This is a genomic window from Streptomyces sp. TSRI0107 (genome assembly GCF_001905845.1).
Taxonomy (GTDB): Bacteria; Actinomycetota; Actinomycetes; order Streptomycetales; family Streptomycetaceae; genus Streptomyces.
Genome location: NZ_LIVZ01000003.1, coordinates 630,296 through 686,691 on the forward strand (window position 1 = coordinate 630,296; position 56,396 = coordinate 686,691).

The 56,396-nt window shown below is 70.7% G+C and carries 56 protein-coding genes and 2 pseudogenes (2 of these 58 running past the window's edge); 31 read left to right on the forward strand and 27 right to left on the reverse strand.

Translation table 11 applies throughout. The features are described 5' to 3' along the window. The 4 genes from AMK31_RS09745 to AMK31_RS09760 form a co-directional block, all read right to left on the reverse strand. A protein-coding gene (locus AMK31_RS09745; RefSeq protein ID WP_073939987.1) for a helix-turn-helix domain-containing protein crosses the window boundary here: on the reverse strand, window positions 1-962 show its 5' end (the start). The gene continues 1,393 nt to the left of window position 1, outside the view; 962 of the gene's 2,355 nt are visible here — the first part of the coding sequence; the start codon lies at window positions 960-962; its stop codon lies beyond the left edge, outside the window. A 71-nt stretch (window positions 963-1,033) separates the two neighbouring features. Beyond that, window positions 1,034-1,609: a Dps family protein gene (locus AMK31_RS09750; protein ID WP_073939988.1), complete on the reverse strand. Its 576-nt coding sequence runs from the start codon at window positions 1,607-1,609 to the stop codon at window positions 1,034-1,036. A gap of 87 nt (window positions 1,610-1,696) precedes the next feature. Then, window positions 1,697-2,416, reverse strand: coding sequence for an alpha/beta fold hydrolase (locus AMK31_RS09755; protein ID WP_073939989.1), 720 nt, complete (start codon window positions 2,414-2,416; stop codon window positions 1,697-1,699). A gap of 20 nt (window positions 2,417-2,436) precedes the next feature. Continuing rightward, a complete protein-coding gene (locus tag AMK31_RS09760; protein WP_073939990.1) occupies window positions 2,437-3,408 on the reverse strand; it encodes an alpha/beta hydrolase in 972 nt (323 codons plus the stop codon). Window positions 3,409-3,739: 331 nt separating this feature from the next. Between AMK31_RS09760 and AMK31_RS09765 the strand changes: the two genes are divergently transcribed. From AMK31_RS09765 to AMK31_RS09780, 4 genes are all read left to right on the forward strand, one after another. Then, window positions 3,740-5,629 carry an amidohydrolase gene (locus AMK31_RS09765; protein ID WP_073939991.1) on the forward strand — a complete coding sequence of 630 codons (1,890 nt, stop codon included), beginning with the start codon at window positions 3,740-3,742 and terminating at the stop codon, window positions 5,627-5,629. 84 nt (window positions 5,630-5,713) lie between these two features. Continuing rightward, a complete protein-coding gene (locus AMK31_RS09770; protein WP_073939992.1) occupies window positions 5,714-6,376 on the forward strand; it encodes a hydrolase in 663 nt (220 codons plus the stop codon). Between the two features lie 46 nt (window positions 6,377-6,422). Continuing rightward, window positions 6,423-6,944 carry a DoxX family protein gene (locus AMK31_RS09775; protein WP_073939993.1) on the forward strand — a complete coding sequence of 174 codons (522 nt, stop codon included), beginning with the start codon at window positions 6,423-6,425 and terminating at the stop codon, window positions 6,942-6,944. Then, on the forward strand, window positions 6,925-7,662 hold the full coding sequence (locus AMK31_RS09780; RefSeq protein ID WP_073940143.1) for a YoaK family protein: 738 nt from the start codon (window positions 6,925-6,927) through the stop codon (window positions 7,660-7,662). The genes AMK31_RS09775 and AMK31_RS09780 overlap by 20 nt, the downstream gene beginning before the upstream one ends. A 13-nt stretch (window positions 7,663-7,675) precedes the next feature. Here AMK31_RS09780 and AMK31_RS09785 read toward each other — a convergent pair whose 3' ends face one another. Beyond that, window positions 7,676-8,083 (reverse strand): MerR family transcriptional regulator, encoded by a 408-nt coding sequence (locus tag AMK31_RS09785; protein WP_073939994.1) that lies wholly within the window; start codon window positions 8,081-8,083, stop codon window positions 7,676-7,678. Window positions 8,084-8,132: 49 nt separating this feature from the next. Here AMK31_RS09785 and AMK31_RS09790 point away from each other — a divergent pair, with 49 nt between their 5' ends. After that, a complete protein-coding gene (locus AMK31_RS09790) occupies window positions 8,133-9,017 on the forward strand; it encodes an NAD(P)-dependent oxidoreductase (protein ID WP_073939995.1) in 885 nt (294 codons plus the stop codon). Window positions 9,018-9,048: 31 nt separating this feature from the next. Here the strand turns inward: AMK31_RS09790 and AMK31_RS09795 are convergent, their stop codons facing one another. From AMK31_RS09795 to AMK31_RS09805, 3 genes are all read right to left on the reverse strand, one after another. Then, entirely contained in the window at window positions 9,049-9,831 is a 783-nt protein-coding gene (locus tag AMK31_RS09795) for a hypothetical protein (RefSeq protein WP_073939996.1), read from the reverse strand. A 98-nt stretch (window positions 9,832-9,929) separates the two neighbouring features. Further along, window positions 9,930-10,784, reverse strand: coding sequence for an alpha/beta fold hydrolase (locus AMK31_RS09800; RefSeq protein ID WP_073939997.1), 855 nt, complete (start codon window positions 10,782-10,784; stop codon window positions 9,930-9,932). Window positions 10,785-10,937: 153 nt separating this feature from the next. Continuing rightward, window positions 10,938-11,672, reverse strand: a complete 735-nt coding sequence (locus tag AMK31_RS09805; protein WP_073939998.1) for a GbsR/MarR family transcriptional regulator — start codon at window positions 11,670-11,672, stop codon at window positions 10,938-10,940. 237 nt (window positions 11,673-11,909) lie between these two features. On the opposite strand from AMK31_RS09805, the gene AMK31_RS09810 reads away from it, so the two are divergent. Beyond that, on the forward strand, window positions 11,910-12,575 hold the full coding sequence (locus AMK31_RS09810) for a DUF4097 family beta strand repeat-containing protein (protein WP_073939999.1): 666 nt from the start codon (window positions 11,910-11,912) through the stop codon (window positions 12,573-12,575). A gap of 46 nt (window positions 12,576-12,621) precedes the next feature. Continuing rightward, window positions 12,622-13,356: an SDR family NAD(P)-dependent oxidoreductase gene (locus tag AMK31_RS09815; protein WP_073940000.1), complete on the forward strand. Its 735-nt coding sequence runs from the start codon at window positions 12,622-12,624 to the stop codon at window positions 13,354-13,356. A 4-nt stretch (window positions 13,357-13,360) separates the two neighbouring features. Here AMK31_RS09815 and AMK31_RS09820 read toward each other — a convergent pair whose 3' ends face one another. Both AMK31_RS09820 and AMK31_RS09825 read right to left on the reverse strand, forming a co-directional pair. Next, window positions 13,361-13,597 (reverse strand): hypothetical protein, encoded by a 237-nt coding sequence (locus tag AMK31_RS09820; RefSeq protein ID WP_158074530.1) that lies wholly within the window; start codon window positions 13,595-13,597, stop codon window positions 13,361-13,363. A gap of 215 nt (window positions 13,598-13,812) precedes the next feature. Beyond that, window positions 13,813-14,454 carry a superoxide dismutase gene (locus AMK31_RS09825; protein WP_073940002.1) on the reverse strand — a complete coding sequence of 214 codons (642 nt, stop codon included), beginning with the start codon at window positions 14,452-14,454 and terminating at the stop codon, window positions 13,813-13,815. A gap of 163 nt (window positions 14,455-14,617) precedes the next feature. Between AMK31_RS09825 and AMK31_RS09830 the strand changes: the two genes are divergently transcribed. Then, complete coding sequence (locus tag AMK31_RS09830; protein ID WP_073940003.1) at window positions 14,618-15,250, forward strand: precorrin-8X methylmutase; 633 nt, start codon at window positions 14,618-14,620, stop codon at window positions 15,248-15,250. Window positions 15,251-15,415: 165 nt separating this feature from the next. Here the strand turns inward: AMK31_RS09830 and AMK31_RS09835 are convergent, their stop codons facing one another. The 4 genes from AMK31_RS09835 to AMK31_RS09850 form a co-directional block, all read right to left on the reverse strand. Then, window positions 15,416-16,186: a cobalt-precorrin-6A reductase gene (locus AMK31_RS09835; RefSeq protein ID WP_073940144.1), complete on the reverse strand. Its 771-nt coding sequence runs from the start codon at window positions 16,184-16,186 to the stop codon at window positions 15,416-15,418. Window positions 16,187-16,301: 115 nt separating this feature from the next. Continuing rightward, window positions 16,302-16,706 carry a hypothetical protein gene (locus AMK31_RS09840; protein ID WP_073940004.1) on the reverse strand — a complete coding sequence of 135 codons (405 nt, stop codon included), beginning with the start codon at window positions 16,704-16,706 and terminating at the stop codon, window positions 16,302-16,304. 21 nt (window positions 16,707-16,727) lie between these two features. Beyond that, a complete protein-coding gene (locus AMK31_RS09845) occupies window positions 16,728-17,630 on the reverse strand; it encodes an RNA polymerase sigma-70 factor (protein WP_073940005.1) in 903 nt (300 codons plus the stop codon). Window positions 17,631-17,660: 30 nt separating this feature from the next. Then, the gene (locus AMK31_RS09850) at window positions 17,661-18,857 is read right to left on the reverse strand and encodes an NAD(P)/FAD-dependent oxidoreductase (RefSeq protein ID WP_073940006.1); all 1,197 of its coding nucleotides are present in this window, start codon (window positions 18,855-18,857) and stop codon (window positions 17,661-17,663) included. A 207-nt stretch (window positions 18,858-19,064) separates the two neighbouring features. Here AMK31_RS09850 and AMK31_RS09855 point away from each other — a divergent pair, with 207 nt between their 5' ends. Next, window positions 19,065-19,784, forward strand: a complete 720-nt coding sequence (locus tag AMK31_RS09855) for a VOC family protein (protein ID WP_073940007.1) — start codon at window positions 19,065-19,067, stop codon at window positions 19,782-19,784. A gap of 51 nt (window positions 19,785-19,835) precedes the next feature. Then, window positions 19,836-20,480, forward strand: a complete 645-nt coding sequence (locus AMK31_RS09860; RefSeq protein WP_073940008.1) for a hypothetical protein — start codon at window positions 19,836-19,838, stop codon at window positions 20,478-20,480. A gap of 45 nt (window positions 20,481-20,525) precedes the next feature. On the opposite strand, the gene AMK31_RS09865 is transcribed toward AMK31_RS09860, so the two are convergent. From AMK31_RS09865 to AMK31_RS09875, 3 genes are read right to left on the reverse strand one after another with little or no spacing between them, the layout of a single operon-like run. After that, complete coding sequence (locus AMK31_RS09865) at window positions 20,526-20,999, reverse strand: MerR family transcriptional regulator (RefSeq protein WP_073940009.1); 474 nt, start codon at window positions 20,997-20,999, stop codon at window positions 20,526-20,528. 18 nt (window positions 21,000-21,017) lie between these two features. Further along, window positions 21,018-21,890, reverse strand: coding sequence for an SDR family NAD(P)-dependent oxidoreductase (locus AMK31_RS09870; protein ID WP_073940010.1), 873 nt, complete (start codon window positions 21,888-21,890; stop codon window positions 21,018-21,020). A gap of 45 nt (window positions 21,891-21,935) precedes the next feature. Continuing rightward, window positions 21,936-22,928 (reverse strand): Lrp/AsnC family transcriptional regulator, encoded by a 993-nt coding sequence (locus AMK31_RS09875; protein WP_073940011.1) that lies wholly within the window; start codon window positions 22,926-22,928, stop codon window positions 21,936-21,938. A gap of 81 nt (window positions 22,929-23,009) precedes the next feature. Here AMK31_RS09875 and AMK31_RS09880 point away from each other — a divergent pair, with 81 nt between their 5' ends. The 3 genes from AMK31_RS09880 to AMK31_RS09890 all read left to right on the forward strand — a co-directional run bounded on the left by AMK31_RS09880 (window position 23,010) and on the right by AMK31_RS09890 (window position 25,420). Further along, window positions 23,010-23,501 carry a DoxX family protein gene (locus tag AMK31_RS09880; protein WP_079186796.1) on the forward strand — a complete coding sequence of 164 codons (492 nt, stop codon included), beginning with the start codon at window positions 23,010-23,012 and terminating at the stop codon, window positions 23,499-23,501. After that, entirely contained in the window at window positions 23,498-24,394 is an 897-nt protein-coding gene (locus AMK31_RS09885; RefSeq protein WP_338013034.1) for a tetratricopeptide repeat protein, read from the forward strand. Before AMK31_RS09880 ends, AMK31_RS09885 begins: the two co-directional genes overlap by 4 nt. A gap of 456 nt (window positions 24,395-24,850) precedes the next feature. After that, window positions 24,851-25,420: a DUF6328 family protein gene (locus AMK31_RS09890; RefSeq protein WP_073940013.1), complete on the forward strand. Its 570-nt coding sequence runs from the start codon at window positions 24,851-24,853 to the stop codon at window positions 25,418-25,420. A gap of 37 nt (window positions 25,421-25,457) precedes the next feature. On the opposite strand, the pseudogene AMK31_RS09895 reads toward AMK31_RS09890, so the two are convergent. The 8 genes and pseudogenes from AMK31_RS09895 to AMK31_RS09925 form a co-directional block, all read right to left on the reverse strand. Continuing rightward, window positions 25,458-25,622: pseudogene (locus tag AMK31_RS09895) on the reverse strand (pirin family protein); the annotation flags it as partial. A gap of 232 nt (window positions 25,623-25,854) precedes the next feature. After that, window positions 25,855-27,006, reverse strand: coding sequence for an ABC transporter substrate-binding protein (locus AMK31_RS09900; RefSeq protein WP_158074531.1), 1,152 nt, complete (start codon window positions 27,004-27,006; stop codon window positions 25,855-25,857). A 239-nt stretch (window positions 27,007-27,245) separates the two neighbouring features. Beyond that, window positions 27,246-27,428 (reverse strand): fibronectin type III-like domain-contianing protein, encoded by a 183-nt coding sequence (locus tag AMK31_RS41430; protein WP_241842611.1) that lies wholly within the window; start codon window positions 27,426-27,428, stop codon window positions 27,246-27,248. A gap of 222 nt (window positions 27,429-27,650) precedes the next feature. Further along, window positions 27,651-29,674, reverse strand: a pseudogene (locus AMK31_RS41440) (glycoside hydrolase family 3 C-terminal domain-containing protein); the annotation flags it as partial. Between the two features lie 517 nt (window positions 29,675-30,191). After that, on the reverse strand, window positions 30,192-32,762 hold the full coding sequence (locus AMK31_RS09910; RefSeq protein ID WP_241842599.1) for an alpha-L-rhamnosidase: 2,571 nt from the start codon (window positions 32,760-32,762) through the stop codon (window positions 30,192-30,194). A gap of 72 nt (window positions 32,763-32,834) precedes the next feature. Then, complete coding sequence (locus AMK31_RS09915) at window positions 32,835-33,638, reverse strand: carbohydrate ABC transporter permease (RefSeq protein ID WP_241842600.1); 804 nt, start codon at window positions 33,636-33,638, stop codon at window positions 32,835-32,837. 110 nt (window positions 33,639-33,748) lie between these two features. After that, window positions 33,749-34,633 carry a carbohydrate ABC transporter permease gene (locus tag AMK31_RS09920; protein WP_073940017.1) on the reverse strand — a complete coding sequence of 295 codons (885 nt, stop codon included), beginning with the start codon at window positions 34,631-34,633 and terminating at the stop codon, window positions 33,749-33,751. A 99-nt stretch (window positions 34,634-34,732) separates the two neighbouring features. Then, a complete protein-coding gene (locus tag AMK31_RS09925) occupies window positions 34,733-35,983 on the reverse strand; it encodes an ABC transporter substrate-binding protein (RefSeq protein ID WP_241842601.1) in 1,251 nt (416 codons plus the stop codon). A 362-nt stretch (window positions 35,984-36,345) separates the two neighbouring features. On the opposite strand from AMK31_RS09925, the gene AMK31_RS09930 reads away from it, so the two are divergent. Then, window positions 36,346-37,359: a LacI family DNA-binding transcriptional regulator gene (locus tag AMK31_RS09930; protein ID WP_073940019.1), complete on the forward strand. Its 1,014-nt coding sequence runs from the start codon at window positions 36,346-36,348 to the stop codon at window positions 37,357-37,359. 42 nt (window positions 37,360-37,401) lie between these two features. Beyond that, window positions 37,402-38,466, forward strand: coding sequence for a LacI family DNA-binding transcriptional regulator (locus AMK31_RS09935; protein ID WP_073940020.1), 1,065 nt, complete (start codon window positions 37,402-37,404; stop codon window positions 38,464-38,466). 10 nt (window positions 38,467-38,476) lie between these two features. On the opposite strand, the gene AMK31_RS09940 is transcribed toward AMK31_RS09935, so the two are convergent. Both AMK31_RS09940 and AMK31_RS09945 read right to left on the reverse strand, forming a co-directional pair. Continuing rightward, on the reverse strand, window positions 38,477-39,730 hold the full coding sequence (locus AMK31_RS09940) for an MFS transporter (RefSeq protein WP_073940021.1): 1,254 nt from the start codon (window positions 39,728-39,730) through the stop codon (window positions 38,477-38,479). A 279-nt stretch (window positions 39,731-40,009) separates the two neighbouring features. Further along, window positions 40,010-40,927: a LysR family transcriptional regulator gene (locus tag AMK31_RS09945; RefSeq protein WP_073940022.1), complete on the reverse strand. Its 918-nt coding sequence runs from the start codon at window positions 40,925-40,927 to the stop codon at window positions 40,010-40,012. 123 nt (window positions 40,928-41,050) lie between these two features. Between AMK31_RS09945 and AMK31_RS09950 the strand changes: the two genes are divergently transcribed. The 16 genes from AMK31_RS09950 to AMK31_RS10025 form a co-directional block, all read left to right on the forward strand. Beyond that, window positions 41,051-42,052: a fumarylacetoacetate hydrolase family protein gene (locus tag AMK31_RS09950; RefSeq protein WP_073940023.1), complete on the forward strand. Its 1,002-nt coding sequence runs from the start codon at window positions 41,051-41,053 to the stop codon at window positions 42,050-42,052. Beyond that, on the forward strand, window positions 42,049-43,005 hold the full coding sequence (locus AMK31_RS09955; protein ID WP_073940024.1) for a cyclase family protein: 957 nt from the start codon (window positions 42,049-42,051) through the stop codon (window positions 43,003-43,005). The genes AMK31_RS09950 and AMK31_RS09955 overlap by 4 nt, the downstream gene beginning before the upstream one ends. A gap of 38 nt (window positions 43,006-43,043) precedes the next feature. After that, complete coding sequence (locus AMK31_RS09960; RefSeq protein ID WP_073940025.1) at window positions 43,044-44,174, forward strand: FAD-dependent oxidoreductase; 1,131 nt, start codon at window positions 43,044-43,046, stop codon at window positions 44,172-44,174. Beyond that, entirely contained in the window at window positions 44,171-45,178 is a 1,008-nt protein-coding gene (locus AMK31_RS09965) for an amidohydrolase family protein (RefSeq protein WP_073940026.1), read from the forward strand. The genes AMK31_RS09960 and AMK31_RS09965 overlap by 4 nt, the downstream gene beginning before the upstream one ends. Window positions 45,179-45,189: 11 nt before the next feature. Continuing rightward, the gene (locus tag AMK31_RS09970) at window positions 45,190-46,128 is read left to right on the forward strand and encodes a VOC family protein (RefSeq protein ID WP_073940027.1); all 939 of its coding nucleotides are present in this window, start codon (window positions 45,190-45,192) and stop codon (window positions 46,126-46,128) included. 152 nt (window positions 46,129-46,280) lie between these two features. Further along, entirely contained in the window at window positions 46,281-47,252 is a 972-nt protein-coding gene (locus AMK31_RS09975; RefSeq protein ID WP_073940028.1) for a fumarylacetoacetate hydrolase family protein, read from the forward strand. Next, window positions 47,249-48,007, forward strand: a complete 759-nt coding sequence (locus AMK31_RS09980) for an SDR family NAD(P)-dependent oxidoreductase (protein WP_073940029.1) — start codon at window positions 47,249-47,251, stop codon at window positions 48,005-48,007. Before AMK31_RS09975 ends, AMK31_RS09980 begins: the two co-directional genes overlap by 4 nt. Beyond that, the gene (locus AMK31_RS09985; RefSeq protein ID WP_073940030.1) at window positions 48,004-48,783 is read left to right on the forward strand and encodes an SDR family NAD(P)-dependent oxidoreductase; all 780 of its coding nucleotides are present in this window, start codon (window positions 48,004-48,006) and stop codon (window positions 48,781-48,783) included. Before AMK31_RS09980 ends, AMK31_RS09985 begins: the two co-directional genes overlap by 4 nt. A gap of 29 nt (window positions 48,784-48,812) precedes the next feature. Beyond that, window positions 48,813-49,568 carry a CoA transferase subunit A gene (locus AMK31_RS09990; protein ID WP_073940031.1) on the forward strand — a complete coding sequence of 252 codons (756 nt, stop codon included), beginning with the start codon at window positions 48,813-48,815 and terminating at the stop codon, window positions 49,566-49,568. Next, entirely contained in the window at window positions 49,565-50,215 is a 651-nt protein-coding gene (locus AMK31_RS09995) for a CoA transferase subunit B (RefSeq protein ID WP_073940032.1), read from the forward strand. Before AMK31_RS09990 ends, AMK31_RS09995 begins: the two co-directional genes overlap by 4 nt. Window positions 50,216-50,397: 182 nt before the next feature. Then, window positions 50,398-51,624: an FAD-dependent monooxygenase gene (locus AMK31_RS10000; protein ID WP_073940033.1), complete on the forward strand. Its 1,227-nt coding sequence runs from the start codon at window positions 50,398-50,400 to the stop codon at window positions 51,622-51,624. 24 nt (window positions 51,625-51,648) lie between these two features. Continuing rightward, entirely contained in the window at window positions 51,649-52,692 is a 1,044-nt protein-coding gene (locus AMK31_RS10005; protein ID WP_073940034.1) for a cupin domain-containing protein, read from the forward strand. Between the two features lie 36 nt (window positions 52,693-52,728). Continuing rightward, complete coding sequence (locus AMK31_RS10010; protein WP_073940035.1) at window positions 52,729-53,595, forward strand: fumarylacetoacetate hydrolase family protein; 867 nt, start codon at window positions 52,729-52,731, stop codon at window positions 53,593-53,595. A gap of 103 nt (window positions 53,596-53,698) precedes the next feature. Then, entirely contained in the window at window positions 53,699-54,148 is a 450-nt protein-coding gene (locus tag AMK31_RS10015; protein ID WP_073940036.1) for a MarR family winged helix-turn-helix transcriptional regulator, read from the forward strand. 120 nt (window positions 54,149-54,268) lie between these two features. Then, a complete protein-coding gene (locus AMK31_RS10020; RefSeq protein WP_073940037.1) occupies window positions 54,269-55,000 on the forward strand; it encodes an IclR family transcriptional regulator in 732 nt (243 codons plus the stop codon). 238 nt (window positions 55,001-55,238) lie between these two features. Next, a protein-coding gene (locus tag AMK31_RS10025) for an MFS transporter (RefSeq protein WP_198948452.1) crosses the window boundary here: on the forward strand, window positions 55,239-56,396 show its 5' portion. Its footprint extends 150 nt past the window's final position; 1,158 of the gene's 1,308 nt are visible here — the first part of the coding sequence; the start codon lies at window positions 55,239-55,241; the stop codon falls past the right edge of the window.

Below are 56,396 nucleotides of genomic sequence, written 5' to 3' on the forward strand. Positions count from 1 at the left end.
GTCGCGGCCCAGTTGGCGGCCACCCGCAACGCGAGCGGCAGATGCCCGCACCGTTCGGTCACGGCGCGCGCGGCGGCCGGTTCCGCGTCCACGCGGCCGGCACCGACGACGGCCCGCAGCAGGGAGGCGGACTCCTGCGGGGTCAGCGCGTCGAGCTCCAGGCGCCGCACGCCCTCCAGTCCGGCGAGGGTCCGACGGCTGGTGAGGAGCATGAGCAGGTGCCCCTCGTGCGGCAGCAGGGGCCTGACCTGGGCCTCGCTGCCGACGTTGTCGAGCACGACGACGGCACGGAGGGTGGCCGTGAGCGCCCGGTACCGGGCGAGGCGCTCCTCGGCGGTCGCCCGGCCCAGTTCGGCGTCGCCCACGCCCCACCCGCTCAGCAGCCGCAGCACGGCCTGCTCCGCCGACAGCGGCTGTTCGTCCAGGCCCCGCATGTCCAGCAGGAACGTTCCGTCCGGGAAGGACGGCGCGGACTCCTCGGCGAGCCGCACCGCCAGGGTGGACTTGCCGCTGCCGGGCGGACCGGACAGCACCGCCGCCGGCACCGGGGAACGCGTGCCCTGCCGGTCCGGCATGGCGTCCTCGGTGGCCTGCTGGACGAGGGCGCGGAGCGTGGCCAGTTCCGCGTGCCGGCCCACGAAGTCCAGGACGCCTCGGGGCAGGGTGTAGGGGGACGCGTACACGGAGGCGGCGGGCTTCGCCGCGGGGCGGCCCGCCCGGACGGCGGCCAGCAGTTCGGCGTGCCCCTCGGCGTCCAGCTGGAGGCCCTGGGCGAGCGCGGTGACCGTGCCCCGGTGCGGACGCAGGCTGCGGCCCCGTTCCATGTCGCCTATCGCGCGCCCCGACACCCCGGACGCCTCGGCGAGCTCCTCGATGGTCCAGCCGCGGCTCTGCCGCAACTCCCGCACCAGGCGACCGAACGGTGTCCGGACACCGCTGTCGCCGTTTTCCCCCTTGGACACGACGCCCAGTCTATGCGTGCCGGAGGGGGCGTCCGTCCGCCGCTGCGCCGGTCAGCGGTGGTTCGCCCGTCTCAGGCCCGCACGAGAGGCGTGTCGACCAGGTGTTCCGCGAGGAACCAGGCCTGGAGTTCGCCGGTCCGGATCACCTGCGAGACCAGCAGGTCGTTGGTGCCGTCGTCGCCCAGCTCGGCGACGCGGGCCGCCGCCTCGTGGGTCTCGGTCAGGATGGTCTCGTGTGCCGCCAGCAGCCGGGACAGCATAGCGGGCACCTCCTCCACGCCGTCCGGCGGGCGCGGGACCGAGGTGATCTCGGCGACGTGCCGTGGGTCCCCCACCGCCACACCGCCCAGCGTCTGGACCCGTTCGGCGAGGGCGTCGACGAGCCCGAGCTGTTCCCCCGCGTGCTTGTCCAGCACCAGGTGCAGCTGGTAAAAGGTCGCCCCGCGCATCAGCCAGTGGTGCTTCTTGTAGAGGCCATAGAGGATCTGGGTGTCCGCCAGCACCTGGTTGAGGCGCTGGCAGGAGTACATCCGGGTCTCGTAGGACAGGCCGAGCGGGAACTGCTTGACGGTCCCGAACTCCTGGATGATCTCGCCCTTCTGACGCAGCCTCGGCTGGCTGCTCAGGTGCGGGGAGCTGATGGTCATGTTCCGTTCTCCTGTCGGTCGTGTGCTCTCACGCGACACGGGGCGCGCGGCCGGAGGCGTCCGCCCGCGCACCCGTGCGGCGCTGCCTCAGGCGGTCGCCCGTACCGCGTCGCGGATCAGCTCGGCGACCTCCTTCGGCCGCGAGACGGCGACCGCGTGCGAGGCGCCCTCGACCTCGACGACCGTCGCCCCGGCGCGCTCGGCTCCGAACCGCTGGACCTCGGGGTCGATGGCCCGGTCCGCCCCGGCCACCAGGGCCCAGGAGGGCTTGGTCCGCCACGCGGCCGCCGTGGCCGTCTCCTCGAACGCGGCGGCGGCCAGCGGCCGCTGGGCCACGGCCAGGACCTCGGTGACGTCGGTGGGCACGTCGTCGGCGAAGATCGACGGGAAGGCGTCGGCGGCGATGGTGACCTCGACCGCGGACCCGCCGCCCGCGACGGGGTACGTCCACTGCTTGAGGTTGCTCACCAGCGGGGAGGCCGGGAAGCGGCCCTGCAGCTCGCCGAGGCTCTCACCCTCCTCCAGGACATAGGCGGCCACGTACACCAGTCCGACGACGTTCTCGGTGGTGCCGGCCACCGTGATGAGCGCCCCGCCGTAGGAGTGCCCGACCAGGATGACGGGGCCGTCGATCTGCGCGGCCACGGAGGCGACGTACGCGGCGTCGGCGGCGAGACCGCGCAGCGGGTTGGGCGGCGCCACCACGGGAACGCCGTGGGCTCGGAGTTCCGCGATGACCCCGGACCAGCTGGTCGCGTCGGCGAACGCGCCGTGGACGAGGAGGACGGTGGGCGTGGAAGTGCTCATGGGGATGTCTCCGGTCGTGGTCAGGCGGTGTGCAGGGCGGACCGCAGGGTGGCGGCGGCCAGGGTGATCGCGGCCTCGGCGGCCGGGGTCCCCCGCAGGGCGTTGAGCATCACGAAGTCGTGGATGACGCCCTGGAAGCGGACCGCGGTGACCGGTACGCCCGCCTCGCGGAGCTTGTTGGCGTACGCCTCGCCCTCGTCGCGCAGCACGTCGGCCTCGGCGGTGACGACCAGCGCCGGGGGCAGGCCGGTGAGCTGCTCGGTGGAGGCGCGCAGCGGCGAGGCGGTGAGCTGCGCGCGCTCGGCCTCCTCGGTCGTGTACTGGTCCCAGAACCACTGCATGCCGTCGCGGCGCAGGAAGTAACCGGTGGCGAACTGGTGGTACGAGCCGGTGTCGAAGTTCGCGTCGGTGACCGGGTAGAACAGCACCTGCTGCACCAACGGGACGTCACCGCGCTGCTTGGCCATCAGGGTCAGGGCGGCGGTCATGTTGCCGCCGACCGAGTCACCGGCGACCGCGATCCGGCCGGCGTCCAGCCCCTTGCCGGCGCCCTCGGCCACGACCCACCGCGCGACGGCGTAGTTCTGCTCGATGGCGACCGGGTAGCGGGCCTCGGGCGACAGGTCGTACTCGGGGAAGACCACGGCGGCACCGGCGCCGACGGCCAGTTCCCGCACCAGGCGGTCGTGGGTGTGGGCGTTGCCGAACACCCAGCCCGCGCCGTGGATGTAGATGATCACAGGGAGGGTGCCCTCGGCACCGGCGGGCCTGACGACACGGGCGCGGACGCTGCCCGTCGGCCCGCCCGAGACGGTGATCCACTCCTCGTCGACGGCGGGCTTGTCGATCTCGCCGGACTGCACGTCGTCGACGGCCTTGCGCCCCTCCGCCGGGGGCAGGTCGAACAGGTAGGGCGGATTGGCGGTCGCCTCGGCGAAGGCGGCGGCCGCCGGCTCCAGTACCGGCCGGACCGGCTCTTGGACATCGGACACGTGAATCTCCTGAACGTTCATGGGACGCCGGCCCCTCCGGCGATGACGGCCGGGATCCCCCGACGGGCTTCCCGGAACCGTTCTTCGTCACGCTAATGGCGCCGGGCGAACGGGAATTGCCCGGCAGCGCACCACTGCTGTCCTCTTCGCGCACGGCGGTTCCCGGACTTCTCCGCGTCTGCTGTTCCGGGCATTTCCGGCCGTGCGCTCTCAGGCAAATTCCGGTGCGCCGACGGGCACGGCAGGCACTTCGCGTCTGCCTATCGTCAGGGAGTGCCGTGGAATTCACCCGGCTCGCGCAACGGCGTCGTTTTCCCGGAGGGTTTCGAAGATGTCAGCAATGCCTGTCGGCGGGCTGGTTCCGCATGCCGCCGACGACGCCGCGGACCTCGTCGTCCGCAACGCGAAGATCCACACCGGGGACCCCGGCCGCCCCCAGGCGCAGGCGGTCGCCGTTCGCGACGGGCGCATCACGGCCGTCGGTGACGACCAGGACATGGCCGCGCACGTCGGCGCCGGCACCAAGGTGGTCGACGCGCTCGGGCGGCGGGTGATCCCCGGTCTCAACGACGCCCATCTGCACGTCATCCGCGGCGGCCTCAACTACGTGCTGGAGTTGCGCTGGGACGGCGTGCGCAGTCTGCGCCAGGGCCTGGCCATGCTGCGCGAGCAGGTCGCCCGCACCCCGAAGGGCCAGTGGGTACGGGTGGTCGGGGGCTGGTCGGCCGAGCAGTTCGCCGAGCGGCGGCTGCCGACCGTGGCGGAACTGAACGCCGCCGCGCCCGACACCCCCGTGTTCGTCCTGCACCTGTACCAGTCGGCGGTCCTGAACCGGGCCGCGCTGAAGGCGGCCGGCTTCACCCGGGACACGCCCGACCCCAGAGGCGGCCAGATCGTACGGGGCCGGGACGGGGAGCCGACCGGCATGCTGCTGGCCGCTCCCAGCGCGCTCGTGCTGTACTCGACCCTCGCCAAGGCTCCGGTGCTGGAGGACGCGGACAGAAAGACCTCGACGCGGCATTTCCTGCGCGAGCTGAACAGATTCGGGCTGACGTCGGCGATCGACGCGGCGGGCGGATTCCAGAATTTCCCCGAGAACTACGCCACCGTCATCGAACTGGCCGAGGCCGGACAGCTGTCCCTGCGTATCGCCTATCACCTCTTCCCGCAGACTCCCGGGCAGGAGCTCGACGACCTCGCCCGCTGGATCGAATCGGCCCGCCCGGGTGATGGGGACGAATGGCTGAGACTGAACGGCGCCGGCGAGAATCTGACGTGGGCGGCCGCCGACTTCGAGAACTTCAGCCAGCCGCGGCCGGAACTCGCCGCCGACTACGAGGCGGAATTCGAGAAGGCGGTGCGCCTGCTCATGGAGAACGGCTGGGGTTTCCGGCTGCACGCCACGTACGACGAGACCATCCGCCGTGATCTCGCGGTGTTCGAGAAGCTCGCCGCGGAGGGTCTGTTCCCGGCCGGGAACCGGTGGCTGTTCGACCACGCGGAGACCGTCACCCCGGACAGTCTCGACCGTGTCGCGGCCCTCGGCGGAGCGATGTCCGTGCAGAACCGCCTGTCCTTCCAGGGCGAGGCGTTCGTACGGCGCTACGGCCCGGGAGCGGCCGCGGACGCCCCGCCCGTCCGGGCCATGCTGGACCGCGGGCTGACGGTGGCCGCCGGTACGGACGCCACCCGCGTCTCGACCTACAACCCCTGGGTCGCCCTGCACTGGCTGGTGAGCGGCCGCACGGTCGGCGACCTGGCCCTGCGGCCGCCGGCCAACCGCGTCGACCGGCGTACGGCGCTGGAGATGTTCACCCGCGCCGGCGCCGCGCTGACCGGCGAGGAGGACGTCAAGGGCGTGCTGCGGCCGGGGTGTTACGCGGACCTGGCGGTCCTCTCCGAGGACTACTTCGCGGTGGCCGAGCCGGACATCGCGCACATCGAGTCGCTGCTGACGGTGACCGGCGGCCGGATCGTCTACGCCGCCGCCGAGTACGAGGGGCTCGACGAGGAGCTGCCGCCCGTCAGCCCCGCCTGGAGTCCGGTGGCGCACTTCGGCGGCTACCAGGCGTCCCGCACGGCCGGGCTGCCCGGCGCCCGCCAGGCGGAGGCGCTCGGCGAGGCCGTCGCCGAGTCGGAGCGGCACCGCCAGTGGCGCGTCGCCCGCGGCCTGGCCCCGGAGAGCACGGCCACGCCCTTCGATCCCTGCTTCTCCCTCTGACCTCCCGGGAGGGGCCCGGCCCCCGAGCCGCCCCTTCCGGGACACCACCACTCATCAATTCCCTTGTTCAGAAAGGCTTGACTCATGGTCGACATCACCGAGGTCACCGCTGCCCCCAGCCCCGACCTGCTCACCCCGGACAACTGCGCGGTGCTGTTCGTGGACCACCAGCCGCAGATGTTCTTCGGCACCGGCAGCGGCGACCGCACCGCAATCATCAACGCGACCGTCGGCCTGGCCAAGGCCGCGAAGGCCTTCGACGTGCCGGTGGTGCTCAGCACGGTGGCCGCCGAGTCGTTCTCGGGGCCGATCATGCCGCAGCTGTCGGACGTCTTCCCCGAGCAGAAGATCGTCGACCGCACCTCGATGAACGCCTGGGAGGACGTGAACTTCGTCGAGGCGGTCAAGGCCACCGGCCGCAAGAAGCTGGTCATCGCGGGCCTGTGGACCGAGGTCTGCGTCGTCCTGCCCACCCTCTCCGCGCTCTCCCAGGGCTACGACGTCTACGTCGTCACCGACGCGTCCGGCGGTGTCAGCCCGCAGGCTCACGAGCACGCGATCCAGCGCATGATCCAGGCCGGGGCCGTCCCCGTCACCTGGGTGCAGGTCCTGCTGGAGCTCCAGCGCGACTGGGCCCGCACCGAGACGTACGCCGCGACGACCGGCGTCGTCAAGGAGCACGGCGGCGCCTACGGCCTCGGCATCGTCTACGCGCAGGCCGTCATCGGCGCCCACGCCGCGGGCTGATCCCCGAGCCGGCCCAAGGAACGTCAGGAACAGGCGGGAACACACGATGGACGCTGGACTGTTGGTCCTCCGGCTGGTGGTGGGGTTGCTCATCGCCGGGCACGGGGTGCAGAAGGTGAGCTTCCGGCTCGGGGGCGACGGATTGGCCGGTGGGACCGAGGAGTTCCGCCGTGACGGGTTCCGCGGCGGCCGGCTGACCGCGCTCGCCGCGGGAGCCGGCCAGATCGGCTCCGGCCTGTTCCTGGCGCTCGGCCTGCTCACCCCGCTGGCGGCGACGGCCGCCATGGGCGTGATGACGGTCGCGGGCACCGTGAAGCGGCCCAAGGGCCTGTGGGTGCAGAACGACGGCTACGAGTATCCGCTCGTCCTGGTCGTCGTTGCCGCCTCGCTGGCCCTCACCGGGGCCGGACGGTGGTCCGCGGACCACGGGCTGGGCATCACCTGGCCGGTGTGGACAGCCGTCGCCGCGATCGTCGTGGGCCCGGCGAGCGGGATCCTCACCCGTGCCGTGCTGCACCGGCCGGCCACGGCCGCCGAGGGGGTGCGCCGTGCGCGGACTGCTGACTGACGCGTTCCGCACCCTCGTGCCGCGCGGCGAGGAACGGCACGGCCCGCTGCCTCCGCTGATGCTGGTCCTGACGCTGGTCACCGGGCTGGTCGACGCCGTGAGCTATCTGGCGCTGGGGCACGTCTTCGTCGCCAACATGACCGGCAACGTCGTCTTCCTCGGGTTCGCCCTGGCGGGCGCCGCGAGCCTGTCCGTGCTCGCGTCCGTCGTCTCGGTGCTCACGTTCCTGCTCGGCGCCCTCGCGGGCGGCAGGCTCGGCGCGCGCTTCGCCGCGCACCGGGGGCATCTGCTGAGGGCGGCTACGGCGGTGCAGACGATGCTGGTGGCGGTCACCGTGGTGGCGGCCGCCGCGACCGACGGCCGGGTCACCACGGAGGTGCGGTACACGCTGATCGTGTTCCTGGGGGTCGCGATGGGCCTGCAGAACGCCGTCGCCCGGCGGCTCGGCGTCCCGGACCTCACCACCACCGTGCTGACCCTGACCCTGACGGGTCTGGCGGCGGACTCGGCGACGGCCGGCGGTGAGGCGCCGCGCCCCGGCCGCCGGGTGCTGTCCGTGCTGGCCATGTTCCTCGGCGCCTTCGCCGGAGCGCAGCTCGTCCTGCACGGCCATCTCGTCCTGACGCTGTGCGCCGCGCTGCTGCTGCTCGCGCTCACCTCGGCGGCCGCCCACCGCTTCTCCGCCGCCGACGCCGCGTGGCACCGGCCGAAGCCCTGAGCGCCCCGGCCGCTCAGGCGGGCACGCACTCCAGGTCGGCGCCGTCGAACGGCGGGTAGCTCTCGCGGCCCGTGCGCTCGGCGGCGTCGATGTAGCCGGTGAGCGCGTCGCGGGACTGCGCGAGTCTGCTCATCTGGTCGTCGATGCGCCGCAGCCGCGACCGCATCGCCGCCAGCAGCTCGGGACACCCGATCAGCTCCGGGGCCTCACCGACCGCGCAGGGCAGCAGGTACGCGATGTCCTCGGAGGACAGACCGGCACCGAGCAGGTGCCGGATCTGCCGCACCCGCAGCACGGCGTCCTCGTCGTACTCGCGGTAGCCGTTCGCGCCGCGCTCCGCCTCCAGCAGGCCCTGGGCCTCGTAGTAGCGCAACTGGTGGGCGTTGACGCCCGTCCGGCGACTCAGTTCCCCGATCCGCACCGTGACCTCACTTGACCTTCAGACCGGTATCAACGTTGACGATGCTGCCATGAACAGCAACCCCGACACACCTGTGACAGTCATCGGACTCGGGCGGATGGGCCAGGCGCTCGCCCGCGCGTTCCTGAAGGCCGGGCATCCCACGACCGTCTGGAACCGTACGGCCTCCAAGGCCGAGCAGTTGGCGGCCGAGGGCGCCCGGCGGGCACCGACGGTCGCCGACGCGCTCAGGGCGAGCCCTCTCACGATCGTCTGCGTCACCGACTACCAGGCCATGCGCGAGCTGCTCGACGCGAGCGATGTGGAACTGGCCGGCACGACGCTGGTCAACCTGATCTCGGGCGAATCCGCCCAGGCCCGGGAAGCCGCCCGATGGGCCGGGGAGCGCGGCGCCCGCTACCTGGACGGCGCCATCATGGCCGTCCCGCCGGCGATCGGCACCGCCGAGGCGGTGATCCTGCTCAGCGGGCCGCGGTCGGACTTCGAGGCGCACAAGCCGGCACTCGACGCGCTCGGCACCGTCACCCACCTCGGCGCCGACCACGGTCTGGCGTCCCTGTACGACGTGGCCGGCCTGGCCATGATGTGGAGCGTCCTGAACGCCTGGCTGCAGGGCACCGCCCTGCTCCGGACGGCGGGTGTCGACGCCGCGACGTACGCGCCGTTCGCCCGCCGGATCGCGGCCGGCGTGGCCGAATGGCTGCCCGGGTACGCCGAGCAGATCGACCGCGGCTCCTTCCCGGCCGAGGTGTCGGACCTGGAGACCGACGCTCGGGCGATGGCCCATCTGATCGAGGAGAGCGAGGCGGTGGGCGTCAACGCCGAACTGCCGCGATTGCTCAAGGCGATGGCCGACCGCTCGATCGCCGCCGGACACGGCGCAGAGCAGTACCCGGTGCTGATCGAGGAGTTCGCCAGACCCGGCGACGCCTGAGCGCTCGGCGTGGCCGCGGCGCCCGCCGTCGTCAGCCCTGGTGGCCCGGGTCCGGGCGCATCAGTTTCAAGTCATCGCCCCAGTCGTCCAGCGTGGACCCGTGGCCGGCCTCTCGCGCCACGGCCTCCACCTGCGCGAAGAGCCGTCTCTGCGCCTCGACGTCACCGGTCGCGGCGATGCGTCCGACCGCGGCCAGCAGCTCCCGCGTGTCCCATCCCGGCAGCGGGAACCGCTCCAGCTCCCACTCCAGGTACTTGTTGTAGGGGCGCGGACGGCGATCCAGGGTGAACAGCAGCTCCAGCAGGAAGCCCACGCTGTCGGCCGCGTCCAGGCGAGCGGCGAGCCGGTGGCCGTCGCGGGCGTTCTTCACCGACCGGTAGAGCGAGTTGGCGTAGGCGTCCAGCCGGCCGGCCGCCGCCCGCAACGCCTCGTCCGCGTCGAGTCGTCCCTTGGCGGCGACGATCCTCGCGAGCTCGCCGTCGAGCCGGTCGAACAGGACGCGGGCCCGGGCGAGTGCGTAGCGCTCCCAGCCTCCGATCCGGCGGAACTCGCTCAACGGGACGACGACGAGGTCGAGTTCGGCGGAGCGATGACCGTCGAGTACCGCGAGGCCGGTGTCCGCGTCGTCGGCGAGGACGACGTAGACGTCGTGGTCGGAGTGCTCGGTGGCCATGCCGTCGTGGGCGTGCGAGCCCTTCAGGACGAGCCCGACGACGTCCGGGTCGGCGGCGAGACGGGCGACACACGTTTCGTAGGTCAGCGGGTGCTGTGGGATCACGTGACGATCTCCGGTCCGTGTGACGGGTGAACACATGCCGAGCCGTCCTCCCGGTCGTGGTCACGGGAGGACGGTCACATCGTCCGCGGCGGCCGCGAGGCCACCGCACCGGAGATCAACGCACGTCCCGGACCCTACCCGACCTGCTGGGCGAGGTCACCCAGGAGACGGGCCGCCGGCGCCGGGTCGAGCAGCCACTTCAGGTGGCTGCCTTCGAGGGTGCGCACGTCGAAGGGGTTGTCCGGCGTCAGCGCGTCGCCCTCGCGGATCAGCCGGTCCTGCAGCGCGAGGGGCAGGCTCGCGTCGTCGGCGAGACGCACGTACGTCTTCGGGATGCGGCCCCAGGTCGCCGCCTGCGCGCGGTCGTCGGAGGTGCCGGCGTCCAGGTTCTCGTCGGGCTGGAGGGTGTTGAGGAAGGTCAGGAACTGCTCGTCGGTGGCGTCGGCGAGGAAGGCCGCCTTGAACGCCGCGAGGGCGTCCGGGTCGGCGGTGCGGAAGTTGACGCGGAGCAGGCCGAGTTCAGCCGGGTTCCCGGCCATCGCGAGGGCCAGCGAGGCGGCGTCGACCGTGGCCATCTCCGGCTCGGCGTAGTAGGCGCTGACGTCCAGATCGACCGGGCACCAGGCCGAGACGTAGACGATGCGGTCGATCAGGTCCGGCCGCGCGTTCGCCGCGGCGGTGGCCGTGATGCCGCCACGGCTGTGCGACACGAGGATGACCGGCCCGTTCTGCTTGGCCCGTTCCAGGACGCCGATCAGGTGCGCGGCGTTGTCGGCGAGCGTGACGCCCTTGATCGAGCCGGGTGTGGTGGCGAGCCCCGCGGGGTCCTGCGGGGCCTGGTACGCCCGCGAGAAGGTCGCCGCGAAACCGTGGCCCGGCAGGTCGACGGCGACCGACCGGTGCCCGAGGAGGCCGAGTTCGGCCTGGAGCGGTGCGAAGGAGAAGGAGTTGGCGAAGGCGCCATGCACCAGTACGAACGTCGGCTGCATCGGTCTGCTCGCTTTCTGATCTTTGCGGTCGACCGCCACGCTACGCAGCGAATGATCAACGGCACTAGCGGTACGAGCGCATCCGCTTGTGCGCGTCGATGTGACGTGGGGTGGCGGCGTGACGTCGGGCGACGGCCGCGATCCGAGCCGGGCTCAGTCGGAACTGTCCGAGGGCGTCCCGGGTTTGGTGTGGAGGACGTCGCGGGCCTGGTCCGCGGCGCGGGCGATGCTCTCCGAGACGAAGTCGACGAAGCGGGAGATGTTCTCCAGGCGCACGGCGGCCGGGGTACCGGGGCCGAGGACGCCGACGCCCTGCCGCGCGGTCTCGGCGAGCTGGGCGGTGCCGCGGGCGCTGGCCATCATCGACTGGTACCAGACGTCGTCGTCGGCGACATAGCGCTCACGACGGCCTTCGTCACGCCGCCGGGCGACGAGGCCCTGACTCTCCAGGAACGCGATCGCCTTGGAGACGGACGCCGGGCTGACCTGGAGGCGCTGGACGAGTTCGGACGCGGTGAGGCTGCCCTCGTCGGTGGTGTAGAGACAGGTCAGCACCCGGGCCATCATCTTGGGCAGACCCTGCGCCATGAGGAGGGTGGTGAACGTCTCCTCGTACTCGCGTACGGCCTCGGCGTCGCGCCCGTGTGCCTGCGCGGGCGCCTCGGCCCCCCGGGGCACGGCCTGCCTGCGCCGGTGGGCGCGGCGTTCGGTGGCACGGTGGGCCAGGTCGGCGCGGTAGGCGGTGGGGCCGCCGTTGCGCATCACCTCGCGCGTGATCGTCGAGGTGGGCCGGTCGAGACGCCTGGCGATCTCCGCGTAGGCGAGCCCGTCGCCGAGTCCCAGCGCGATCTGCTGACGTTCCTGCTGAGTGAGCCTGCCTCCCGGCATCGCGATCTCCCTTCGTGCTTCCCTGACGCGTCCAGCGTAGCGTTCAGTTTCTTTCATTGCAACGGACGGAACAGTTGACGTTGCGTTAGCCATAGAGTCATTGCAACGAATTCTTGCCGTTCACCTGCACTGACACTGAAACTTCGCAACGAGCATGTTGCCCAATCTTTGAACGCAACGTAGCGTTTCCAATGTCAGAAACAACCGCGGAAACGAACGAGCAGTCAGGAGAGCACCATGCAGAAGTTCGACACCCTCGCCCCGATCTCCGCGATCCTCGACATCCCCGCGGGCCGGGTCCGGCTCGTCGCCGCCGACCGGGCCGACACCACCGTCGAGGTCCTGCCCGCGGACACCTCCAAGAGCCGCGACGTGAAGGCGGCGGAGCAGACCACGGTCACCTACGCCGACGGTGTCCTGCGGATAGAGACCCCGGCGAAGAACCAGATCCTCGGCGCTTCCGGAGCCATAGAGGTGACGGTCCAGCTGCCCGCCGGCTCCCGCGTCGAGGCGAAGGCGGCCGGAGCCGAGTTCCGCGGCGTCGGACAGCTCGGCGACGTCACCCTCGAAACCGCGCACGGCACGGTCCGGCTCGACGAGGCCGCCGGCGCCCGCCTCACCACCCTCGACGGTGACATCTCGGTCGGCCGCCTGGGCGGCTCCGCGGAGATCAGCACCCAGCGGGGGGACATCCGGATCGCCGAGGCCGTCCGCGGCACGCTCACCCTGCGCACCCAGCAGGGTGAGATCTCGGTCGGCGCCGCCGCCGGAGTCTCGGCCTCCCTGGACGCCGGCACCGGCTACGGCCGCGTCAGCAACGCCCTGAAGAACACCGACGGCACCGCCGACCTGACCATCCACGCGACCACCGCACACGGCGACATCACCGCCCGCAGCCTGTAGCGCGGGGATACTGCATCGTGCGCCCACGAACGGAAGGAGACTCGCCTTGAGTCGGATCATGGTCACCGGTTCCGCGGACGGCCTCGGACGGGCCGCGGCGGACGCGCTGCTGTCCGCGGGACACGAGGTCGTGGTGCACGCCCGGAGCGAGGAGCGCGCGGCGGGACTGCGCTCGCTGGTCGACCGCGGGGCGGACATCGTCGTGGGCGACTTCACGGACCGTGACGCCGTACGGCGTATCGCGGCGGAGCTGAACGCCGGCGCGCCGCTCGACGCCGTCGTCCACAACGCCGGCGTGTGGAGCGGACCGGCGGTCATGCCGGTCAACGTCATCGCCCCGTACCTGCTCACGGCCCTGGTCCGCGGACCGCGCCGACTGGTGTACCTGAGCAGCGGCTCGCATTTCAGCGGGCGCCCGTCGCTCGCCGGGGTCGACTGGCAGGGTAGGACCGCGGGCTCGTACGCGGACAGCAAGCTGTTCGTCACGACGCTCGCGGCCGCGGTGGCCCGCCTGCGCCCCGGAGTGCTGAGCAATGCCGTGGACCCGGGCTGGGTGCCGACGAAGATGGGCGGACCGAACGCACCGGACGATCTGGAGCTCGGCCATCAGACCCAGGAGTGGCTGGCGTCGAGCGACGAACCCGACGCCCTGACCACCGGCGGATACTGGTACCACCGCGAGCGTTCACAGCCGCACCGCTCCGTCCACGACGAGGAGTTCCAGGACCGCCTCCTGCGGACGCTGGCCGAGGAGACGGGCGTCGCGCTGCCCGCCGGCTGACGCCTCACGTTGGACCATGGATCGGGCCCGCGCCCTTCGGCAGTGGCAGGCCGCTCGCGTGGTGGGAGGACGCGTTGATCTCGGCCGTGATGGAGACGGCCTCGGCGAGCGGGGAATCCGCGGAGAGCGGCAGGATCTCGGGCAGCGCGAAGCCTCCCAGGCCGCCGGCGGTGTGGACGATCCGCAGCTCCTCCGCCTCGGCGTCGACCAGGTACACAGCGGCCAGACCTGCTCCGGCCACGTCCATACCCCCAGCTTTGAACGAGTCCTCCGCCCCCGCATGCGGAGGAGCCGGACGGCCACGCCGTCGGGGCGGGTCGGCCCGTGACGGCGGGGCGGTCCATGACGGCGGAAGGGCTCCCGCCGGCCCGTTCGCCGCGGGAGCCCTTCGCCGTGCCGCCTGCCGTGAAGGGTGAGAAGACGATCACGAGCAGGACGCGGGGAGACCCTGCCGGGTCACGGGGCGAGCAACAGGCTGTCGCCTCGCTCCTTGGCGGCGGCGTAGCGCCTGGCCACGTCCTGCCAGTTGACGACCCGCCACATGGCCTCGATGAAGTCCACCTTCTGGTTCTTGTACTGCAGGTAGAAGGCGTGCTCCCAGGCGTCGAAGACCAGGATCGGCGTGGAGCCCTGGCCGACGTTGCCCTGGTGGTCGTAGACCTGCTCGACGATCAGCCGGCCGCTGAGCGGCTCGTAGGCGAGGACGCCCCAGCCGGAACCCTGGGTCGTGGCGGAGGCCTTCGACAGCTGCGCCTTGAAGTGGGCGAACGAGCCGAAGGACTCCGCGATGGCGTCCGCCAGCTCGCCGACGCCGTCCTTCTCCAGCGGCTCACCGCCGCCGTCGCCGGTCATGTTGTGCCAGTAGATCGAATGCAGGATGTGCCCGGAGAGGTGGAAGGCCAGGTTCTTCTCCAGGCCGTTGATCGACCCCCACGACTCCTTGTCCCGTGCCTCCGCGAGCTGCTCCAGCGTGTCGTTGGCGCCCTTGACGTAGGCCGCGTGGTGCTTGTCGTGGTGCAGCTCGATGATCTCGGGGCTGATCACGGGCGCCAGCGCGGCGTAGTCGTAGGGAAGCTCCGGGAGCGTGTACACCGCCATGTCCAACATCCTCCGACGAACGTTATTGCAAGTGATGTGCAGTTGCACGCTAGCAGCAGATGCGGGGATTGTTGATCAGGCGATGGTCCTAGGACTCCGCGTCCGGTGTGATCGTCGGTATGCTCGCCGCCGTACAACGACCGAGAGCGGCGGGAAGAACACCGTGACCACGTACGACTACGAGAAGGACGGCGCGGCCATCTACCGCCAGTCCTTCGCCACCATCCGCGCGGAGGCCGACCTCACGGCCCTGCCCGCCGACGTCAGCCAGGTCGCGGTCCGGATGATCCACGCCTGCGGCATGGTGGACCTCGTCCGGGACATCTCCTACACGCCCGGCGTGGTGGCCCGCGCCCGCGAGGCCCTGCGCGCGGGGGCGCCCGTCTTCTGCGACGTGCAGATGGTGGCCAGCGGCGTGACCCGCAAGCGGCTGCCCGCCGGCAACGACGTGCTGTGCACCCTCTCCGACCCGGCCGTACCGGAGCTGGCGGCGAAGCTCGGCACCACGCGCAGCGCCGCCGCGCTGGAGCTGTGGCGCGACCGGCTGGAGGGGGCCGTGGTCGCCATCGGCAACGCGCCCACCGCGCTCTTCCGTCTCCTGGAGATGATCGAGGAGGGCGCGCCCCGTCCGGCCGCCGTCATCGGCGCGCCGGTCGGCTTCGTCGGCGCGGCCGAGTCCAAGGACGCCCTGGCCGACCACCCCTCCGACCTCGAACGCCTGGTCGTCCGCGGCCGCCGCGGAGGCAGCGCCATCGCCGCCGCGGCCGTCAACGCGCTCGCGAGCGAGGCGGAGTGAGCGGTCCGCCCGCGCGGTGCGGGCGGGGACGTGATCAGGTGGCCGGCTCCTCCGCGGCGTTCCTGGCCGCTCGGATTCGTGCGTGGCGAGTCGACGAGGACTGCTCCTACCACGCCGTGGCCCAGGCCACCGAGGACCTGACGCCCGGCCGATCAAGGCATCGTCTCAGCCGCCACCCTGGTACGCGGACCGTTCGTGTAGCTCCCGGATCCAGCGGACCGCCTGCGCGGGACCGGCCGCGACGGGCACCCCGTCGGGCACCGGCGGCCTGCGTACGACAACCATGGGCAGCCCCGCCTCACGGGCGGCCGTCAGTTTCGGCGCGGTGGCCGCTCCCCCGCTGTCCTTGGTGACGACGACGTCGATCCGGTGCCCGGACAGCACCTGCCGCTCCCCGGCGAGGCTGAACGGGCCGCGGTCCAGCAGCACCTCCATGCACGCCGGGTGCGGTGCCTCCGGCGCGTCCACGGACCGCACGAGGAACCACAGGTCGTCCAGGCCGGCGAAGGCGGCCAGGCCCATCCGGCCGGTGGTGAGGAAGACCCGGCGGCCGAGGGCGGGCAGCACCGCCGCGGCCTCCTCCAGGGAGCCCACCTCGTGCCAGACGTCCCCCTCGACCGGGACCCAGCCGGGGCGCCGCAGCGCGAGCAGGGGTACGTGCGCGGTGGCTGCGGCCCGTGCCGCGTTGAGGCTGATCGTGCCGGCGAACGGGTGGGTGGCGTCGACGAGCGCGTCCACCGTGTGCGCGCGCAGCCAGGCGGCGAGACCGTCGGCTCCACCGAAGCCGCCGACGCGGACCTCGCCGGGCGGCAGCCGGGGCGCGGCCACCCGCCCCGCCAGCGAGTTCGTCACCCGCAGCCCCGGCAACCGCTCGGCCGCCAGCAGCTCGGCGAGGCGCCGGGCCTCGGTGGTGCCGCCGAGGATCAGCACGTGCACGGCAGCCACGTTCCCTTCATTCGGTTCCCGTCCTGAGTCGCGGGGCCCAACTCAAGCACACCGGCTCGCGACCCGGCCCAGGGGACCTTGGCACCGAGGGCGGAGGCGGGGGCGGCTAGGACGGGGCGCCCGACCGTACCTGCGGTCGGGTGGTCAGCAGCCGGCCGAGTGCGAGGACGCTGAGGCCGAACAGCAGGACGCCCAGGGGGACATGGAGCGACGGCACGTGCGCGACGCCCAGTACGACCTGGACCGAGGCGAGGGCGAGGAAGCCGGTGGCGTACAGGACGGGGCGAGGGCTGCCGCCGCCGGGCCGCCAGGCCAGGATCGTGGCGAGCAGGTACAGCATGGCGGCCGCGTACATCACCTTCGATCCGACGTCGTGCATCCGGTAGCCGTGGGACGAGTTCAGCAGCATGCCGGCGGTGACCGCCTGGAAGAAGAGGGTCAGGGTCTGCAGGACTATGGCGGTCCTGAGGAAAGTGAGGCCTCCGTGGGCGGCCGTCGTGCGTCTGGTCATGGTGTGGTTCCCCCTCGTTGGTCAGCGCAGGGTGAGCGGGGTCTCGGAGGTGATGCGGGTCAGCTTCTCGGGGTTGCGGACGTAGTACAGGCCGGTGATGCGGGCGTCCTCGACACGGACGGCCATGACGCCGTCGAACTCGCCGTTCACGTGGACGGCGAGGGCCGGGCCGCCGTTGACCACGGTGGGCTCGCAGGCGATCGTGGCGTCGTGCTTGGCGGAGCCGCCGAGGTAGAAGCGGGCCACCTTCTCGGCGCCGACGACCGGACGCACCGCGGCCCGCTTCACTCCCCCGCCGTCGCTGACCAGGACGACGTCGGGAGCGAGCACGTCGAGCAGGTCCTGCGGGTCCCGCGTCTCGATCGCGCGCCGGAACGATTCCAGGGCCACCCGGATCTCGCTCGGGGACACGGTCCTGCGGGGGCGGCGGGCGTCGACGTGGCGGCGGGCGCGGTGCGCGATCTGGCGGACGGCGTCGGCGCTCTTGCCGACCGCCGCGGCGATCTCGTCGTAGTCGACCTGGAAGACCTCGCGCAGCACGAACACCGCCCGCTCGGTCGGGGAGAGACTTTCCAGGACGAGCATCATCGCCATCGACATGCTCTCGGCGAGTTCGACGTCCTCGGCCACGTCCGGTGCGGTGAGCAGCGGTTCGGGCAGCCACTGGCCGACGTACGCCTCCCTGCGGCGTTTCATGGTGCGCAGCCGGTTGAGCGCCTGTCTGGTCGTGATCCGCACCAGGTAGGCCCGTTGGTCGCTCACCTGTCCCAGGTCCACCTTGACCCAGCGCAGCCAGGTCTCCTGGAGGACGTCCTCGGCGTCGGCCGCCGATCCGAGCATCTCGTAGGCGACGGTGAAGAGCAGATTGCGGTGGGCGAGGAACGCCTCGGTCGCCAGGTCGGTGGTGCCGGTGTCGTCGGTCATCTCTCGGTGCCTCTCCCTCGGATGCCTGGCTCAGGCCGACTGTGCCGCGGTGGCCGGTGCCTCGCCGCGCTCGGCCCGCAGCAGTCGCTGCCGGTGGCCGCCCTTGGGCCAGGTGTGCGAACCGGGCTTGCGCGCCTCGTTCACCAGATGCTTGACGCTGAACCGGCAGGAGAGCTCCTTGAGCTTCGCACCGGCACCGCCGCCGACGTAGAGCCGCATCGCGGTGTCGTCCTTGCGTGCGAGCTGGAAGACGGCGGCGCGGCGCCCCAGGCTGACGCACATGGCGGGGAACGACAAGTCGATGGGCGTGGGTCGCTCACCCGCGATGCGGTGGAGCACGGTGTCGGCGGCGTGTGCGCCCAGGCACCCCGCGGCGTAGGCGCTCATCCGGAACGGCAGGTCCGACGGTGCCGCCGAGTCCCCGGCGGCGACGATGCGCTCGTCGTCGACGCTGGTCAGGGTCTCGTCCGTGAGCAGGCGGCCGACCGTGTCGGTGCTCAGCCCACTGCGCGCGGCCAGGTCCGGCACACCGAACCCGGCGGTCCACACGGTGACGTCGCTCGGCAGCTCGCGGCCCGCGTCCAGGTGCACGGCGTGCCGCGTCACCGCCGTGACCTTGGTGCCGGCGCCGTCGAGCACGGTCACCCCGAGCCGGGCGAGCCGCTTGGCGGCCGTGCGCCGGGCCCGAGGGTGCAGGTACGGGCCGAGCACGCCTCCGCAGACCAGGGTCACCCGGCGGCCCCGCTCCGCCAGTTCGGCCGCCGTCTCGATGCCCGTCGGACCGCCGCCGACGACCGTCACCGCGGCCGACGCGGGCGCGGCGTCGAGCACCGACCGCAGCCGCTGCGCGGCCTCCAGCGTGGCGACCGGGTGGGCGAACTCGGCCGCCCCGGGAATGCCCGGGTCGGCGCTGCCACTGCCCGCCGCGTAGATCAGGTGGTCGTAGCCGACCGTGCCACCGCTCGCCGGCGTCACCGCCCGCTCGGCGGCGTCGATCCGGGTCACGGTGTCGACGACCAGCCGGACGCTCTCGGCGAGGATCTCCCGGTACTCGACGACCGCGTCGTGCGTCCCGCCCACCAGCTGATGCAGCCGGAGGCGCGGGACGAAGGCCGGGCGCGGGTTGATCAGCGTCACCGTCACGTCGTCGCGCTGCGTCAGACGATTGGCCGCCATGACACCCGCGTATCCGCCGCCGATCACGACCACGTCGAACTTCTCGGTCATGTTGTCTCCTCCGCCGCTTGAAAGGGTTCTGCACCAAGACACCGCGCGGTTGATCGCTGTGACAGCATGTGAGGCGGATCACTCCACGGGGTGCACACGGCGTGCGACGGAAACTCGGATGCGGGTGCCCCACCGCCGGCCCTACCCTGCGCTCGCGGGGAGGGCGCGCACCGTATCGGTCGTCAGTGGATCGGAGACGCACGGGGTATGACCAGTCGACTTTTCGCAATCTGCTTCAACGCGACCCGGCCGTCGGACCTGGCGCGGTTCTGGTCCGGGGTGCTGCGCTGGGAGTTGGCCGACGGTCCGGAAGGTGACGTCGCGGTCCTGCCCCCTGCCACCGGTTTCCGCATCCGTTTCCTGCCGAGCCAGGAGCCGAAGACCGGCCGGAACCGGGCGCACTTCGATCTGACGAGCACCTCCCCGGAGGACCAGCGGCAGACGGTGGCCAGGGCGCTGGAACTCGGCGGGAAGCACATCGACGTGGGCCAACTCCCCGAAGAGGGACACGTGGTGCTCGCCGACCCGGACGGCAACGAGTTCTGCGTCATCGCGGCCGGCAACAAGTTCCTCGCCGACACCGGCGTCATCGGAGCGCTGGCCTGCGACGGTACGCAGGAGGTCGGCTACTTCTGGAGCAAGGCGCTGCGGTGGCCGCTGGTCTGGGACCAGGACCAGGAGACCGCGATCCAATCACCGAGCGGAGGTACGAAGATCACGTGGGGCGGCCCCCCGGTGGCCCCGAAGACGGGCACGAACAGACTCTTCTTCGAACTGGCACTCCCCGCCGACGCCGATCGGGAAGCGGAGGTCGACCGCCTCGTCTCCCTCGGCGCGACGCTCACCGACACCGGCGAGGGCGACGGCGGCCAGGCGCTGATGCTGGATCCCGACGGCAACGAGTTCTCCGTACGGAGGGACCGGTAACGGCCTTGTCGTCGCAGGGCCGTTGTCAGCGGCGCCTCGTAGGGTCCAGGCATGGGTATCACCTCGGCCTGGTCCATCAGCGCTCACGACGACGCCTTCATCGGCACTCTGGCGCCGCGGCTGCTCCCGCTGATCGCCGCGGAGCGCGGTGAGCCGTTCGCGCGGGAGCGTTGGGAGCGCTGGCGGCGGGAGCCGCTGCCGGACTTCCGGACCTGGTGGAGGTCCTTCGGCCGGTCCGACCGCGGCGAGGCGGACGCGCTGGGCTCCTTCCACGAGCTGACCGCCTCCGGGGAGCACGTGCAGAAGATGTACGACGGTCTGCACCCCGAGGACGACTTCTCCCTGCTCACGGATGTGTGGGACCTCGTGGACGGCGTGGAGGAGATCTTCCTCTCGGTCCAGAGCAAGGAGTTCGCCCTGCGGTCGTTCTTCCACGCCATCGGCCCCGACCGGGCCGCCCTCCTGCCCGGTTGGTGCGGCAACTTCCTGCTCACCTCCGCCGAGGTACGCCGGACACTGCCCGCCGTCGAGCGTGCCCTGACCTTCACTCCGGAGGAGCGCGCCGCGGCCGAGGACCAGGACTGGCTGGACTACGGCGACGACGAAGAGAGCGTTCTGGACGGCCCGTTGCGGATGTGGCGGCAGGCCGCAGCCGACGGACGCGGACTTTGCGGGGCGTCCGTCGTCATCTACTGAGGACGACGGCACCGGACCACCTGCCAGTCGGCCGGCGGGCGTGCGTCAGCCTTCCGGGTGCCCGTCGTAGACGCGGATCTTGTACTCGGTCGTCTCCAGCGCCAGGCCGAGTTCACGGATCTGCCGTGTGATCCGGTCGCGTTGGTCGAGCATGATGCGGCGGCGTTCCGGGATGGTGCTCGGGCCCTGTTCGACGAGCGAGATGTAGCGCTTGAGGTCGGTCATGGTCATGCCGGACAGGCGCATCCTGGTGAGGAAGAGGAGGCGGCGCAGGTCGAGTTGGGAGTACTCGCGGTAGCCGGAGGCGTTGCGGGCGGGCCGTACGAGGCCTTCCTGCTCGTAGTACCGCAGGGTGTGCGTCGACAGGCCGACCAGCCGGGCGGCCTCGGCGACGCTCTTGGGCTTCGTCGAGGCCTCGACGGTGGCGTCGTCGAGCAGCTCGTGCAGCGCGTCGATCGCCGACGAGGACGGCCCGTCACCGGCGGCGAGGATGCGTTCGATCAGCGCTTCAGTGGCCATGGGTTCAGCGTACGGCGCTCAGAACGCGCGCACCGCGGGCGGCAGGCCCGGGAAGTCCGCGGACTCGCTCACCGACGCCCACTTCTCGACGTCGTCGAGCGCGGCGCGGTAGACGCGGGTGAGATTGCGGACCGCCTCGGCGCCGAGCGGGAGCCGGAGCGGCGCGTCGGGTGTGTCGAGCATGTCGCGGATCACCCGGGCGGCGCGCGCCGGGTCGCCCTCCTGGATGCCGTCAGCCTCCGCCATGTTCGCGCGGACGGCACCGATGACCTCGTCGTAGGTCGTGCTCTGCCGCGCTGTGTTGAGGACGTCGGCGGCGTTGAACGCGGTGCGGAAACGACTCGGCTCGGCGATGAGGACGCGGATGCCGAACGGCGCGACCTCGCCCGCCAGTGCCTCCGACCAGCCCTCGAGCGCGAACTTTCCGGCCGAGTAGCTGCCGACGGCGGGAAAGGACATCCGCCCGCCCTGGCTGCTCATCTGCACGATCGCGCCGGAGCGACGCTCCCGCAGGTGGGGCAGCACGGCACGTACGTAGGCGGCCGGGCCGAACAGGTGCTGTTCGAGCATGGACCGCAGCGCGGCGTCCGTGATCTCTTCGGCGGCGCCGACCTGTCCGGCGCCCGCATTGTTGACGAGCACGTCGACCCGCCCGAACACGTCCAGCGCCCGCTGCACGACCGTGGCCGCGCCCTCCGTGTCGCGCACATCGTGCTCGACGGCGAGGAGCCGGTCCCCGTACCGCGCCTTCAGCCCGTCGAACCGGTCGGCCCGTCGCGCGGTCCCGATCACCTGCTCGCCGGCTTCGAGTGCCGCCTCGGCGAGCGCCAGGCCGAGGCCCGAGCTCGCGCCCGTGATGATCCAGGTCTTCGTCTCGTTCGTCGTGGTCATGGCGTTGACGCTAAAGGTTCGAGCGCGCTTGAAAGCAAGCCGCGTTCAGGCGGGGAGCGCGACGAGCGGTCCCGCCCGCTTGATCCACTGCGCGACGATCTCGGTCTCGGCGCGGTGCACGCCGGGGAGCGCGCCGATGCGCTCGGTGAGGTACCGGTGCAGGTGGGCGCCGTCGGCGAGTTCGAGGAACGCGAGGATGTTGGTGACGCCGGTGGTCGTCGCGGCGAACGCGACCTCGGGGTGCGAGCCGAGGGCGCTCGCGACATCGCCGAGCGCGGCGGGGTGCACGTCGAGCCGGCAGATCACGTCGAGGTGCCGGCCGTAGAGCCGCGAGTCGACCTCGACCTCGAACATCAGGGTCCCGCCGCCGACGAGCTCGGCTATGCGACGGCGGACGGTCGACTCGGGGATGCCGCAGGCGCGGGCCAGGCGGGCGACGCTCATGCGCCCGTCGACGGCGAGGAGGCCGAGGAGACGACCGGCGTCGTCATCGCACGGCCCGCCCATGACGACGGAGTCCGCGTTCGCGTTCCTCACGGCCGGCGTGAGCGCTTCGCGTTCGGCCGCGGTGAGCGACTGGAGCCGGCCGGGCCATCCGCCGACACCGGCGACCGGCACGAGCAGCCGCTGCGCCGCCACGCTCACGGCGCCCGCGCTGCGGCGGAACCTCTCGAGCGTGTCGCCACGGTCGCGGGCCGACACGGGCGTACGGAGGATTCCGCCGAGCCCGCCGTCGCCCGCGAACGAGGCGATCCACGAGGTGTCGCCGCGGCCGGCGAGCGTGCGGGCGACGGCGTCGACCGACTCGCTCTTCCCTGCGACGCGGAGGAACCAGTCCTCCTGCCCGCGCGGGTCTGGGCGGGTGACGCCGACGACGCGCAGTGCCATGCGGGCGCGGAGCCGGTGGTAGCGGCGTGCGACCGCCCGCTCGGGCATCCCGAGCACCGCCGCGATCCGCGTGAACGACGCCCGCCCGTCCAGCTGCAGCGCGTGCAGCACCCGCCGGTCGCCCTCGTCGAGGATGACTGAATCCGCCATACTCAGCGATCGTATCGTCGCGTTCCTCCGCGAGACGGCCTGTGGATGGACCGCTTCGACGGCATCCCGCAGGTTGACCGCGTGGAACCTCTCATCGCACTCATCGGCGTGACCGTCACCGTCCTGACCGTGCACCGGCTCTGGTTGCGCCGGACCCTGGAACTCGAGATCGCGCTCCGCGCGGGCGTCGCGGCGATGTTCGCCCTCACGGGCATCGCGCACTTCGTCGGCATGCGGGCCGAACTCGTCGCGATGGTGCCCAATTGGCTGCCGTACGCGGGCCTGGTCGTCACCGTGACCGGCGTCCTCGAACTCGCCGGCGCGGCCGCCATGCTGCACCGCCGCCTCGCCATGCCCGCCGCGGCGGGACTCACGCTGCTGCTCATCGCGTTGTTCCCCGCCAACGTCGAGCTCGCCCTCTCAGGAAGGCCGCTGCCCTGGTACGACGAGCTCGTCCCGCGCACCGTCATGCAGCTGCTCTTCCTCACAGCGACCGTCACGGTGTTCGTCCTCACGCTCAAGCCGGTCGGCCGGACCGCGAATCACCGCGAGCCGGCGGAGACGCGGGCGTGACCGGCTTCAGGCGGCTGCGGGCCTCGCCGGGCAGCCTGCGCGGCATCCGTATGCTCCCGGTCATGAGATTTTTCCGGCCGCGCGGCCGAAGCGATGCCGAACGAATGACGGGAACGCCTGTGGCCGAGGCCAAGGCCTTGTACGAAGCCGGGCGTTACGCCGAGGCGGAGGCCGAAGCCCGTGCCGTGGCCCGATCGCGGCCACGCGACGACGAGTACGCGGCCGTGGCGCTGAACATCGCCGCGCTCGCGACGGGCGCCCAAGGCCGCCACGCCGAGGCACTGGCCACCTACGACGAGGCGCTGCCCGCGTTCAGCAGGATATTCGGAGCCGGTCACTGGCTGACCCTGAAGCTGCGCTCGGACCGCGCCCAGCAGATGATCTCGCTCGGTCGGTATGCCGAGTGCGAGGCGGAATGCGCGGCCGTCGCCGAGGCCGCGTCCCGCGGTACCGGCCCGGAGATGTCACTGCTGGCAGCGGCCGCCCGCAACGGGCTGGTCTTCGCCCTCAACGCGCAGGGGCGCCATCAGGAGGCCGAGGCATTCGCCCGCGAGGCCCTGGCCGCTCATCGCGCACGTGACCGGACGTCCCTGGTCCTGCGACTCGGCCTGGCTCGCAGCCTCAACGGCCAAGCCCGCCACGACCAGGCCCTCACCGAGGCGCAGGGCGCCGACAAGCTGTACCGTGCTCTGCCCGACCACCAGCGCCATCCGGACAAGGGCGCCGTCGAGCTGGCCTTTGCCACGGCCTTGTTGGGACTGCGCCGCGTTCCCGAGGCCCGTCGCCAGGCAGCGGCCGCTCACGATGCCTGCCTGGCGTCCTTCGGCCCGGACCACCGCCGCACCGTCGAAGCCCGGACACTGCTCGAGCAGATCGACGGCACGCCATCGTAGGCGCGGCAACGCTCGTATCGCCCAACCAAGTTCATTACCCTGTCGGGACGCGGCGGCGGGAACGGGCCCGCGGTGTGCGACGGGCGCGCCGCCGAGACACCGTACCGGTCTGGACGGGCCATTCACCTTCACGCGTGCCCTGGCCCGGAGATCAGGAGTCTCTCCCTCGGGCACGGGGCGAAGTCCACTGCGCTGTTCCGGGCGAACAGCCGTTGTGCCAAGCAGGCCGCGAGGGCGGCGCCGAAGCCGAGACCGAGACGTTCGACCCGCGGCCCCGCCGACTCACCGGTCCGCGGCGGACTGTCGGCCCGGGCAGGTGATCAGCGCAGTGCCGAGGTGACGTTTGATGGCCCGTACGGCCCGGCCGGAGGACAAGCACTAGCCCAACGGTGCGAGCGGACCTGCGTAGAACCGTCCGACCGGGGCAAACGGTCGTCCTGGGATGTGGAGGATGCCATGACGATGACGGAGCAGCCGGCCGAGTCGGCGAGGGAGGACACCACCTGCTGCGGACACACGGGCAGGCGCGGCTCGCGACCCGGTGCCGAAGCACCGGAGACACCGCGTGAACGGGTCAACCGCCGCTGGAACGAGATACTTCAGGAGACCCGGGTCACCCAGACGGGCGTGCAGATCCTCTTCGGATTCCTGCTGAGCGTCGCCTTCACCCCGACGTTCAGGGAACTGGAGACGCTGGACCGCGGCATCTACGTGACCACCGTGGTGCTCGGCGCGGCGGCCACCGCCTCGCTCATAGCGCCCGTCTCCATCCACCGCTTCCTGTCCGGCCAGCGGATGAAGGACGAGGTCGTGGAGGCAGCCGGCCGCCTGATGATGTGCGGCATGGTCCTCCTCGCCCTGACCATCGGCTGCACGCTTCTGCTGCTCCTCCGATTCGTGGTCCCCGGTGTCCTCGCCGAAGTACTCGTCGGCACGGTCATGCTGTGGTTCGGCCTGTGCTGGTACGTCCTGCCGATGCGCCTGCGCCGCCGCGCCGCTCGGCGATCCCGCACCGACGACGCGTAGCGTGCGCGTGAGGCGCACGGCGTAGCACTCGCGCAGGTCAACGGACCCTTCCGCGCGGTCTCAGCGGCGTCACCGGCAGCTCGGGAGCCGGGAGGGGATCCCCGTCGTACCCCTTCACCTCGCCGAATCGTGACCCTTCCATCCAGTCCCGCCGCGCCTGCGCGATCTCCTCCTGCGACCGGCCGATCCAGTTCCAGAACATAGCGAACCCTGCGTGCATCAGTGCAGGTCAGCGGCGTTCCGGACCGCCGACGGTTAGCAAACTGTCAACATCGGTCCCGGAGGAGTCAGCAACCGTGCACTCCGGAAATTGGCCGACTCGGCTGACCACTCGGCGAAGATGGTGCGGAAAGCGGACGCGGCACGGCGAACTGAATGGCTGAATGGGAGAACCCAGCCGCCCATGACACCGGCCGGTTCTCGTCCGCGCGGTTTCAGCGGCCTTTGCGGTAGGCGTGGTCCAGGGCGGTCAGCGCGTCGCCGACGTCTGTGGTGCCAGCGAAGAGTGCGCGGATCTGGGCGAAGTGGGTCTGTTGTACGTTCGAGTTGGGCCAGCGCTGGTCCATGAACGGAACCGTGGCCCCGGCCATCTGGCGTCGGGCGACCTCTTCGATGGCGGGGTCGACCGCGAAGGATGGATTGGGGAGGGCCGGCAGGGTGGCGCCCGAGCTGTTGTACAGGTTCTGCCCCTCTCTGGATCCCAGGAAGTCGATAAACTGCAGCGCGGCTTCGCGATGCGCGCTGTTCGCGTTGAGCCCGTAGGCGGCCGACACGGCGCCGGGCATCCTGGTGTCCTTCGGATCGTCGGTCGCGGGGAGCGCGGACATGCGCAGCTTCAAGCCGGGCTCGGCGGTACGGAGGGCCGACAGCGCACTGGCGACCTGGATGACGCCCACCGCCCGGCCGTCCGTCACCTGATCCAGGGAGTCCTCATAGGTGGTGTCGAGTGGCTTGGGGCTGAAGCAGCCGCGGTCGTTCATCTCCAGGTACTTTTCCAGGGCGGTCCGCCATCCGGATGCGGCGAACGTCTGCCTGTTCAAGGTCATCTGCTGATCGAAGTCTGGGTGTTCGGCGTATACGGTCGTCGCGACCAGGGCGTAGTCGACGAGTTGGGTCACCCATGGGGTGGCGTTGCCGAGGGCGAACAGCACCTTGCCGTGTTTTCGGGCGGTGGCGCAGAGTTCGAGCAGTTCGGTCCAGGTGGTGGGGGCTGAGCCGCCTATCTCGTGCAGGGTGCGCTCGGAGTAGATGGCGCCGATCGCGCTGAAGCTCATGGGGACGATGTGGGTGCTGCCGAGGACGCCGACCACGGGTCTGACGCCTTCCGGCATCGTGCGGTTGAAGCGGCGCAGGGTGAGTTCTTCCAGCACGTTGTCGCGTTCGAGAGCCGTGGCGGAGGCCGGGTTGCCGCTGCCGGGCCAGACGGTGAAAACGTCCGGCCCCTCGCCCTCCCGGAGCTTGCCGGGGAGTTCCTTCTGCAAGGTGTTGGTGTCGGCGAAGGTGACGGTGACGCGGATGCCGGGGTTCTGCCGGTGGAACGCCTCCACGACGGTGTCCACCGAGGTCTTGTCGGTGAGGTTCGCCATGACCGTGATCTCCTGGCCCTGTGCGTCGGACGCGTCGAGGAGAGAACAACCGGCCAGCACGGTGGTCGCGCAAGCGAGAGCAAGGGCTGAACGGACACGGCGCGAGGTGACTGGCACGAAAGGTCTCCGGATCCAAGGGGCGCGGCTCATCAGCGGCGTGAGCCGGTCCGTGCGGGTGGCTGTGGTCCGCGTGACGCCCCCGCATGGGCAGGGGCGTCACGGACGCGACTGCGCTGTGGTCAGCTGATGGTCAGGGTCCGCTGTGCCGTGAGACTGCGGGACGAGCGTGCGGTCGCGAAGGTGTAGGAGCCGGGTACGAGCGTCCAGGCGCCGGACTTCCAGATGGTGAGGTCCTGCGTGGGGGCGGTGAGGCTGAGCCTCTTCGAGGCCCCGGCGGCAAGCGTGACCTTCTGGTAGGTCACCAGGCGGCGCGGTTCGGCCGCTGCCGCTGTCGGCAGGGTGGCGTAGACCTGGACGACCTCGGTGCCCTGGCGTCGGCCCGTGTTGGTGACCGTGACGCTGATGGTGACGTTCTTCGCCGTCTGATCGTAGGCGACTTCGAGGGATCCGTGGGCGAAGGTGGTGTAGGACAGACCGTGGCCGAAGGGGAAGCCGGGCTGCTGGCCCTTGCTGTCGTAGTAACGGTAGCCAACCGCGATGTCCTCGTCGTAGGAGACGGTGCCGTTGGATCCGGGGTAGGTGGCGCTGGTGGTGCCCGGCCCCTGGGTGGCGTCGGCGGGGAAGGTGACGGGGAGGCGGCCTGAGGGGTCGCTGTCGCCGAAGAGGACGGCGGCCAGCGCGGTGCCCATGCCCCTGCCCCCGTACCACGCCTGGACGACGGCTTCCACGTCGGCCAGCCACGGGTGGCGACGGGGCCGTCGGTGTTGAGGACGACGATGGTGCGCGGGTTGGCCGCGGCGACGGCGGTGATGAGCTGGTTTTGGTCGCCGGGCAGTTCGAGCCGGTCGTGGTCCATGGCTTCGCCCGCTACCCGGTTGACGAACACGACGGCGGCGTCGGCCGCGCGAGCCGCCGCCACCGCCGCGGGGATCAGCGACTCGGGCTGCCAGCCGAGGGTCAGTCCGCAGGTCCCCGGTTCCGCGGTGGCGTTGGTGTAGGTCAGTTCCACGGTGACGGCCCGGCCCGCGGTCAATTGTGCCGTGCCCTGGAGCGGATAGTCGTAGGGGCCGAGGAAGAAGCGGCGCATCTGACGCGTACCGGAGACGACGGTCGTGCCGTTGATCTTCAGCGAGACGGTCCCGGCGGGCAGCAGCGAGAAGCGGTGCAGCCCCGTGACGGTCGGAACCAGAGTGCCGGTCCACTTGGCCGACCAGACGGCCGGCAGGTCCGGGACGGGGGCGGTGGTGAAGTCGACGGTGGGGTCTGTCCGGGTCGTGACCGGGGTGCCGGTGGCGTCGGCGCCCGCATAGTAGGCACCGGTCAGTCCGGCCGCGCCGGTGGCCGTACGCAACACAGCGGAGGGGATCGCGGTGAGGGGGACGTCGCCCTTGGTGCCCTGCGCGTGGGTGACCCTCACGGAGCTGCCGGCGCGGGCGCGGATCGCCTGCAGGGGTGTGGTCCAGGTGCCGGGGTCGACGTAGGTCGAGCCGGCCACGCCGGTGAAGGCGTCGGTGTCAGCGGGGCCGATGACGGCCAGCGATGTCAGCGACGCGGGCAGCGGCAGCGCCGAGGACTTGTTGGCCAGGAGCACGGTGGAGGCGACGGCGGTCTCGTAAGCGAGGCTCTTGTGTTCGTCGGTGCTGACGTTGTCGGCGGGGGCGGGCACGGGGTGGTCGAAGAGACCGTTCGCGAACATCGTGATGAGGATGCGGCGGGCCGCGTCGTCGAGCCGTGAGGTCGGTATCGCACCGCCGGTGAGGGCCCCTGCGGGGAGTCTGACGGCGCCGGGGCCGAGACCGGCGAGGTCCATACCGGCCCGTGCGGCGGCGACCTGGTCGTCACCGGCCCAGAAGTCCGGCACGGTGTAGCCCTGGAGCCCGATGCTCTTCTTCAGGTCGTCGAACAGCGCGGGGTTCTGCGTCGCGAACGTGCCGTTGATCTTCGGGTAGGCCATCATCACCGAGGTCGTCGGCGCGGCGGCGACGACCCGGCGGAACGGCGCCTCGTAGATCTCGTGCAACGCTCGGTCGGAGACCCTGGTGTCGGTGAAGAAGCGGTTGGTTTCCTGGGTGTAGGCGGCGAAGTGCTTGACCGTGGCCGCCACGTTCCGGCTCTGCATACCGACGGTGACGGCTGCGCCCAGGCGGCCGGCCAGCAGCGGGTCCTCCCCCATGGCTTCGGCCTGGCGGCCAAAGTGCCAGGTGCGGGTCAGGTCGACGGTGGGGCCGAGGAGGTTGTTGTAGCCCTTGGCCCGGCCCTCCGCTCCGATGGCCCGGCCGATGCGCCCGGCGAGGTCCTCGTCGAAGGTCGCCGCCTGGGCGACGGGGACGGGGAAGGCGGTGACGTTCCGTTCGCCGCGCAGGCCGGCCGAAGCGTCGACCATGGTCAGAGCGGGGATGCCAAGGTGGGCGACGGTGGCGAAGTCACACCGCACGAGGGCCTCCTTTTCGGTGGCCGTCATGCGGGCCAGCAGGGCGTCGGCCCGGTCCTGCGGGGAGGGACCGGACGCGGCGACCGCCTGCTCGTCCATGGCTGGTGCCATGCTCATGGCCAGCGCGGTGAAGGTGGCGGCAGAGAGAAATGTGCGTCTGTTCACGGCGGCTCTCCGAACGAAAGTTGCGGCTGCTCGGCAGGCTGCCGCAGGGGTGGGGAGGCGGGGCCGGCCGAAAGGTCAGGTTGACGGCCGGCCCCAGCTTGGTGGAATTTCCGCTTCTTTCGAGACGTCGCTGCCGCGTCCCACGACAAACGACTACGGCGCCTTCAAGGACGCCCGGTCTGGAAGCGATTGATTCAACAAACGGGAAACTATGGCCTGTTGCCTATCAGGTCAACCCTTGAGTGAGACCTGCCTAACCCAGCCCTGCGGCCAGGGGAAATACAGCCTTCGAGCTGAAAAGGCGCTTTGAAATTTCAATTGAAATCGGCGGGCGATCCGCCCATTATCCGAGGCGTGGATCGCGCTCATTCACCGAGTCGATACCCGAGGCTCCCACCCCCTGAAAACGACGGCGCCCGGCGCATTGACTGCATGCGCCGGGTTTTCCGAAAGGACGGGAAATGGTCGTTCAGGCTGCCTGGGCAGCCAGTTCCGCCGTGTTCAGTACGTGGGTGCCGGGGCCCAGGGCAATCGGGGCGCAGCCGGGCAACTCGGCCGTGGCCCGGCAACCGTCCGGGACTTCCGCTTGGGCTGTCAGTCCGGTCGCCGTCAGTTCCCACGCCAAGGAAACCGTTCCGTAGGGCGTGTCATGACGGGTGCGGGCCCAGGTGATGCCTCCTCCTGGGCGCGGGCGGAAGGTGATGTCCCGGTAGCCCGGGGCGGTGGGGTTGACGCCGCCGACGACCCGGTGCAGCCAGTCGGCGACGGCGCCGAGAGCGTAGTGGTTGAAGGAGGTCATGCCGCCCGGGTTGAGGGTGCCGTCCGGGCGCAGGCTGTCCCAGCGCTCCCAGATCGTCGTGGCGCCCATCGTCACCGGGTAGAGCCAGGAGGGGCATGCGGTCTGGGTCAGCAGTCGGTAGGCGACGTCGAGATGGCCGGTGTCGGTCAGCGCGTCGCAGATCAGCGGGGTGCCGACGAAGCCGGTGGCGATGCGGGCGTCGTCGTCGAGGACGAGCTGGGCCAGCCGGTCGCCGGCCTGCTGTCGCTGCTGCGGTGTCAGCAGGCCGAAGGTGAGGGCCAGGGCGTACGCGGTCGGACTGTCGCTGGTCATGCGACCGGCGGAGGTGACGTAGCGGCAGCGGAAGGCGGCGGTCACCTCGTCCGCCAGCGCGCCGTACCGCTCGGCGTCCGGCGTCTCGCCCAACTCGGCTGCGGCCAGGGCGAGGTGGCGGGCGGAGTGGGCGAAGTAGGCCGTGGCGACGAGGTATCGGTCGGTGCGGCCGGCGGCTGGGTCGTCCGGCGGGGCGGCCGGGTCCAGCCAGTCCCCCAGTTGGAAGCCGGTGTCCCACAGGCGGCTGGGCCCGGCCAGGCGGGCCACGAGGTCCACCCACGCCTTTGCCATGGGGTAGTGGCGGCGCAGGAGTCCCAGGTCGCCGAAGCGCTGGTAAAGCGTCCAGGGCGTGAGGGTCGCTACGTCGCCCCAGGCGGCTCCCGGCTGGATGGGCGTCCACATCGGCTCACCGGGGATGACCGGTACGTACCAGGGGATCGTGCCGTCCGGCAGCTGCTCCAGGCCGACGTCGGTCAGCCATGAGTCGAGCATGCCGGCGCAGTCGTAGAGGAAGCTCGCGGTCGGGGCGAAGACCTGGATGTCACCGGTCCAGCCGAGGCGTTCGTCGCGCTGCGGGCAGTCGGTAGGGATGTCGACGAAGTTGCCGCGCATGCTCCAGACGACATTCTCGTGCAGGCGGCTGGTCATCGGGTCGCTGCATTCGAACCAGCCGGTGCGGCGCATGTCCGTGTGGTACACGCGAGCGGTCACCGCGTCGGCGGTCAGCTCTCCGGGCCAGCCGCTGATTTCGGCGTAGCGGAAGCCGTGCAGGGTGAAGCGGGGCTCCCAGGTCAGTGGGCCTTGCCCGGACAGGATGAGGGTGTCGGTGGCGTGGGCCTCGCGCAGCGGCCGGGTCGCCAGTTCGCCGCCTTGGACGACTTCCGCGTGCCGCAGGGTGACGATGGTGCCGGCCGGGCCGTCGGCGGTGATGCGGAGGCGGCCGACGAGGTTCTGGCCGAAGTCGAGCAGGTGACGGCCGTCGTCCGTGCGGATGACGGAGACCGGGGTGATCTCCTGGGTGCAGCGCACCGGCGGTCCCTCGGGGGCGACGAGGGTGCGCGGGTCGCGGCTGCCGGTGCGTACGGGCGTCCAGTCCGCGGAGCGGGAGCGGCCCGGGGTGGACCAGTCCGGATCGTGCAGCCGCGCGTCGAAGCTCTCGCCCTCGTACAGGCCGCTGGTCAGGATAGGGCCCGGCGCGGCGGTCCAGCTTCCGTCGGTGGCGACGATGAGGGTGGTGCCGTCGTCGTACGTCACCTCGAGCTGGGCGATGAGGGATTGGTCGCTGCCGTAGATGTTGCGGGTGCCGCCGTCGAAGCCGTACCTGCCCCGGTACCACCCGTCACCGAGCCAGGCGCCGATGGTGTTGGCGCCTTCAGTGAGATGGCCGGTGACGTCGTGGGTGCGGTAGCGCAGGCGGCGGGGGTAGACCGTCCAGCCGGGGGCGAGGGTCTCGTCGCCCACGCGCCGTCCGTTGATCTCCACCTCGTAGAGGCCGTGAGCCGTCACGTAGAGACGAGCGCGGGTGACCTGCCGGTCGAGGCGGAAGTCCTTGCGGACCCGAGCCGGGCGGCGCTCTGCCTCCGGGTCCTCCTCCCATGCCGCTCCGACGGGGACGGCCTGCCAGTCGGCGGGGTCCAGGAGCCCGGCTTCCACGACGTTCGGCTCGCTCCACGCCGATGGCTCGTCGCTGCCCGCCGTCCAGACTCGCACGCGGACGTTGACGCGTTCCCGGGAGGTCAGCGGCTCGCCGGGCCAGGCCACGAGCACCTGATCGAGACCGTCCACACGCCCGGTGCGCTCGGTGCGGCCGACGCGGTCGAGTTCGAGTTCATACGCCTTCTGGGCAACGCTGCCTGGCGGAAGTGTCCAGGTCAGCCGGGGGGTGGGAACGCCGATGCCGAGGCCGTCCGTGAGGTGCTCGAAGGTCACCGGGGAGGGCTGAGGGGGAAGCAAGGGGTACCTTTCGTTCACGTGCGCGGGCGGGGGGTGCCGGGGCTTGAGTCAGCCCTTGACCGCGCCCGAGGTGAGGCCCTTCATGACCTTCTGGTTGAGGAACAGGTAGATCAGGAGGGTGCCGAAGACGTTGATGCAGATGGCGGCGAACAGCGGGCCGTACTGGGTGGCGCCGAAGTCGCCGGTGAAGTTGAGCAGGCCGACCTGGATGGTGCGCAGGTCCTGGTTGTTGGTGAAGGTCAGCGCGATGAGCAGGTCGTTCCAGATGAAGAAGAACTGCACCAGGCCGACCGTGAGGAGCGCGTTGCGGACCATGGGGACGCTGATGGTCCAGAAGGCGCGCAGGATGCCGGCGCCGTCGATGGTGGCCGCCTCGAACAGTTCGCGGGGGACGGTGCGGTAGTAGGTGGCCATCATGAAGACGGTCAGGGGAAGGCCGGTGCCGGTGTAGGTGAGGATGAGCGGCCACAGGGTGCCGGACAGGCCGGTCTGGAAGTAGACGGTGAACAGCGGCAGCAGGATCATCTGCGGCGGCACCATCATGCCCGCGAGGAAGACCAGCAGGGTGAGGCTGCGGCCCTTCCACACCATGATCTGCAGGGCGAAGCCCGCGGCGGTGCCCAGCAGCAGCATCAGAGCCAGGGCGGGAATGACCGCCAGCAGGCTGTTCTGGACGTAGAGGCCGATGTTGCCGGTCGTCCACGCTTCGGTGTAGTTGCCCCATTCCCAGGTGGTGGGCAGGCTCCAGGTGGAGTTGTTCAGGTAGTCGTCGTTGGACTTCAGCGATGTCAGGAACATCCAGACCAGTGGGTAGATCTCCACGACAAGCAGCAGCGCGACAACGACCTTCACCCACAGTCGGCTGCCTTCGCGGCTGCGCCGGAAGCGGACCGCACCGTCGGACGGACGCCCGTTCCGGCCGCGCACAGAGGTCTTCACAGGTGTGTCGACAGCCATGGCTCTCAGCTCTCCGTGAGGTCGCGCCGCGAGACGCGGTAGACGGCCAGGCTCACCAGCAGGCACACCACGGTCAGCAGCAGTGCGATGGTGCTGCCGTAGCCGTAGTCGCTGTAGGTGAACGACGTCTGGAACATGTACAGGGTGAGCGGGGTCGTGCCGTTGCCGGGCCCGCCGTTGGTGAGCGCCACGATCGAGTCGAACACCTTCAGCGTGCCGTTGATACTGAAGATCAGCGACGACATCAGCACCGGCAGGGACAGCGGCAGAACGATGTGGCGGACCAGCCGCAGGCCGGACGCCCCGTCCAGGCGGGCGGACTCCAGGACCTCGTCGGGGATGTCGACCAGACCCGCGAACAGCAGCACGGCGTAGAAGCCCATCGAGCGCCAGATGTCCATGACGATCAGCACCCAGAAGGCGCTGCCGGCGCTGCCGAAGAAGTCGATCGATTCCAGACCGACCGCGTTCAGCAGCGAGTTGACCGGCCCGGTCTGCGGGGCGACCTGGAAGAACTTCTGGAACAGCAGGCTCACCGCGACGGTGGGGAGCACGACGGGGAAGAACACCAGTGTGCGGATGAGCGCCGAGGCACGCTTGAGGAAGAAGACATACAGCAGCGCCAGCAGGTAGCCGGCGACGACCTGGCCGACGGTGACGATCACGGCGTACTTGAGCGTGAACCAGAGGGCGTCGTGGACGGCTGGGTCGTCGAGAAGGCGAGTGAAGTTGGCGACGCCGTTGCCGGTGAAGCCGTCGATGGTGTTGCCCTGGGTGAAGGAGTAGCCGAGGGACCACACCATCGGCACGAGCATGATGAGCGAGTAGACGAGGAGGGCGGGACCGACCAGGAGCGCGATGGCTCTGTGGTCACCGAGTACGCGGTGCATGGGTGGTGTCCACTTCGTAGCTGATGAGGAGACCTGCCGGTCGGGACCGGGGGCGGCGCACCGGACGCGGGAAGGATGCCGTGGGCCGCCCCCGGCCGGTCACTGGGCGGTCAGCGCGTCCTGGACCGTCTGCATGAACTGCTTCGGGCTCATGCTGCCGCTGACCAGGCTCGCCGCGTTGGTCTGGCTGACCGTGGTCGCCTTAGTGCTGAACAGGGCCTCGAACCAGAGCACGTTCTGCTTGGACGAGCTGATGGTCTCGCGGACCTGGGTGGTGACCTCGTTGGCGTCCTTCACCTCGGTGTTGACCTTGAAGCCGGAGATGGAGCCGTGGTCCTTCAGCGCGGTGCTGCCGTAGTTCTTCGCGATGCAGGAGACCCAGTCCCCCGTCTTCTTGTCGAAGGACTTCGCGCCGAGGGTGATGCCGAGGCCGACGTTGGAGGGGTACTGGTCGACGGAGCCCTTGCCGCCGGCGACGGCCGGGAAGGGCATGAAGCCGACGTTGTCCGCGCCCACCTTGTTCTGCTTTGCGTCGGAGATGTTCGCCAGTGCCCAGCTGCCCATGTAGAACATGGCGGCCTTGCCGGTGAGGAACTGGTTCATCGCGGTGTCGTAGTCGATGGAGCCGACGCCCTTGCCGAAGTATCCCTTCTTGCCGAGCGCGGCGATCTCCTCGGCGGCCTTCACGTACTGCGGGTCGGTCAGCTTCGCCTTGCCGTCGGCCACCTTCTGCAGAGCGTCGGGGCCGAGGCTGCGGTAGAGGTAGCCGCTGATTAGCCGGGTCAGCGGCCAGCCTTGCTGCCCGGAGGCGGAGAACGGCTGGACGCCCTTGCCCTCCAGCTTCGCTGCGGCCGATACCAGCTCGTCCCAGGTTCCCGGCACCTTCAGACCGTTCTCGGCGAAAATCTCCTTGTTGTAGAAGATGCCCTCGATGTTGTACTCGTACGGCAGCACGTGAAGCTTGCCGCCGTACAGTGCCTTGATCGTGGAGACGGCGGCCGGCTCCAACTGGTCGTACACGCCCAGCTCCTTCAGCGTCGCCTCCAGGTCGGCGACCTTGCCGGACTTGGCCAGCTGCTGGGTCAGCGCCGGGGCGTTGCCCGCCGCGAACTGCACCGGGAGCGCATTCTGTCCGGCCAGCAGCTGGAGCTTCTGGTCCAGGCTCGCCTGCGGAACGGTCTCCACCTTCAGCGGCAGAGCGTCGTTCGCCGTCTTGCACTCCCCCTTCGACAGCGCCGTCAGAGCCGTCTTGACGGTGGCGTTCTCGGTGACGCTCAGGTAACTGAACTCCTCGGGTGCGGCCGAGGAGCCGCCCCCGCTGCCACCGCAGGCGGTGGCGAGCAGCGCCAACGAGGCGGTACCGGCTGTGAACAGACTCAGGCGCGCACGAGACCCAGGAAGAGACACGGAAGACTCCAAGCGAGGCTTAAGAGAGAAAGGCGGAGGCGGAGGGGTGCGCCGAGGCCGAACAGAAGCGGCCCGGCGGCACGAGGAGAGCGTGTAAAACGTTCTCTACAGCGAGTGGCCAACACCCTGCACCTCTCGCCGGACTCCGTCAAGACACAGCCAGGTAACACCAAAGTCATGTCGAGCCCTCACGGCAGAGGACTTGACGCACCCTGGGGTTCACCGTGTAGACCGTTACACCCACACCTACGAGAACCGGAGTGCTGACGATGGACGGGGCTGCGGCACCCAGGCAGAACAGGCGCGTGACCATCACCGACGTCGCGCGGCATGCGGGTGTGTCCGTTGCCGCGGTCTCCAAGGTGCTGCGCAACGCCTATGGCGTCAGCCCGGCCATGCAGGAGAAGGTCAGGGCAGCCATCGCCGAGCTGGGCTACCGCCCGCACGCGGCGGCCCGGGGCATGCGCGGCCGGACGTACACGATCGGCGTGCTGCTGGACAACGTTCGCAACGCGTTCTTCGCGGACATCCTTGACGGCATCCGCGACGAACTGCGCACGAGCGAGTACACCGTTCTGATCGGCGCGGCCGGGTTCGAGGCGGAGGAACAGGCCAGAACCATCCGGGCCATGGTCGATCGCCAGATGGACGGTCTCATCCTCATCGCGCCGGGAACCGCGAGGGAGGAAGTGCTGACCACGTCCGCCTCGACGCCGACCGTGGTCATCGGCCACCACGACGCTGCGGAGAGCCACGACTCGGTGGTCGACGCCGACGACGTCGGAGCCGGACTGGTCGTCGATCACCTGGTCGCGCTCGGCCACCGGGACATCGCCCTCGTCTCGGCCCCCGGCTCCAAGGCCAACCGCTGGAAGCGCACCCCGGAGATCGTGCTGACCGACGGCTACCTGAAGGCCATGGAACGGCACGGCCTCACGCAGTACGCGCGCGTGCAGCACGCCGCCTACTCCGACGAAGGCGGTTTCAAGGCGGGCATGACCTTGCTGACCTCCGAGCGCCCACCGACCGCCGTCATGACCGGCGCGGATGTCGCCGCTCTGGGCATCTACCGCGCGGCCCACGAGCTCGGCCTGCGCATCCCGGACGATCTCTCGCTCGCCGGCTACAACAACACCGCTCTCGCCGCCCTGGCACCAGTGCAGCTCACCAGCGTCGACCAGGCCGGGCACACCATGGGCTCCACGGCAGTCCGCATGCTCATCGAACGTGTGGAGAGGCGTCGCGACAGAGCGATGCGGACCACCATGACACCTCGTCTCGTGATACGCGGCAGTACTGCGGCGCCGGGGAGCCGCTAGCCCGTGGACCGCCGACTGCCTGCCGGGCGCACGGCGCACCACATGACCGGCCCTGGAGGGTCCGCGGCCGTGCCGGAGTACCGCACGCGCCGCCGGGTCGGCATCAAGGACGTGGCACGCGAGGCCGGCGTGTCCCTGGGCACCGTCTCCAACGTGCTCAACCGGCCCGAGGTCGTGGCTGAGGCCACCCGCGTGCGTGTCCTGAACGTGATCGATTCCCTCGGATACGTACGCGCGGAGGGAGCCCGGCAGTTGCGCGGCTGGGCCTCGCGCGTGCTCGCCGTCCTGGTCCTGGACCTGACCAACCCATTCTTCACGGCTCTCGCGTCCGGCGTCGAACAGGCTGCACGTGAAGCCGACCTCGGCATCATGGTGTGCACCGGTGCCCACGAACCCGCTCAGGCGGCCCGTCACCTCTCGCTGATCACCTCGCACCAGATCCGCGGCGCCGTCGTGGCTTCCGGCGAGGGCGTCGGCCGTACCGTGGCGGCCTTCCGCCGCAACGCGGTGCCCTTCGTCGTGGCCGACCAGAACGCGCCCCAGCCCGCCGCCTGCTCCGTCGGCATCGATGACGTGGCAGGCGGCCACGCCGCGGTGCGCCATCTGATCGAGCGGGGGCACCGTTCCCTCGTCTACGTCAGCGGTCCGGACCGCCTTCAGCAGGTACGGGACCGCCGCAGCGGTGCGCTCATGGCTGTCAGCGAGGCCGGTCTCCTCCCCATGGCGCTGAGGGAGCTGCCCTGCGCCGCGCTCACCGTCGGCGCCGGCCGGGACGCGGGACACCGTATCCTCGGTCTGCCCGACCGGCCGACCGCCGTCTTCTGCGCCAACGACCTGCTCGCCCTGGGCGTGCTGCAGGCGCTGTACGAAGCCGGCCTGCGGGTGCCGGACGACATCGCTGTGGTGGGCTACGACGACATCGAGTTCGCCGCGTCCGCGGTCGTCCCGCTGACCTCGGTACGACGGCTGGCCGTCGCGATGGGCCGGCAGGCCGGCCGCCTGCTCATCGAGGACACAGCTCGCGGCGTGACACACGAACACGCCCACGTGGTGTTGCAGCCGGAACTGGTGGTGCGCCGGTCGACGATGGGGCGTCCGGCGCAGTGACGCAGTCCCGTCAGTGCTGTTCGGCAGCATGCCCTGGCCGTGACTGCTGCGAACGGCGGGTGAGCGGCACCAGCACGGCCGCGACCAGCAAGGTGGCCAGGCCGAGAAGCGCGACTGCCGAGGCCAGGTCACCCAAGGCGCCCTTGCCGCCGAGCAGGACCAGCGGGCAGACGAACTCTCCGAGGAAGAACGCCGCCGTCCACAGGCCGGCGCCGCGTCCCCGGTCCGAGAAGTCGAGCCGTGCCATCGCCAAGGTCAGCAGCGACGGCAGTAGAAGCCCTGTTCCCAGGCAGTTCAGCACGGCACCAACAATCAGCAGGGGCAGACTGTCGGCGATGCCTATGACGAGGAAGCCCGCGGCACACAGCACGAAGAGGCCGGGCAGGCGGCGTAGCCACCCGTCGGTGAAGCGGGTGAAGAGGACGGACCCGAGGACGGTGGCGACGCTGGCGATCGCCGTAACGGCGCCGATCACGCCGGTGGATTCCACGCCCAGGTCGTCGAGGAGGAAGGACATCTCCACGGGCACCGTGTAGAAGACGACCGCGCCGAAGACGGTCAACAGGCAGATGCCCGCCAACCGGCGCACTGGGAAGGGCCGCGGCGCGGCTTCGGCGGACGCTTGATCGGCGCGGGCATCTTGGGCGAAGCCTCCGGTGGCAGGCGCCGGTAGCGCCTTGGCCATCGCCGGCGCGAGCAGCAGCCCCACCCCGTACAGCCAGAAAGGCGCGCGCCAGCCGGCCGCCCCCAAGGCGCCGCCGAGCACGAAGAAGACGGTGGCGGAGGCCGAGGCGCACATCGTCTGCAGGGCGAGGTACCGGTCGCGGACCCGGCCGCTGTAGTAGTCGCCGATCAGGGTGGTGCAACAGGTCATGATCGCCGCCTCGGCGACCCCGACGAGGACGCGGCTGGCCACGATGCCGTACAGCGAGTCCAGCCACAGCGGCACCGTGCCGAACAGGGCGTACAGCACCGTGGTCACGACGAGTAGGCGTCTACGGCCGAACCGGTCGACCATCACACCCGCGAATGGGGCCAGCAGGGTAAGTGACAAAGCAGGAACCGTCAGCACGAGCGGGACCAGCGCCGCGCTCCCGGAGACGTCCTCGAAGTGCTCCCGCATACGCGGCAGGACGGGGGCGAGCAGCACGGCGCCCAGGACGGGCAGGCAACTGCCGGTCATCAACAGGACGGCGGGCAATCGGCCCGGCACGGCTGATGCCGCCGTGCGGTCGGGGGCGGGCAGGGCGGCGGAAGAGGGCATGGGGGCACTCCAAGGCGCGACGGGAGGACGGCGCCACGAAGCGGACGAGTCCGGAGGTTGGTGGCCTCGCCGCGAGGCGCTTGATGTGCCACGGCCTTCACGGCGTGACGTGCCACGACTATGCGGGCTCGGTGTCGTACTGCCCAGCCCCGGCACGATCCGAGTTTCGAATGGTCCCCATCCAGGACGCGGATACCGCCAGCCATGCGTGAAAACGTCACACGCGTGTCAGGCGCCTGCGACGACGACTCGGCGGCAGGACAGGCCGTAAGACCGGTGTCATTCCTCCTCGGTGCCGGTCAGTCGCCTGCCGATCCTGGCTGCCGTCTCGCGCAGCCAGATGTGGGCCGCGTCGTGGGTGTGCACCGGGTGCCACCACAGGGCTTCACGCAGGGGCACCGCCTCGTACGGCGGTTCCAGGACGCGGACGGCGGCGAGCGGTTCGACGAGCCGGGCGAGGCGTTCCTGGATGAGCGCGATCCGCCGGGTCCCGGCGACCAGCAGCGGCAGCAGCTGGAAGCTGTCGACGGAGACCTCGACCCGGGGTTCGATGCCGAGCATGCCGAGCTGCCGTACGGCCGGGGCGTCGTAGGTGCGCTGGTAGGTGACCCAGGGCAGGCGGGCCAGGTCCTGCCGGGTGAGCCGGTCACCGACGCTGGGATGGTCGTGGGCAACGAGGAAGACCCAGCGGTCGTCGTAGAGGTCGGTGGCGGGGAAGTCGCTGATCACGCCGTGCGGCATGAGCAGACCGTCGGTGGTGCTCAGCAGAGTGGCGGTGTCGTCGACCACGGTGGTCGGGGTCTGAGCGAAGCGCAGCCGGATGCCGGGCGCCTCCTGGTGCACGACGCGGGCCAGCTCGGTGCCGAAGACGGCGACGGCGTAGTCCGACGCGATCAGCTTGAACTCGCGGCTCTCCTTCGCGGGGTCGAAGTCGGCCTGACTGGCGAAGAGGCGTTCCAGCAGGTCATAGGCGGTCGCCGTGCGGTCGAGGAGAACCTGGCCGAGGGCGGTCAGCTCGTAGTGGCCGCCGGCGCGGGCGAGCAGGTCGTCGTCGAAGTACCGGCGAAGCCGGGCGAGCGCGGCGCTCATCGCGGGCTGGCTCAGTCCCACCCGTTGTCCGGCGCGGGTGACGTTGCGTTCCTCCAGCAGGGCGCGCAGGGCGACGACGAGGTTGAGGTCGAGGCGGGCCAGGTTCACGATTTCCCCTTGCTATGCGGCTGACCAGCGGAAATCCACGACATGGATGTCCATCATCCACAGAATCTATTTCCCTGATCTCCTGTGCCGGGTCCAGATTAGTCACACCGCAATCAGGAGGACATGTCCGTGAAACCTGAACCCGCGTCCGCGCTCTTCGCCGGACCGTTCGCCCTCGCTACTCTCTCGGCACCAGACGAGTCGGCTTTCCCCGCGCTCGTCACCCCCGACGCGCAGGTGCTCGATCTGCGAGTAGCCCTCGGTGATGGACAGCTGACCACCCGGGGTCTGCTTGAGGACTGGGAGACGGCACTGCCGCGACTTCGGGCGCTGGCCTGCGGTAGCGGTCCGGATCGCAGGCCGCTGGCGGACTTCCGGGTGCACGCGCCGGTCGAGCCGCGTCAGGTGTTCCAGTCGGGGGCGAACTACCGGCAGCACGTGATCGATCTGCACGTCGCGCACCGCGCCCCCGGTGACGACCGGCCCGAGGCCGAACGGCGCGCCGAGGCGGCGGAGATCATGGACCGCCGGGCGGCGGAGGACCTGCCGTACGTCTTCATCGGGCTGCCGAGCGCGATCACCGGGCCGTACGACGATGTCGTCCTCCCGGCGTGGGCGCAGCAGCCCGACTGGGAGCTGGAGTTGGCGGTCGTGATCGGCCGGCCCGCGCACCGGGTGTCCGTGGCGGAGGCGCTGGACCACGTCGCCGGGTACACGATCGCCAATGACCTGACCGACCGGGCGACCGTGTTCCGCCGGGACATGCCGCAGATCGGCACCGACTGGCTGCGTAGCAAGAACGCGCCCGGCTTCACCCCGCTCGGCCCGTGGATCGTGCCCTCCGAGTCGATCGCGAACCCCGACGATCTGCGGGTCACGCTGAAGCTGAACGGCGACACCATGCAGGACGAGTCGACCAAGGACATGATCTTCAAGGTCGCCCGCATGGTGTCCTACGCCTCCCAGAGCGCGCGGCTCCTGCCGGGCGACCTGGTGCTGACCGGCTCCCCGGCCGGCAACGGCATGCACTGGGGCCGGCTGCTGCGCGACGGTGACGTGATGGAGGGCTCGATCACCGGGCTCGGCGTCCAGCGCACCCGGTGTGTCGCCGAGGACGCCTCGTGAACCGCCAGGACCCCGAGGGCGCGATCGCCGAGGCAGCCAAGGCGTACTCCAACTGGGGCCGCTGGGGCGAGGACGACGTGCTCGGGACGCTGAACTTCCTCGACGAGGCGAAGCGGCGCGAGGGTGCCGCGCTCGTGCGGCGGGGCGTCAGCTTTTCGCTGTCCCAGCGGTTCGACATGAACGGCCCGCAGAGGGGCTGGCGGCGGCGCACCAATCCGGTGCACACCATGCTGGACACCGGCACCGACGCCGCCCTCGGCCATCAGGGGTTCCCGCACGGCATCGGCGGCGCGGACGACGTGATCGCGATGCCGTTGCAGTGCTCCACCCAGTGGGATGGGCTCGGGCACATCTTCGACCACGGCCTGGCCTGGAACGGCCGCCCGGCCGAGCGGGTCGTCACCTCCGACGGCGATCTCGTCACCGGCATCGAGCACATGGCGCCGTATGTCGCGGGCCGGGGCGTGCTCCTGGACGTCGGCCGGGTGGTCGGCGAGGACGGGGAGCTGCCCGACGGCTTCGCGATCACCGAGGAACACCTGACGGCGACCGCCGAGGCGCACGGAGTGGACGTGGGACGAGGCGACCTCGTCGTCGTGCGCACCGGGCAACTGGCCCGGATCCGGCGCGACGGCTGGGGCGAGTACGCGGGCGGCCCGGCGCCCGGCCTGTCGTTCACAACGGCCGGCTGGCTGCACCGCACCGAGATCGCCGCGATCGCCACCGACACCTGGGGCTTCGAGGTGCGGCCCAACGAGTTCGAGGACGCCTTCCAGCCCCTGCACCAGGTCGTCATCCCCAACATGGGCCTGCTCGTCGGCGAGATGTGGGACCTGGAGGCGCTGGCCGAGGACTGCGCGGCCGACGGCGTGTACGACTTCTGGCTCACCGCCGCTCCCCTGCCCATCACCGGAGCGGTCGGCTCCCCCGTCAACCCGATCGCCGTCAAGTAAGCCCCCCCCCCCGCAAGCGTGGAACGAAGGAGTTCCCCATGAGCACACCCCACACGGTCCTCGTTGTCGGCGGCGGCGCCGCTGGCAACGCCGTGACGATCCTGCTGCGCCGGGCCGGAATCGCCGTCGACCTGATCGAGGCCAAGGACGACTGGAACGCCACCGCGGGCTCCGGCATCACCCTTCAGGGCAACGCCCTGCGCGTCCTGCGCGAACTCGGCGTGTGGGAACGGGTGAAGGAGTCCGGCTTCGGCTTCGGTTCGGTCGGCATCACCGCCCCGGACGGCACCGTCCTGCACGTCGCCCGCGACATCCGCACCGGCGGCGACGACCTGCCCGCCACCGTCGGCATGCAGCGCCCGCACCTTCAGCAGGTCCTCATCGACGCCGTCCGCGCCTCCGGCGCGCGGGTGCGCCTGGGCACCCGCGCCACGGACTTCGAACAGGACGCCGACGGTGTGACCGTACGGTTCACCGACGGCACCGAGGCCCGCTACGACCTGGTGATCGCCGCCGACGGTCTCGGCTCTGCGACCCGCGCCGCTATCGGCATCACCGACAAGCCGGAGCCGACCGGCATGGCCATCTGGCGGATCGCCGCCCCGCGCCCGGCAGGTGTGGTCCGCACCGACCTCGCCTACGGCGGACCGGCCTACATCGCCGGGTACTGCCCGACCAGTGACACCACCCTGTACGCGTACGTCGTGGAGGCCAACCGCGACCGGGCGTCGATCCCCGAGGAGTCGTACGCGGACGAGATGCGCCGGCTGGCCTCCGCGTACGGCGGGTTCTGGCCGGAGATCACCGCGCACATCACCGACCCGGCGAAGGTCAACTACACATGGTTCGACCGGCTGCTGGTGGAGGGCGCCTGGCACCGGGGCCGCATCGTCCTGATCGGCGACGCCGCGCACTGCTGCCCGCCCACGCTCGCGCAGGGCGCGGCGCTCTCCCTGGAGGACGCGTGGGTGCTCGCCCGGCTGCTGACCTCGACGCGGACGTGGGACGACGCTCTTCTCCAGGCGTACTACGAGCGGCGCGTCGCCCGCGTCCGCCCGGTCGTGGAGGCGTCCGTCCGGATCGGGCAGTGGCAGCTCGACGGCGTCCGTGACGCGGACGTCCCCGGCCTGATGGGGCGCACCATGACGATGCTGCGGGAGCTGCCGTGAGCACGGCCCCCACCGTGGACGTCCACGCCCATGTGCTGCTGCCCGAGGTCGACGCGCTGGTGGCCGGCCTGCCGGGTCACCAGGCGGCCAGGGAGCTGGACGCCCGCCGCAACGGCCCCGCGGCCCTCGCCGTCAGCGGCCCCATGGTGCGCGAGCGGATACCGAGGCTGACCGACGTCAGCGTGCGCCTGGCGGTGATGGACGCCCAGGGGGTGGACGTGCAGCTGGTCAGCCCCTCGCCCTCGCACTACCACTACTGGGCGGACGAGGAGACGGCGGAGAAGGTCTGCCAGCTCGCCAACGAGGCGACGGCGGCGCACTGTTCGGCCGCGCCGGACCGGCTGCGCGGGCTCGGGCTCGTGCCGCTCCAGCACCCTGACCACGCGGTCCGCGCCCTCGATCACGCCCTGGAGCAGGGCCTGTCCGGCGTGGAGATCTCCAGTCACGCCCCGGGGCGGGAACTGTCCGACCCGGCCTACGAGCCACTTTGGTCGCGGGCCGAGCAGACCGGCGCCCTGCTTTTCCTGCACCCCTTCGGCTGCACGCTCGACGAGCGGCTGGACCAGTGGTACCTGTCCAACACCGTCGGCCAGCCCACGGAGAACGCCGTCGCGCTCTCGCACCTCATCTTCTCCGGCGTGCTCGACCGGCACCCGGGGCTGAAGCTGATCGCCGCCCACGGCGGCGGCTATCTGCCCACCCACATCGGCCGCTCCGACCACGCCTGGACCGCCCGCCCCGATGCGGGCGCCGGCTGTGCCCACCTGCCCAGCAGCTATCTGAGGCGGCTGTACTTCGACTCCCTCGTCCACGACCCGCACGTCCTGCGGGAGCTGGTCCGGGTCGCCGGTGCCGACCGGGTGCTGCTCGGCTCCGACTTCCCCTTCGACATGGGAACCGAGGATCCCGTCGCGGCACTGCGCGCCGCACGGCTGTCCGAAGCCGACTTCGACGCAGTACGCGGCGCGAACGCCGCCGCCCTGCTCAACCTCACCCCCGCCTGAGGAGGACCCCCATGAGCGCACGTCTGCTCACCCATCTGCGGCACGTCGACCTCGCCGTGCCCGACTACGACAAGCAGCTCGACTTCTACGCCGGCGTCTGGGGCCTGACCAAGGTCGCCGAGGACTCCGGCATCGCCTTCCTCGCCGCCGAGGGCTCCCCGGAGCAGTACGTCGTACGCCTGCGCAAGGCCGACGAGAAGCGTCTCGACCTCGTCTCCTACGGCGCCGCGAGCCCGGCCGACGTCGACACCCTCGCCGAGCGACTCCTCGCCGGGGGCGTGCGGTTGATCTCCCAGCCCGGCAAGGTCGACACCCCCGGCGGCGGCTACGGCTTCCGCTTCTTCGACGTCGACGGCCGCACCATCGAGGTCTCCGCCGACGTCGAGGTACGGCGGCACCGCAAGATCGAGGAGAAGGAGTCCATCCCGGTCAAGCTGTCGCACGTCGTCCTCAACTCCCCCGATCTGAACCGCACCCGGGAGTGGTACGAGGAGCACCTGGGCTTCCGCCTGTCCGACACGCTCAGCTCGCCGCACATGGGCGAGGTCATGCACTTCATGCGGATCTCCAACCAGCACCACTCCATGGCGCTGGCCAAGGGCCCGCACACCTCCCTGCACCACATCTCCTTCGAGATGCGCGGCATAGACGAGTACATGCGCGGCTCCGGCCGGGTGATACGGGCGGGCTTCCGGAAGATCTGGGGGCCGGGACGGCACATGGCGGGCGACAACACCTTCACCTACTTCCTCGATCCGCACGGCAACACCGTCGAGTACACCACCGAACTGGAACTGCTCGACGAGGACACCTGGCACCCGCACGTCTACGACTTCTCCCAGCCCGAGGTCACCGACCAGTGGGGCACGGCCAACCCCATGAACGAACTCGTCGCGAAGGAGTCCTTCAACGACCCCGACCGCGGCGTCTTCGTCGCCCCGCCGGTCTGATCCTCCTTCCCCGATCTCCGCGGGCACGGCAGTCCCGTCAACGCCCTGACTCAGGGCTGCCGTGCCCTCGGGCCACGCTCGGGCGGCGGACCACCACCCCACCGTGAGTCACGGCCCCCCTCGCCCGACCTCTCCCTCACCAGGAGCCCGCCATGCGCTTCGCCGCCTACGAGCACCACCACCGCTATCGGGTGGCCGTCCTGGAGGACGACGGCACCCTGTATCCGCTGCCCGGCGTCACCTCGCTCACCGCGCTGCTTCAGCAGACCGGCGGCCTGACCGGGCTGCTCGCCGCCGGCGCGGCGGCCCTCGACGTCCCTCCAGGCCCGCATGTCTCCGAGATCCGTTTGCTGCCACCCCTCCAGCCCGCCTCGGTGCGGGACTTCGTGACCTTCGAGGAGCACGTCGAGGGCGTACGCAGATCGGTGGAGGGCACGGGCGGCGTGCCCGAGCAGTGGTACGCGGCGCCGACCTTCTACTTCACCAACCCGCACGCCATCTACGGCCCGGGCGACGACATCCCGATGCCGCCCGGCTCAACGGTCCTGGACTTCGAACTGGAGGTGGCCGCCGTCGTCGGCAGGGAGGGCCGCGACCTCACCCCCGAGCAGGCCAGGGACCACATCGTCGGCTACACCGTGTTCAACGACTGGTCGGCCAGGGATCTGCAGTCCGCGGAGATGAGGGTCGGCCTCGGCCCGTGCAAGGGCAAGGACACCGCGACCACGCTCGGCCCGTGCCTGGTCACCGCCGACGAACTGGAGCCGTACCGGGACCCGGACGGCTTCCTGCGCCTGGCGCTGACCGCCGAGGTCAACGGCGAGGTCGTCGGCCGCGATCTGCTGTCCAACATGAGCTGGACCTTCGAGGAGATGGTGGCCTACGCCTCCCGTGGCACCCGGGTCGTGCCCGGTGACGTCCTGGGCTCGGGCACCTGCGGCAACGGCGGCTGCCTCGCCGAACTCTGGGGCCTCAGCGGCGAGCAGACCCCGCCGCCGCTCGAGCCCGGCGACACCGTCACCCTCACCGTCGAGGGCCTCGGCACGCTCACCACCACCATCGTGCCCGGCGCGGAACCCGTGCCCCTGCCGACCGGCCGGCGCCGGTCCCGGGAGCGGCCGTGAGCGACCTGCATCCCAAGAGGCTCCTGGGCAAGGTCGTCGTCGTCACGGGCGCGGCCCGCGGCCAGGGTGCGAACGAGGCCGCGGCCCTCACCCGGGAGGGCGCCCGCGTCGTCGCCACCGACATCGAGGCCGCGGACGGTTGCCGCCGCCTCGACGTGACCAGCGAGACGGAGTGGGCCGCGCTCGCCGCCGAACTGCGGGAGTCGTACGGGCGGGTGCACGGCCTGGTCAACAACGCGGGCATCACCTGGCGCGCGCGGATCGGGGACGTACGCCCCGAGGACATGGCGCGCGTCCACGCCGTCAACGTCACCGGCCCGCTCCTCGGCATCCAGCACCTCGCCCCGCTCATGCCGCCCGGCGCCTCCATCGTGAACGTCGGTTCCTCGGCCGCCCTGACCGCGCATTACCCGGTCGCCTACACGACCAGCAAGTGGGCGCTGCGCGGCCTGTCGAAGACGGCCGCCCTGGAACTCGGCCCGCGCGGCATCCGCGTCAACACGATCCACCCCGGCTACATCGAGACGGAGATGACCGCCTCCGCCGCGCCGGCCTTCCGCGAGGCCAACATCCGGGAGACCCCGCTCGGCCGCACCGGGACCGTCGGCGAGGTCGCCCCGCTGGTCGTCTTCCTGCTGTCGGACGAGTCGTCGTTCATCACCGGAGCGGAGATCCCCGTGGACGGCGGCCTCACCGCGCACGGCGGCGTCAAGTCCGTCTCGGACGCCCTGCCCGGCCCGGAGTCCGGCGGATGAAGCGCTTGGAGGGCAAGGTTGCCCTGATCTCCGGCACCGCCCGTGGCCAGGGCCGGGCGGCGGCCCTCCGCTTCGCCGCCGAGGGCGCCCTCGTCGTCGGCGGCGATCTGCTGCACGAGGAGGCCGTGGAGACCCAGCGGGTCATCGCCCGCGAGGGCAGCACCGCCCTGACTCCCGGACCTCTCGACGTCACCGACGAGGACTCGGTCCGCTCCTGGGTGAAGGAGGCCGCGGACGCGTTCGGCGGCATCGACATCGTCTACGCCAACGCCGGGGCCGTCCGCTTCGGGGCGATCGACAGCCAGCCCTACGAGAGCTTCACCTACACCCTGCGCGCCGAACTCGACTCCGTGTGGCTGACCGTTCAGGCTGCCTGGCGGCACCTGGTCGCCCGCCGCGGCTGCGTCCTCACCATCGGTTCCACCGCCGGGCTCACCGGCTCGCTCACCAACCGGCGCACGGCCCACTCCGCGTCCAAGGGCGGCGTGATCGCGCTGACCCGACAGCTGGCCGCAGAGGGTGCCCCATACGGCATCCGCGCCAACTGCGTCAGCCCCGGAATGATCGACACGGACGGCTCCCGCGCCAACCTCCTCGCCGAGGACCACCCGATGCGCTCGATCGCCCGGCACATCCCCCTCGGCCGCACCGGCACACCCGACGACGTGGTGAACGCGGCTGTCTTCCTCGCCTCGGACCAGGCGTCGTACATCACCGGCGCCAACCTCGTCGTCGACGGCGGCTGGTCGACCGTCCTGCCCGGCGCCTGCCCCTGACATCGCTCCTCGAAAGGAACACGCACACCGTGGACAAAGTCATCGGCAGCGCCGCCGAAGCGGTGGCCGACATCCCCGTCGGCGCCTCACTGGCCGTCGGCGGATTCGGCCTCAGCGGCGTCCCCGAAATCCTGATCCGCGCCCTGTACGAGCAGGGAGCCGGCGGCCTGAAGGTGGTCTCCAACAACTGCGGCGTCGACGGCCGCGGGCTGGGCGTGCTGCTCTCCGCGGGCCGCATCGCCCGGGTGACCGGCTCCTACGTGGGCGAGAACAAGGAGTTCGCCCGCCAGTACCTGTCCGGCGAGCTGGAGGTCGAGCTGGTGCCGCAGGGCACGCTCGCCGAACGGCTGCGGGCGGGCGGCGCGGGCATCCCCGCCTTCTACACCCCGGCCGGCGTCGGCACCCAGGTCGCCAACGGCGGCCTGCCCTGGCGGTATGCCGCCGACGGCTCGGTGGCGATCGCCTCGCCGCCCAAGGAGACGCGCACCTTCGACGGCAGCGCCCACGTCCTGGAGCGCGGCATCACGACTGACTACGCCCTCGTCCGGGCCTGGCGCGGCGACCGCCACGGCAACCTGTGCTTCCGCAAGGCAGCCGCCAACTTCAATCCCCTGGCCGCGATGGCGGGCAAGGTGACGATCGCCGAGGTCGAGGAACTGGTCGAACCCGGTGAACTCGACCCGGACGAGGTCCACCTGCCCGGCATCTACGTACAACGCGTCGTCCCCCTCACCTCCGAGCAGGCCACCGACAAGCAGATCGAGAAAAGGACCGAACGCGCATGAGCTGGACCCGCGACCAGATGGCCGCCCGCGCCGCCGCCGAACTCACCGACGGCTCCTACGTCAACCTCGGCATCGGCCTGCCCACCCTGATCCCCGGCCACCTCCCGCCCGGCGTCAACGTGGTGCTGCACTCCGAGAACGGCATCCTCGGCACCGGCCCCTACCCCACCGAGGCGGAGGTCGACCCCGACCTGATCAACGCCGGCAAGGAAACCGTCACCGTGCTGCCCGGCGCGAGCTTCTTCGACTCCGCGCTCTCCTTCGGCATGATTCGCGGCGGCCACATCGACACCGCCGTCCTCGGCGCCATGCAGGTCTCGGCGGCCGGCGACCTGGCCAACTGGATGATCCCCGGGAAAATGATCAAAGGCATGGGCGGCGCCATGGACCTCGTCCACGGCGCCCGCCGCGTCATCGTCCTCATGGAACACACCGCCAAGGACGGCAGCCCCAAGATCCTCACCGAGTGCACCCTGCCCCTGACCGGCGAACGCTGCGTGCACCGCGTCATCACCGACCTCGGCGTGCTCGATGTCACCGACGACGGCCTCGCTCTCGTCGAGACCGCTCCGGGAGTGACCGTTCAGGACATCACCTCCCGCACAGACGCGCCCGTGCATCTGAACGCCCTCACAGCCGCCTGCTGACCCCGCATGCCGAATCGCCGCTTAACGGCGGCGTCCGCTTCTCGCCACACCGTTGACAGCAAGGCAACACACTCCCAATATGATCCGTACACCAATGATTGATGTACGGATCTTTTTCGGAGCGTCATGCCCGGCTGCCTCCGTTCCTTCGGTTCCCTCCCCTGCCGCCCCAAGGAGGCCCCATGCCCGTGACCACCACTCCTCACCACATCGCCGTCGTCGGCGGTGGTATCGGCGGGCTGGCCGCGGCCCTGGCCATCGCCCGCGCTGGCCATGAGGTGACCCTTGTGGAACGAGCCGCACAGTTCGGCGAAATCGGTGCCGGACTTCAGCTCGCTCCCAACGCCTCACTGGCCCTGGAAGAACTGGGCGTGCTCGCCGAGGTACAGAGCACCGCGGTCGCCCCGCCGCAGCTGGTGATGATGGACGCCCTGACCGGCGATCAGATCACCGCGATTGATCTCCGCAGCACGGCATACAAGGAGCGCTTCAAGCACCCGTACCTGGTCACCCACCGTACGGATCTGCATGCCGCCCTCCTGGCAGCCTGCCGGGAGCACCCGGCTGTGACACTGCGCACCGGTCACACCGTCACGCACGCGGAGCAGGACGCCTCGGCGGTGCGCCTGCACTTCGCCGAACCGGTGGAGGTCCTGACCGCCGACGCGGTCGTGGCCGCGGACGGCCTCCACTCCAAGCTGCGCCAGGCGCTGGTGGGCGATGGTGACCCGGTGTGTTCGCGCTATGTGGCGTTCCGCGGCGCCCTGCCCGCCGAGCGGATGTCCGGCCGTATGTCGCAGCACGCCGCGTCGGAGGCCGTGATGGTGTGGGCGGGCCCGCGCATGCATCTGGTGCAGTACCCGGTGCGGCGCGGTGAGCTGTACAACCAGGTGGCGGTCTTCGAGAGCGACAGCTACGCGCCGGACTCCGACGACTGGGGCACCGAGGCCGAGCTGGAGGAACGCTTCGCCGGAGCCTGCCAGGCCGTCCGCGACGCCCTGCCCCTCGTCTCACGCGACCGGCGCTGGCCCCTCTACGACCGCCTGCCCGTCGACAACTGGGTACACGGCCGCATCACCCTGCTCGGCGACGCCGCCCACCCGATGCTGCAGTACCTCGCGCAGGGTGCCTGCCAGGCGCTGGAGGACGCCGTGGCACTGGGACATGCCGTCGGTCGCTTCTCCGACCCGGCCGATGCGTTCACCGCGTACGCCGAGCTGCGACGCGAACGCGCCGCGCGCATCCAGACCAACGCCCGCCGTTTCGGCGACATCTGCCACCTGGAAGGCATGGGAGCCACCCTGCGCAACATGCTCCTCGCCTCTCGCTCGCCCGAGGATTTCGACGACATCTCGTGGGTGTGGACCCCTGCTCCCGTCCCGACCCCAGCCGGCACGACCGCCCCCTGACCCAGCGACCACAGGAGGACCCCCATGACGACGACCGACGATCTGGCCTACAAGGCACTGGAAGGACTCGGTGCCGCGCCTCTGTGGCGCTTCTACGGCAACCTGTTCCCCTCCCAGCCCAAGAGCCGCGCCGTGCCCTACCGCTGGAGTTGGCGCGAACTGCGTCCGCACCTGCTGCACTTCTCCAAGACGCTCTCCCTCGACGAGGCCGAGCGCCGGGTGCTGATGCTGGTCAACCCGGGCCTGACCGATCCCCCGGCAACCGTCAATACCCTCTACGCGGGCCTGCAGATCATCCTGCCCGGCGAGACGGCGCAGGCCCACCGCCATACCTCCAACGCCTTCCGCTTCATCCTCGAAGGCGACGGCGCGTGGACGACCGTCAACGGCGAACGCGTCTTCATGTCCCCGGGCGACCTGCTGCTCACCCCGGGCTGGCACTGGCACGACCACACGCACGAGGGCGATGCGCCGATGATCTGGCTCGACGCACTCGACTACCCGCTGGTCAACGCTCTCGAGGCCGGTTTCTACGAGCAGTACCCGCAACGCCTCCAGCCCGTCACCCGCCCCGACGACGCGGGCAGCAGGCAGTTCCTGCACGGCCGGCTGACTCCCGCCTGGCTCACCCAGGACGGACCCAACTCCCCCGTCACCCGGTACACCTGGGCGGAAACCCAGCGGGCCCTGGATGCCGTCGCCGACACGGCCGAAGGCAGCGACGTGGACGGCATCGTCCTGGAGTACACCAACCCCTGGACGGGCGGCCCGGTCATGCCCACCATCGGCTGCCGCATCCAGCGTCTGCGGCCCGGCTTCCAGGGGGCCGGCCGCCGCCACACAGCTTCCACCATCTTCAGCGTCGTCCGCGGCGAGGGAGCCACGATCGTCGACGGCGAACGGCTGGAGTGGTCAGAGCACGACACCTTCGCCGTCCCCGGCTGGGCGTCCTACCGGCACGTCAACTCCTCCGCCTCGAACGAAGCGGTCCTGTTCTCCTACAGCGACGAACCCGTCATGCGCTCCCTCGGCCTCTACCGCACGGAAGACGCCGACCCGGGCGTCTGACCAACCACTCGACTGACACCTCACAAGGAGGCCCTGATGCGCCTGGCCCTGTTCAACAAGGGGCGGCTCGGCATCGTCGACGGTGACTACGTCGTCGACGTGACCGAACAGTTCCCGGGGACCGAGAACCCCGGTGCGGCGGGCGCGCTGCACCGGCACATCGAGACCGCCGTCCTCGGCGGAGCACCGCAGGTCGACCTCACCGGCTGCGCACGCGTCCCGCTCGCCGAAGCGGCTCTGCAGGCCCCGCTGCCCCGTCCGGGCAAGATCGTCGGCGCGCCGGTCAACTACCTCGACCACAAGGCCGAGATGGAGTACACGACGTCGGTCGCCGACCTCGGAGTCTTCCTCAAGGCGAACTCCTCGGTCATCGGACCGGGCCAGGACATCGTCCTCCCCTACAGCGACAAGCGCACCGACCAGGAAGGCGAGCTGGGCGTCGTCATCGGGCGCACCGCTTCACACGTCAGCGCAGACGACGCGCTGGATCATGTCTTCGGCTACACCTGCGTACTGGACATCACCGTCCGCTCGGGCGAGGATCGCTCCACCCGTAAGTCCTTCGACACCTTCACCCCCCTCGGCCCGTGGATCGTGACCGCCGACGAAATCCCCGACCCGGACTCCCTCGATCTGCGTTGCGACGTGGCCGGTGTCACCCGGCAGCGCACCAATACGGCCGATCTCATTTTCGGTGTCCGCGAGCTGATCGCGTACACCTCCTCGGTCATGACCCTGCACCCGGGCGACGTGATCGCCACCGGTACGCCGGCCGGTGTCGGTCCACTGAGCCACGGGGACCGCGTCGTGCTGGAGATCGAGAAGGTCGGCCGTCTTGAGGTGGGGGTCGACGGCTCCCGCTCCAAGCCGTACGAGCGGAGTCCCGGACACCGTAGCCGCTGACGCGGTCGTCGAAGGCGAGGTGGTGCCACCGGCTCGTAGACTCCAGGCGAGTCGGCCGGCTTCCTGCACCGGCACCACCTCGGCGACAAACGGACGGAACACTGTGGCGCGCGCACTGGAACTGCACAACTACGTCGGACACCTCATCCGGCGCGCGGAACAGGTGCACACCGCCCTCTGGGCGCAGCACGTATCCCGGGAAATCACATCCCAGCAGTTCGCCGTCCTCAACGCCCTCAGCCGCGAGCCCGGCGTCGACCAGCGCACCCTCGCCCGTGTCACCTCACTGGACCGCTCGACGGTCAACCACATGCTCCGCCGTCTCACCGACCAGGGTTACGTCGCTCAGGTGCGGGACGAGGAAGACCGTCGGCGCACTCTGCTGAGTCTCACCGACCAGGGAGCCGACCTGCTGGAGTCCCTGATCGCGCCGGCGGAGGAAATCAACGAGCAACTTCTCGCCGCACTGCCCGCAGACGAACGGGACCTGGCCATCAGCATCCTCCGCCGCATCGCCTCGATGGAAGTCGCATCGAAGCCCGACAACGGGTGAGGACGGCCACGGGTCGACCAAGGGAGTCACGCCTTGACTCACGACCGCACACAAACCGTGTCGAGAGCCGGGTGCCGGCACGGGCAGGAAGCCGCCCGGATCGCCGGCAGCACAGGTCCGGTGCTCGGCCGTGCACTGCGCATACTTGAAGCCTTCACCGCTCAGCACACGCTCCTGACACTGAGCGAACTGGCTCGCAGGACACACATGCCGGTGTCCACCGTCCACCGCATGCTCACGGATCTCGTCGCCTGGGGCGCCCTCGAACGCGACCCTCAAGGACGCTACCGCGTCGGTCTGCGACTATGGGAGGTCGGCTCCCTCGCTCCCCGCAGTCAGGGCCTCCGAGAGCGCGCACTGGCTCACATGGAGGATCTCTCCGCACGCACTCGTGAGAACGTACAGCTGGCCGTCAGGGACGATGCGGAGGTCGTCTTCGTCGAACGCATCGCCGCCCGCGGGGCCGTGCCCACGCTCACTCGCGTGGGAGGACGGCTGCCGATCACGGCGACCGGCGCCGGACTGATGCTGCTCGCGCACGCGCCGACGCCGGTCCAGGATGCCGTATTGGGGCGGCCCGTCCCGGCACACACCGAGTTCACTCTGACGGACAGCGGGTCGCTCAGGCGAGTACTGGCCCAGATCCGTGCCTGCGGGTACGCGGTGAGCGACCGACAGCTGTCCACCGACACACTCTCCGTCGCCGCTCCCGTCAAAGACGCGAGCGGCGAGGTGGTGGCGGCCGTGTCCGTCGTCGTCCGGCATGGATCCGTGCCCGTCGGCAAGCTGGCCGGGCTGGTCCGCTCCAGTGGCCGGGCCATCTCAGGAGCCCTTCACCCACCCGCCTCCTAGCGGGCACCCGCGGGCAACAACTCCTTTCCCGGCATCTGGAAAGGCCTCTGTCCGGCCGCTGCCGCCACTCGCACCATGACTGCCCTGCGAACCGACGAGAGACGTGAGTCTCCAGGGCTCGCACGGAACCATGCAGTCGACAACGGAGTGCTGCCATGTACGAACACTGCTTGCCCTTCATCTCTCAGCGGGCCACACGGTGAGCGCCCGCCTCAGAGAGGCCCTGGAGGAGGGGCCCATGAGCCGCTTCCAATGGAGTGCGATCGCCGTGTGCGTGCTCCTCAACACCCTCGACGGATTTGACGTCCTGGTCATGTCCTTCACAGGAAAGTCGGTCTCCGGGGAGTGGCACCTGGACTCAGGCGCCCTCGGACTGCTGCTCAGCAGCGGCTTGGCGGGGATGGCCCTGGGCGCACTGTTCGTCGCTCCATGGGGCGACCGGGTCGGCAGGAGGCCGGTCATTCTCGCCGGCCTGACCGCCGCGGCGGGCGGCATGATCGTGTCCTCCGCCAGCCAGAACTGGCAGCAGCTCGCAGTACTGCGCCTCGTCACCGGCATAGGCATCGGTGCGGTCCTCGCCTGCAGCAACGTCATCGCCGGCGAGTTCGCCTCCCGCCGCTGGCGCGGCCTGGCCGTCAGCCTCAACTCCACAGGGTATGCCGTGGGTGCGACGATTGGCGGCCTGTCATCGGTGGCGCTCATCGACCACTTCGGCTGGCGGTCGGTGTTCCTTGCAGGCGGACTGGCGACCCTGGCCGTCACCCCGCTCGCATACTGGCTCTTGCCGGAATCCCTCGACTTCCTCCTCGCGCGGAAGCCGGCCGACGCCCTGCGCCGAATCAACTCACTGGCCCGCCGCATGCTCAAGCCCGAGCTGGCCTCGATCACCGACTCCGCCACGGAGAGGCACGCGTCAGCCGCGCTCCGCGACCTCCTGACACCAGAACTTCGACGGCCCACTCTGCTGCTGTGGGGCACGTTCTTCCTCGTGATGGCGGCCTTCTACTTCGTCACCAGCTGGACTCCGACGTTGCTGGTGGAAGCCGGGATGTCGTCGAGCCAGGGCCTGACCGGTGGCACACTGCTCAACCTGGGCGGGATCTTCGGCACCGCGCTCCTGGGCGCACTGGCCGCCCAGTACGCGCTCCTCGGCGTGCTGCGCACCTACCTCTTCGCGGCAGCGGCCCTGATCGCGGTATTCGCGACCTCCACCGACACGCTCGCGCTCGCCTTCGGCACCGGCGCAATCATCGGAGTCGCCGTCAACGGATGCATCGCCGGCCTCTACGCCCTCACTCCCAGCAACTATGCGCCCCACCTGCGCGCAACCGGTGTGGGCGCGGCCATCAGTGTGGGCCGGGTGGGTGCCATCATCGCCCCTTCCGCGGCGGGACGG

Coding starts and splice junctions, on each gene's coding strand:
- AMK31_RS09755 (WP_073939989.1), bottom strand. CDS start 2,416: ATGAGCACTTCCACGCCCACCGTCCTCCTCGTCCACGGCGCGTTCGCC.
- AMK31_RS09985 (WP_073940030.1), top strand. CDS start 48,004: ATGAAGCGCTTGGAGGGCAAGGTTGCCCTGATCTCCGGCACCGCCCGT.
- AMK31_RS09795 (WP_073939996.1), bottom strand. CDS start 9,831: ATGTGTTCACCCGTCACACGGACCGGAGATCGTCACGTGATCCCACAG.
- AMK31_RS09800 (WP_073939997.1), bottom strand. CDS start 10,784: ATGCAGCCGACGTTCGTACTGGTGCATGGCGCCTTCGCCAACTCCTTC.
- AMK31_RS09935 (WP_073940020.1), top strand. CDS start 37,402: ATGACCGGCCCTGGAGGGTCCGCGGCCGTGCCGGAGTACCGCACGCGC.
- AMK31_RS09850 (WP_073940006.1), bottom strand. CDS start 18,857: ATGACCGAGAAGTTCGACGTGGTCGTGATCGGCGGCGGATACGCGGGT.
- AMK31_RS09790 (WP_073939995.1), top strand. CDS start 8,133: ATGAACAGCAACCCCGACACACCTGTGACAGTCATCGGACTCGGGCGG.
- AMK31_RS09825 (WP_073940002.1), bottom strand. CDS start 14,454: ATGGCGGTGTACACGCTCCCGGAGCTTCCCTACGACTACGCCGCGCTG.
- AMK31_RS09890 (WP_073940013.1), top strand. CDS start 24,851: ATGACGATGACGGAGCAGCCGGCCGAGTCGGCGAGGGAGGACACCACC.
- AMK31_RS10005 (WP_073940034.1), top strand. CDS start 51,649: ATGACGACGACCGACGATCTGGCCTACAAGGCACTGGAAGGACTCGGT.
- AMK31_RS09975 (WP_073940028.1), top strand. CDS start 46,281: ATGCGCTTCGCCGCCTACGAGCACCACCACCGCTATCGGGTGGCCGTC.
- AMK31_RS09865 (WP_073940009.1), bottom strand. CDS start 20,999: ATGGCCACTGAAGCGCTGATCGAACGCATCCTCGCCGCCGGTGACGGG.
- AMK31_RS09870 (WP_073940010.1), bottom strand. CDS start 21,890: ATGACCACGACGAACGAGACGAAGACCTGGATCATCACGGGCGCGAGC.
- AMK31_RS09770 (WP_073939992.1), top strand. CDS start 5,714: ATGGTCGACATCACCGAGGTCACCGCTGCCCCCAGCCCCGACCTGCTC.
- AMK31_RS10000 (WP_073940033.1), top strand. CDS start 50,398: ATGCCCGTGACCACCACTCCTCACCACATCGCCGTCGTCGGCGGTGGT.
- AMK31_RS09900 (WP_158074531.1), bottom strand. CDS start 27,006: ATGGCGAACCTCACCGACAAGACCTCGGTGGACACCGTCGTGGAGGCG.
- AMK31_RS09950 (WP_073940023.1), top strand. CDS start 41,051: ATGTCCGTGAAACCTGAACCCGCGTCCGCGCTCTTCGCCGGACCGTTC.
- AMK31_RS10010 (WP_073940035.1), top strand. CDS start 52,729: ATGCGCCTGGCCCTGTTCAACAAGGGGCGGCTCGGCATCGTCGACGGT.
- AMK31_RS09875 (WP_073940011.1), bottom strand. CDS start 22,928: ATGGCGGATTCAGTCATCCTCGACGAGGGCGACCGGCGGGTGCTGCAC.
- AMK31_RS09810 (WP_073939999.1), top strand. CDS start 11,910: ATGCAGAAGTTCGACACCCTCGCCCCGATCTCCGCGATCCTCGACATC.
- AMK31_RS09940 (WP_073940021.1), bottom strand. CDS start 39,730: ATGCCCTCTTCCGCCGCCCTGCCCGCCCCCGACCGCACGGCGGCATCA.
- AMK31_RS09960 (WP_073940025.1), top strand. CDS start 43,044: ATGAGCACACCCCACACGGTCCTCGTTGTCGGCGGCGGCGCCGCTGGC.
- AMK31_RS09970 (WP_073940027.1), top strand. CDS start 45,190: ATGAGCGCACGTCTGCTCACCCATCTGCGGCACGTCGACCTCGCCGTG.
- AMK31_RS09765 (WP_073939991.1), top strand. CDS start 3,740: ATGTCAGCAATGCCTGTCGGCGGGCTGGTTCCGCATGCCGCCGACGAC.
- AMK31_RS09845 (WP_073940005.1), bottom strand. CDS start 17,630: ATGACCGACGACACCGGCACCACCGACCTGGCGACCGAGGCGTTCCTC.
- AMK31_RS09805 (WP_073939998.1), bottom strand. CDS start 11,672: ATGCCGGGAGGCAGGCTCACTCAGCAGGAACGTCAGCAGATCGCGCTG.
- AMK31_RS09855 (WP_073940007.1), top strand. CDS start 19,065: ATGACCAGTCGACTTTTCGCAATCTGCTTCAACGCGACCCGGCCGTCG.
- AMK31_RS09860 (WP_073940008.1), top strand. CDS start 19,836: ATGGGTATCACCTCGGCCTGGTCCATCAGCGCTCACGACGACGCCTTC.
- AMK31_RS09840 (WP_073940004.1), bottom strand. CDS start 16,706: ATGACCAGACGCACGACGGCCGCCCACGGAGGCCTCACTTTCCTCAGG.
- AMK31_RS09750 (WP_073939988.1), bottom strand. CDS start 1,609: ATGACCATCAGCTCCCCGCACCTGAGCAGCCAGCCGAGGCTGCGTCAG.
- AMK31_RS09920 (WP_073940017.1), bottom strand. CDS start 34,633: ATGCACCGCGTACTCGGTGACCACAGAGCCATCGCGCTCCTGGTCGGT.
- AMK31_RS09775 (WP_073939993.1), top strand. CDS start 6,423: ATGGACGCTGGACTGTTGGTCCTCCGGCTGGTGGTGGGGTTGCTCATC.
- AMK31_RS09995 (WP_073940032.1), top strand. CDS start 49,565: ATGAGCTGGACCCGCGACCAGATGGCCGCCCGCGCCGCCGCCGAACTC.